Below are 56,835 nucleotides of genomic sequence, written 5' to 3'. Positions count from 1 at the left end.
GAGATCCAGTCGCTGGGCGCGGTTCAGGTGGCCGAGGGCCTGGTCGACGACGGACTGCTCAAGCGCCGGGCCGGCAGGTACTTTCCGGCGCCGGGACTGCAGCCCCACGCGGCGGTCGACATCCGGGGATCGGTCGGCGGGCAGATCGTCATCGTCGAAGCCGACACCGGACGGCTGCTGGGCAGCACCGGGGCCGCACAGGCTCCGGGTTCGCTCCATCCCGGCGCGGTGTATCTGCACCAGGGCGAAAGCTACGTCGTCGACTCCCTGGATTTCGATGAAGGACTCGCATTCGTGCACACCGAAGATCCCGGCTACACGACGTTCGCGCGGGAACTCACCGACATCGCGGTCACCGGGCCCGGGGAACGCTCGGTGGCCGGGCCGGTGACGCTGGGCCTTGTCCCGGTGACGGTGACCCGGCGGGTGGTCGGGTATCTGCGCCGCCGGGTCGACGGCGAGGTGATCGACTTCGTCGAACTGCGCATGCCGGAGTCGTCGCTGCCCACGGTCTCGTTCATGTGCACCATCGATGCGGACACATTCGGCGACACCGGGATCGAACCGGCCCGGATTCCCGGCTCGCTGCATGCCGTCGAGCACGCCGCCAGCGGGCTGCTGCCGCTGGTGGCCTGTTGCGATCGCGGCGACATCGGCGGCTTGTCCACCGTCGCGGGACCCGACGGGCTGCCGACGGTCTTCGTCTACGACGGCCATCCTGGCGGTGCCGGCTTCGCCGAACGCGGGTACCGACGGGCATGCACCTGGCTGGGTGCCACCGCGGCTGCTATTGAGGCCTGCGAATGTCCGAGCGGATGCCCGTCCTGCGTGCAGTCACCCAAATGCGGTAGCGGTAACGATCCGCTGGACAAGGCCGGAGCGCTGCGGGTTCTGCAGCTGGTGCTCACCGAGGTGGGCGTCGACGGCTGACGCGGCACCGGGTGCCCGCGTCTGGGCGTCGCCACCAGTAAACTGCCGGCTATGGGCCACGACTGGTTGCTCGTGGAGACGCTCGGCGATGAGCCCGCCGTCGTCGCCAACGGGCGGCGACTTGAGAAGTTCGTCCCGATATCGGCGTTTCTGCGCAAGAACCCCTACCTGTCGGCCATGGGCACTGCCATCGCCGAGACCGTTCAAACCGGCCAGGCCCTGACCAGCATCACACCCAAGAGCGACTGCGTCATTCGCACCGAACCGGTGATCATGTCGGACGATCGCATACACGGAGTGCAGGTGTGGATCGGCCCGATCGGCGAGGAGCCGCCCGAGCGGCCGATTCCCGGCGCGTTGATGTGGGACCTGAATCGCGGGGTCGCCACCGACACACCCGAGTCGCTGGCCAACGACGGCCAGACGGGCAAAGCCGGGCTCGCCTACGGCGGAGCATTCGCGAAGGATCTGCCGTCGCGCGAACTCAACCGGGACGAGGCCATGATCCTGGCCCTGGTGGTCATGGCCGAACCCGGCCGAAGACTGTGCAGCACATGGGATATCTCCGACGAGCAGGGAAACCCGATCCGCATCGGTTTCACCGCGCGCAGCGCCCTGGAACCCAGCACCGAGGGTCCAGACCACGTGATAGCGCGCGCAATAAACTGGCGGGCGGAGCCAGACGGCCCGCCGGTGGCTACCAAAGACCTGGTCAACCAGATCCTTGCCGGCCTGGCCGAGCCCGGGGTGCACCGAGCTCTCGTCGACTTCACCAACCGGACGTTCATCAAATGGCTCGACGAACCGTGTCCGTTCTACGACTCGCGTCCCGACAGCATCGACATCGGACGGGTACACCCCGGCGACGCCGACCTGCTGGCCGATATGACAGCGGAATTCTCCGCCGGGACGACCGCCGGCGTGCTCCGCCTGCCCGGAACCGACGGCGGCTGGGTTCCCGTGCACGTCACTGTCAATCGGGTGCAGCTCGAACCGGAGTGCTTCGCCGGGCTCGTCTCTTTCCGATTGCCCACCGACGAAGAACTCGCTGACCAGCCGGCCGGCTCCGACGACCCGGCCGAGTGACTCCGGCCCCCGACCCGGCACCGCTCACCGGTGTACACCGGTTGGTCCGGCCCGGGCGACCGCACGCGCAACTGCCGGCGAGTTCGCGGCCACCTCGACGCTGACGACAACGTCGAGGCCGTCGGCGCGGCACTCGATGCCGCCGACGCCCATCTCCCGAGCCACCGCCGTCGCCCTTGCACATGCCGCCGCCACCCCGCGGGGAAGCTCAGCGGCAGCGGCCAGCGACGCCAGGTCGGCCACCGATTGCGCCCGGTGGCGCGCGACCACAGCCGCACCCAGGTACAGCCCAAAGAAGGTCACACACAACACCGCTGCGACCATCGCGACCGCAACCACGGTGGCTGAGCCGTTCTCATCCCGGCTCCATCGCCGCCACCCCCCTAGCCTCGATGGCCAAGGTGGGCAACAACGTCGAATGTGCCACCACGGTAGCCACCACCAGATCCCCGTCGGCGCGCAACGCGATGCGGGCCCCTGCCGGTGCGATCCGCTTGGCGACCGCGACCGCGGCTTGCCCGTCTCCGCGCGCCGCCAATCGGGCGGCTTCGCGGGCGGCGTCGATACAGCACACCTGCATCGACACCGCCGTGATCCCGGCCAAGCACAGCACCAGCAGCGCCACCAGGGTCGCCATCGCCAATGCCGCCTCGACGGTGGCCGAACCCGCACAGGCGGCTAGACCTTCGTGCTCAGCGCACGGCCGATGATGCGGTTGAGAGCCGAGACCACCGAATCGCCGGTGACGACGGAGTACAGGACGGCGCCGAATGCCGCCGCCGCCACGGTTCCGATCGCGTACTCGACTGTCGACATGCCCGACTCGTCGGCCACCAGCAGCGTCATGCGTGCGGTGAAAACACGAAATCGATTGGTCATCAACCACTTCCTTTCTCACAACAAACTCGAATTCAAGACACCACCGGCCAGCCCGGCTACCACGGGGACGATCCCCAGGCAGACGAACGCCGGCAGGAAGCACAACCCCAGCGGGCCGGAGATCAGAACGCCGGCACGCTCGGCGGCAGCGGCCGCCGCGTGAGAGGCGTCGTGCCGCGACTGGGCGGCCAATTCGGCAACACCATCGGCAAGGGCGACGCCGGAGCCCGCCGACTGCCTCGCCAACCGCAGCAGGCCGTCGATCTGCGCGCTCACCGGCCCACCGGGCAACCCCGGCGGCACCGACCAGGCGAGGCCGGGGGCAGCGCCCAGCGCGATCAGGTCGGCGGCTCGTCGCAAGACCGAGGCGAGGGCCGGAGGCGCCGACCCGGCCGTCGCGGCCGCAGCCTCGGGAACCGCCATCCCCGCCGCCAGGCACGCGGCCAGCAGCTCCAGGGCCGACGCCACCCCCAGCGGATCCCCGGCATCCGGGCTCCGGGTCCCGCCGGAGGTTGCACGGGAGCTCACGCCGGCGCGGACGCGCACCACCGTGGTGCCGGCACCGACCAGCAGCGCCATCGCGAGCAACACCGCCGGCGCCATCACATCGACGCCGCTCGATCGATGATGCGGTCGGACCACAACAGCCCGGCACACACCAACGTCAGGCCCGCCACCAGGAACCACCCGCCCGCGGCCCCGCCGAACAGGAAGCCAAACGGCCGCCCACCGAGCAGTTGTCCGAGGAGCACACCGAGCAGCGGGAGCCCCGCCAGGATGACCGCGGTGGCCCGGGCACCGGCCAGACCCGAGTCGACACGGTCGCGGAATCGTTTCCGCTCGACGATGTCGCGTTGCGCTGCATTCATCAGAGCCGCGATCGACAGGCCGTGATCACCGGCGAGCTGCCAGCACACCGCGATCCGCTCCCAGTGGGCCTGCAACACCGACGATCGCGCCGCCGCGCGCAGACCCGCAGCGACGTCGGCGCCCATTCTTGCGCGCGCAGCGACTGCCCGCAGGGCTGTCGATACGGGGCCATCGGCCGTCTCGTCCGCGGCGGTGTCGAAGGCCCGCACCGGATGAGCTCCCACCCGGAGTTCGCCGACGAGTACCCCGACCGCGTCCTGCAGCGTCCGTGCCTCCGCCTCACCGCCGCGAAGGCGTCTGCCGCGGCGGTAACGCAAACCGGCGGTCGCGGCAACGACGGCCGCCGCCACCGAGGTGGTCAACGGCAACACCGCGATCGCGACCGCCAGAACGCACCCGCAAACCCAGCCGACTTCCCGGGGACCGAACCGCGGCGGTGCGCTCGGGGCCGGTGCGGCGAGGCGGCGCCGGGGTGTAGCCGGTGAAACGAGCAGCGCCACCGCCAGGAGAAAAATCGGGCCGGACACCCCGTTCATGCCGCCATCCTGGCCCGCAGCAGCGCATGCAAATCGCCGATCTCGTCGGTCGGCCCCCATTCGGAATGCCACGCCGTGACCGAATGAACCCGCCCGGAATCACTTTGGCGCAGCATCGCAATCTCGCCGAGGCGACGACGCCCGGCCCGGTCGCGCGTCACATGCAGCAGCACCCGGACAGCGGCGGCGAGCTGGCTGTGCAGTGCGGCCCGATCGAGTCCGCCGAGCATGCCCAGCGCCTCCAGCCGCGCGGGCACCTCATCCGGACTGTTGGCGTGAACGGTGCCCGCGCCGCCCTCGTGTCCGGTGTTGAGCGCGCCCAACAGGTCCGCCACCTCTGCGCCTCTGACTTCACCCACGACGATCCGGTCCGGACGCATCCGCAGGGCCTGGCGAACGAGCTGGCGAACGGTGACCTCGCCAACGCCTTCGACGTTGGCGTGCCGAGCGACCAACTTGACCACATGAGGGTGCTGCGGCGCCAGTTCAGCGGCGTCCTCGACGCACACGATTCGCTCGGACGGGGCGACCGCACCCAGCATGGCGGCCAGCAGGGTGGTCTTGCCGGCGCCGGTGCCGCCGGACACCAGGAAGGCCAGCCGGGCTGCGATGACAGCGGTCACCAACTCAGCCGCCGTCGCCGGGATGGCGCCGGAGGCAATCAACGCCGCAAGGTCCTGGGTGGCCGGTCGCAACACCCGCAGCGACAAACAGGTTCCGCCCGCGGCGATCGGCGCCAACACCGCGTGCAGCCGCACCGCGGAACCGCCCGCCCCGATTCCGGTCAACTGTCCGTCCACCCACGGCTGGGCATCATCGAGCCGACGACCGGCGGCCAGGGCCAGGCGCTGAGCCAACCGCCGCACCGCCGTCTCGTCTTCGAATCTGATGTTGGTGCGCCGCAATCCATTTCCATCGTCGATCCAGACCTCATCCGGGGCAGTCACCAGCACGTCGGTGGCGCCTTCGGCCCCCAGCAGCGGTTCCAGGAGACCGGCGCCGGTCAGTTCGGTCTGCAGCATACGAAGGTTGGACAACACCTCGGTGTCGCCCAGCAGCCCACCTGACTCGGCGCGGATCGCCGCCGCCACCACGCTGGGCCGCAGCGGGCCCGGTTCGCCGGCCAGACGTTCCCGCACACGTTCTATCAGTGGAGAGTTCATGCGGTGGTTCCGCTCAGCATTGCGCTGCCGTCCGGAAGCGCATCCAGTACGGTCCGTGCGGCGGAGGCCAGCGCCGAGCGCCGCCCCAAGCGCAAGCCACCTCGCTCCAAGTTCCCGGCCAGCTGAGGCTCGGCCCGCATCGATGCGATCAGTGGCAGGCCGGCGATATCGGCGACCTCGGCCGCGCGCAGTCCCCCCGGCGCGGGACCGCGTACCACCAGGCCCAGGTTCGGGGTGATCGCTGCGAGCACCGGAACGACCGCCGCCAGGGCGGCGCAAGCCGGTACGTCGCATCGCGAGACCAGTACCACCAGATCGGCGTTGTCAAGGGCAGCGAGGGTCGACCCGGTCAGCCGCCGGGGAAGATCGCACACCACGGTGGTTCCCCCGCGACGGCCCGCGTCGATGACGGCGTCCACCGGCCTGGCATCCAATTCGTAGCTGCGCCGGGCCCCCGACAGGACACTGACATTGCGATGCCGGGGCAACGAATCCCGCACAGCCGGCCAGCTGAGCCGCCCGTCCTGCAATGCCAGGTCGGGCCAGCGCAACCCGGGTGCGTTCTCACCGCCCAGTAGGAGATCGATGCCACCGCCCCAGGGGTCGAGATCGAGCAGGAGAGACTCGGAGGCAACCACCGCCAGGGCGACCGCCAATAGCGAAGCCCCGGCCCCGCCGCAGCCCCCGATCACCGCGACCGCCCGGCCGCACAGGCTGTCCCCGCGCGCCGATTCCCCGGCTTCGGCGAGCTCGCGAACCAGGTCACGTTCCTGATCCGGCATCTGCAGCACACGCTGGGCGCCGACCTCGACGGCCGCGGCCCACGTCCGGGCCGAAGCTGCGGATCCCGTCAGCACGTTGACATGGGTGCGACGCGGCATCCCGGCCCGCCCACACCGAGTTGCCGACGCCTCGTCGAGCACCACTGCCACGGCAGCCGACCAGCTCTTGCGGCCCACCGATTGGCGCTGGCCGGCGTGGACCACCCGCACCCCGACCGCCGCAGCTACCCGATCCAATTCCTCGCGCAGGACCGAGTCGGTGAGCATGGCCAACACTCCGGAGCCCGAGCCGCAACGATCACCGTCGGCCACACCCGCATCTGTCACGCATCCACCCACGCATCCACCATGGTCCGCCGTGGATCGGGTATGACGGCACTGCGCGGCGATCTGTGGACAAAGTCTGGTCTGTGCACACCGATGTTGAGTATGAGAGACACGGAGTTCTCAAACCGGAAGACGGGAAACCGAGGTGTCGCAGCTACCTCGCCCACCGGTATCTGATCGGTGGGGCATCGAAATTACCCCGAAAAAGGGACGACCCCCGCCAGGGGGGGAGGAGGCGGAGGTCGTCGTGTATCAGCCCCGGGGGGTCGGGCTGATACAACCTCGGCTCGAGGCCGAGTCGATTTACTATACACATGCCAGTGGGGCACAGCGCAAGGTCGGATTCGAACCGAAATCCCACCCCAGAACCCCCGAACGCACACACAAGTATGTCAATTCGGGCTCGCTGTGGAGTTCCGGGACGGTCCGGCAGCGGTTTCGCTCGGGTTTCACCAGGCGATACATTGGTCGCACCGCCTATGCTGACTTCGTGACCGTTCCAGATTCGGCCGCCCAACAGCACGTCGGTGTGGATGTTCGCGAACAAGCAGATGTTCGCGAACAAGTGGCCCCGGGTGCGCGAACCGCGGCCTTCTTCGATCTGGACAAGACGGTGATCGCCAAATCCAGCGTGCTGGCGTTCAGCAAGCCTTTCCTGGCGCAGGGCCTGCTCAACCGCAGAGCGGTACTGAAATCCAGTTATGCGCAGTTCATCTTCCTGCTGTCGGGCGCCGACCACGACCAGATGCGCAGGATGCGCACTCATCTGGCCAACATGTGCATCGGGTGGGATGTCGAACAGGTCAAGTCGGTCGTCAACGAAACGCTGCACGACATCGTGACACCGCTGGTGTTCGCCGAAGCCGCCGACCTCATCGCCGCCCACAAGCTGTGCGGCCGAGACGTAGTAGTGGTCTCGGCGTCCGGGGAGGAGATCGTGGCGCCGATCGCCCGCGCCTTGGGCGCCACCCACGCGATGGCGACCAGAATGGTCGTCGAGGACGGCAAGTACACCGGCGAGATCGCGTTCTACTGCTACGGCGAGGGCAAGGTCCAGGCGATCCGCGAACTCGCCGGTCGCGAGGGTTACCCGCTGGAGCACTGCTACGCCTACTCGGACTCGATCACCGACCTGCCGATGCTCGAGGCGGTCGGCCACCCGTCCGTCGTCAACCCCGACCGTGGCCTACGCAGGGAGGCGGTGGAACGGGGTTGGCCGGTGTTGTCGTTCTCGCGGCCGGTGTCCCTGCGCGACCGGATCCCGGCGCCAACGGGTGCGGCAATCGCGACGACCGCCGCAATGGGGATCACCGCGGTAGCCGCCGGCGCGGTCACCTACACGCTGCTGCGCCGGTTCGCGTTCTGACAGATCCTCCGCGGCTGCCCCAGCCACCCGGGCAGCAAACATACGTGAACGCAATCCAAAGCCATTAACCAACTTTCGTGCGATTCGGCCTTGCTCAGCCATCGCACTAGTAGTACAAATGAAGGCACGGCAGCCCGGTGAGGCCAAGGTCGATCCGGAGGAGAAGGCTCGATCTCCCGACCCGGGCACCCAGCACGGTTCCCGGAACCCACGCGGAGTCATAGCCGCGATAATGGCAGAAGCGTTGCGGGCCTGCGTAGTTGCGAAGCATAGACTGCCGCGACGACCTGTTGGGTCGGGTCGCAGCAGACAGTGCTGCAAACGCGCCGAGGCCACCCACGCAACCCAGCGAATGCACGCTTGGTAACCGAGGACCGTGCTAGCGGGCGGCGACTCGAAGTTCTTCGGGCGCCGCCCGCTTCGCGTCCGGGATGACCACCTATCCCCGAGGCTTGCCGGCTACCGAATCGGCGATCGACAGCGCATCCTGCGCTCCGGCCGTCATCGCCCGACAGCACAGCACCAGCCACCCCGCCACGCCGTCGGAGCTTCCCGCCGCGAACTTCATCGCGGCATCCCGGTAGGCCGCGGGCTGACGCATCCAGCGCACCTCCGGCACACCGAGGCCATGCGGGTCCAGGCCGGACGCGATACTCACCAGCCGGGACACCGCGCGGGCGAGAACGCCGTCGGCGCTGCCGAACGGGCGCAGCGTCAACAGCTCCCCGTGCGCCACCGCGGCAACAACCGGCGCCGCCGCGGCAGTCGGCCCGGTCGCCACATCGATGAGCAGTTCCAACCGCGGCCCCACCTCAGGAGCGGAGCGCGGGCGGCCCAGGTGCTCGTCGGCCACCAAGTCGGCGGCGGCCAGCACGTGCAGCCGGGCCAGCGCCTGCAGCGGCGCCTTCTGCCACACCCCGACGAGAGGTCCGGCGCCGCCCTCCAGCGCCTGCGCCACCCGCAACGCGCCCCCGAACACCGGATCGCTCACACCTCCGTTGTGCGCAATCCCATCGGACACCTCGTCCAGCCGTACCGGTCCGCCGTCGAGCACCGAGGATGCCCGGGCCGCCCGCAGTGACGCCTCGGCTGCGGTCACCGGCCAGTTCCGCAGATTGGCCCGGTGCCGGTGGGCTCGGCCCAGGGCCTCCCGGGCACGGTCGCTGGCTTCCTCCACACCGGGAAGTTCCATCAGCGGGGCCAACCGGTCACTCACAAGTTGCCAAACTAGCGGTGCGGCGTATCGACGCGGGGGGCGGGGATGGCCTCCAACAACTGCCGGGTGTATTGCTGCGCAGGGTCGGTGAACACCCGCTCGGTGGGGGCGTGTTCCACCACCCGGCCGGCGCACATCACCAGTACCTCATCGGCGATCTGGCGGATGACCGCCAGGTCGTGACTGATGAAGAGATAGGTCAACCCGAGGCTATCCTGCAGTTCGGCCAGTAGGCGCAGGACCTGATCCTGCACCAGAACGTCGAGCGCCGACACCGCCTCATCGCACACCAGCACCTCGGGTTGCAGCGCAAGAGCGCGGGCGATCGCCACCCGCTGCCGCTGTCCGCCCGACAGCTCCCGAGGCATCCGGTGCAGCACCGCGTCCGGCAGTGCCACCCGGTCAAGGAGTTCACCGACGGTCCGCCGGCGCTGCTCGCGGTTGCCGATCCGGTGGATGCGCAGCGGTTCCTCGATGGAGCGCAACACCGAGTACCTCGGATCCAGGCTCCCATACGGATTCTGGAACACCGGTTGTACACGGCGGCGAAACCTCAGCTCGGCGCCGCGGTCCATCGAACAGACGTCGGCACCGTCGAACAGCACGGTCCCCGACGTCGGGCGCAGCAGGCCGAGCACCATCCGCGCCAATGTCGACTTGCCCGAGCCGGATTCGCCGACGACCGCCATCGTGGTGGCCCGGGGCAACCGAAACGACACCGCATCGACGGCGCGGAACTCGGTGTGCCGCCACGGCAGGCCACCCGACTCCCGGTAGGTCTTGGTCAGGTCCGACACCGCGATGACGTCATCCCGCGGCCCGCCGGTTTCACATTCCGACGCGGCTCCGGCATCCCCCCGCTCCCGCACCCGCGGCACATTCTTGTCCCGGGCCGTCAGCGACGGGTCCGCGGCTACCAGGCGCCGGGTGTACTCATGCCGCGGATCACACAGAATATCCTGTGCCACACCCGATTCCACTATCGAACCACGGTTGACCACAACGACGTATTCGGCCCGCTCGGCCGCCAGTGCCAGGTCGTGAGTGATCAAGAGCACAGCGGTCCCCAGTTCGCCGGTGAGACGCGCCAGGTGATCGAGCACCCGGCGCTGGACGGTGACATCCAGGGCCGACGTCGGCTCGTCGGCTATCAACAGCCGCGGCCTGCCCGCCAGCGCTATCGCGATCAACGCGCGCTGGCACATGCCACCCGACAGCTGATGCGGATACCGGCCGGCCTGCCCCGCCGGATCCCGCATCCCCGCCTCACCGAGCAGCTCTATTGTCCGCCGTCGCGCGTCGGGGCTAGCGGTGTTGGCCCGCACCGCCTCCCGGACCTGGAAGCCCACCTTCCAGACCGGGTTGAGGTTGGCCATCGGGTCCTGCGGGATGTAGCCGATCCCACTGCCGCGAACCGTTCGCATCACCCGGCCGCCGGCAGCCGTCAGGTCACGCCCGTCGAAAACGAGTCGCCCAGAGGTAATCCGGCCGTCCGGAGCGAGCAAACCGAGGATTGCCGCCGCGGCGGTCGACTTGCCCGACCCCGACTCCCCCACCACCGCGACCGTCCGTCCCGCCGGCACCTGAAACGACATTCCGCGCACCGCAGGCTCGTCGGTGCCGTAACTGACGTGCAGGTCCTCGACGGATAGCAGAATCTCCGCGCTCATCCCCGCCGCCCCCGGGGCCTCGAGTCCAGGTTGTCGCGCAACGCGTCACCGAGCATCATGAACCCCAGAACGGTGATCGCCAGCGCACCCGCGGGATAGAACAGGATCGGCGATCCGGCCCGCAGACGCATCTGCGCCACGTTGATATCACCACCCCAGGACACCACCGACGCAGGCAGCCCAACCCCGAGGTAGGACAGTGTGGCCTCGGTGACGATGAAAACGCCCAGCGTGACGGTGGCCACCGCGATCACCGGCCCGATGGCGTTGGGCAACGCGTGCCGCAGCAGGATCTGAAACCTCCCCAGCCCAAGGGCTTTGGCGGCAAGGACGTAATCGCTGGACCGAACCTCCAGAACCGCGCTGCGCGCGATCCTGGCCACCGCAGGCCATCCGAACAGCGCGAGGGTGGCGATCACCGTCAACACCGTGCGATGACGCAACACCTGCATGAGCACGATCGCGCCAAGCAGTAGCGGCAGTCCGAAGAACACGTCCGCTATCCGCGACACCACGGCGTCGACCCAGCCGCCGTAGAAGCCCGCCAGGGCGCCCAGCGCACCCCCCAGGACGAAAACCAGGACTGCCGCACCCAATCCGACCGTCACCGAAGCCCGAGCCCCGTACACCGTGCGCGCGTAGATGTCGTGGCCCTGCAGATCGGTGCCGAACCAATGTGCGCTCGACGGCGAAAGCAGGCTCTGGGCGGGGTCGGCGTATGTCGGATCGAAACTGGTGAACAGCCCCGGAAACACCGCCATCGACAACACCAGCAGAATCAGCGCGGCCGAGACGACGAACTTCGGGCGCCTACACATAGCGGATCCGCGGGTCCAGAACCGCATACAGCAAGTCCACCAGCAGGTTGCTCACGAGATAGATCAACACCAGAACGGTGACCACTGACACCACCGTCGGCGCCTCCTGACGGGTCACCGCCTGATACAGCACACCGCCCACCCCATGGATGTTGAAGATCCCTTCGGTCACCATGGCTCCGCCCATCAGCGCGCCGAGATCCGCACCGAGAAAGGTCACCACCGGTATCAGCGAGTTGCGCAGGATGTGAACCGTCACCACCCGGGGCCTGGACAGCCCCTTTGCCGTCGCGGTGCGGACGTATTCGGCATGCGCATTGTCGGCCACCGCGGAGCGGGTCAGCCGCACCACGTAGGCGAACGAGACTGCACCCAACACGATTCCGGGTAGCAGCAGCCGATCGAAGCTCGCCCTGCCACCAACGGTCACCGGCGCCCATCCAAGGCGCACGCCGAATACGAATTGCGCCAGGAAGCCCAGCACGAAAATCGGGATCGCGATGATGACGAGTCCGGCTACCACCACGGTGGCGTCGAGAACACTCCCCTTCCGCAACCCCGCGATCAGACCGAAGCCGATGCCCAGTACCGCTTCCACCGTCAGCGCGATCAAGGCAAGCCTGATGGTGACGGGGAAGGCGTGTGCCAGAACCGCACTCACGGGCAATCCCGAGTAGGCGCGCCCCAGGTCTCCGTGCAGCAGACCGCCCAGATAGCGCCCGTACTGCACCAGGAACGGGTCGTCGAGGTGGTAGCGGGCGCGAAGCTGCGCAACCACCGCGGGAGTCAATGGCCGGTCACCGGCTATCGCCGCCACCGGGTCTCCGGGCAGCAGGAACACCATCCCGTAGATGAGCAGGGTGGCGCCCAGGAAGACCGGAATCATCGAGCCGGCCCGGCGCAGGACGTACCGGCCCATGTCAGGGGGTCCGGTTCTTGACGAGGTTCTCGTAGTCGGGAAGACCGTTCCAGGTGACCGTCACGGTGTCGACGTCGACCGACCAGCCGACCACGCTGATGCGGTCCCACAGTGGAACGACCGGCATGTCGTGCAACAGGATTCGCTGCGCGGCATTGGCCAGTGCATCGGCCCGCGCAAGATCGGGTGCGGCTTCGGCGGTGGCGATCGCCGCGTCGAATTCGGGGTTCGAGTAGCCGACGTCATTGGATCCCGCACCCGTGGTGAACAGCGGGGCCAAAAATTCGATGATGGATGGATAGTCGCCCTGCCAGCCGGCTCGAAATGCGCTGCCGATAGTGCGGTTGGTGATCTGGGTGCGGAATCCCGCGAAGGTCGGCTGCGGTGCCGCGACCGCGTCGATGCCGAGCACATTCTTGATGCTGTTGGCCACCGCATCCACCCATTCCCGATGACCGCTGTCGGCGTTGTAGGCGATCGAATACTGCCCGCCCCAGGCCGAGATGGCATCGGCCTGCGTCCAAAGTTGTCGAGCCCGTTCGGGATTGAACTGCAACGCACTGTTTCCCGGTATATCCGAATCGAATCCGGGCAGTGAGCGTGCGGTGAAGTCTAGGGCGGGGCTGCGGGTGTTGTTGAAGATCTGCCGGCAGATCTGCGGCCGGTTGACGGCCGACGACAGGGCCAACCGGCGCAGCCTCCCCTCTTCGCCACCGAAATGGGGCAGCCGCAAGGGAGTGTCCAGGGACTGATTGACCGCCGCTGGTCCGCTGACGAAGTTAGCGCCCAGGTCACGCTGGTAGACCGTCAGCGCGCTGGACGGAATCGTGTCCAGCACATCGAGGTTGCCCGACAGCAGATCGGCATACGCGGTGTCGAGGTTGGCGTAAAACTCGAAACGTAAACCCTTGTTTCGCGGTGTGCGGTTGCCGTGGTAGTCCGGATTGGTCTTCAAATCGATACGGACGTTGTGCTCCCAGGCAGGGCTGTCGGTGCGGTTGTCCAACATGTACGGACCGTTGCCGACCGGGTTGCGGCCGAACGCCGCCATGTCCCGAAACGCCACGGCGGGCAGCGGATAGAACGAGCTGTGGCCAAGTCGCAGCACAAAGTCGATGGTCGGCGCCTTCAGTCGGACAGTGAATTCGAGATCGTTGAGCACTCGCAACCCCGACATGGTTGTCGGGCTTTCGCCACCGGTTGCACCGGCCACCTGATCGAATCCGGCGATCGGGCTGAAAAATTGTTGTTGCAGTTGGGCGTTGGAGCTGAGCGCCCCGTAGTTCCAGGCGTCCACGAACGAATGGGCCGTTACCGGGGATCCGTCGGTGAACGTCCAACCGGGCTTCAACACGATCCGGTAGTTGATGTTGTCGGCGGTTTCGATCAACCGCGCAACCTCCGGGGCAGCCCTGCCTCCGGCGTCGTAGGACATCAGCCCGGCGAACAACCGGTCGATGATGCGCCCGCCGTTGCTGTCGTTGGTGCCGGTCGGGATCAGCGGGTTGGGCGGCTCACCGCCGTTGACCACCACCAGGTCCGGCGTCAGCACGCCGCCACCGCAAGCTGCCAGCGGCACAGCAGCCAGCACTGCGGCAGTCACCACCGACAGCGCAACGGCTACGCCATGGAGCCCACGCATGACAGCGACCTTAAGGTGTACGCAGTCCCGACCGGGGAGGCGGCTTGGCGCGTTCGGCGTTAGGGTCGATCCTGTGAGCGAGAGTGCTGCCACCGGCCCGTCGTCCTATCCGCCGCCGGCGCGGTTCGCCGAGCAGGCCAACGTCGGGCCGCAGGTGTACCAACAGGCCGATGAAGACCGGCTGGCGTTCTGGGCAGAACAGGCCGGGCGGCTGACCTGGGCGACCCCGTTCACCGAAGTCCTCGACTGGTCGCAGGCACCCTTCGCCAAGTGGTTCGTCGGGGGCGAGCTCAACGTCGCCTACAACTGTGTGGATCGCCACGTGGAAGCCGGTTTCGCCGACCGGGTCGCCATCTACTGGGAGGGTGAGCCCGAGGGGCACCGGAGAATCCTGACCTACGCGGATTTACAGGCCGAGGTCTGCAAAGCGGCCAATGCACTGACCGCGCTCGGGCTGGTCGCCGGCGACCGGGTCGCCATCTACCTGCCGCTGATCCCCGAGGCCGTGATCGCGATGCTGGCCTGCGCCCGGCTGGGAGTCATGCACACCGTGGTGTTCGCCGGGTTCACCGCGCACGCGCTGCGGGCCCGCATCGCCGACGCCGACGCAAAACTGCTGATCACCGCTGACGGCCAGTTCCGGCGCGGCAAGCCCGTGCCGCTCAAGGATGCCGCCGACGAGGCGGTGTCGGCTCCCGGCAGCCCGATTCAGCACGTCCTGGTGGTGCGGCGCACCGGAATCGACGTTTCCTGGAGCGGCACCCGTGACCTGTGGTGGCACGACGTCGTCGACACGGCCTCGCCCAAGCACACCCCGCGGGCATTCGACGCCGAACAGCCGCTGTTCCTGCTGTACACCTCGGGCACCACCGGGAAGCCGAAGGGCATCGTGCACACCAGCGGTGGCTATCTCACCCAAAGCACTTTCACCATGCATGCGGTATTCGACGTCAAACCCGACACCGACGTCTTCTGGTGCACCGCCGACATCGGCTGGGTCACCGGGCACACCTACGGCATCTACGGCCCGCTTTCCGCCGGTGTCAGCGAGGTGCTCTACGAGGGCACCCCCGACACACCCGACCAGCACCGACATTTCGACATCATCGAAAGATACGGTGTCACAATCTATTACACGGCTCCCACCCTGATCCGAACCTTCATGAAATGGGGCAGAGTCATCCCCGACGCCCACGACCTGTCCAGCCTGCGCCTATTGGGTTCGGTGGGCGAGCCGATCAACCCCGAAGCCTGGCGCTGGTACCGGGAGGTCATCGGCGATGACGCCGTGCCGATCGTCGACACCTGGTGGCAGACCGAGACCGGCGCCACGATGATCTCCCCGCTGCCCGGAATCGCCGCGGCCAAACCCGGTTCGGCGATGACGCCGCTGCCCGGAATTTCAGCCAAGGTCGTCGACGACCACGGCGATCCGCTGCAACCGGAGTCAGCCGGCGGTGAGCACGTCACCGGCTACCTGGTGCTCGATCAGCCCTGGCCGTCGATGCTGCGCGGCATCTGGGGGGATCCGGCGCAATACCACTACGCCTACTGGTCGAAATTCGCCGACAAGGGTTACTACTTCGCAGGCGACGGTGCCCGCCTGGACTCCGAGGGTGCGCTATGGGTGCTGGGTCGCATCGACGACGTGATGAACGTGTCGGGGCACCGGATCTCCACCGCCGAAGTCGAGTCCGCGCTGGTCGGGCACTCCGCGGTTGCAGAGGCCGCGGTCGTCGGGGTTTCCGACGACACCACCGGGCAGGCCATTTGCGCGTTCGTCGTGCTGCGCTCCGGATATCAGACGCACGACGGGACCGCCGGGGAATTGCGCGCCAATGTCGCCCGGGAGATCTCGCCGATCGCCAAGCCCCGCGATGTCCATCTGGTGCCGGAGCTACCGAAAACCAGAAGCGGCAAGATCATGCGCAGACTGCTTCGTGACGTCGCCGAGAAGCGTGAGCTGGGCGACACCTCGACGCTGCTGGATCCGGGCGTCTTCGACGCGATTCGCGCAGCGAAGTAGCGGGGTCCACCGGGGTCACGCGGTTCGGCTCAGCTCCCGATCGGGACAAACCCCGCACCCGGGCGGTTCTTGGCGGCGATGTCGTCCAAGTCGGTGTTGATCGACATCACCACCGCCGGGGTGTGCAGCGGGATGTATTTGGTCACACAGGTCGGCAGCTCGTCGCTGAAAGCACCGTGGATCATGCCCACCAGCAGGCCATTGACGGTCACTGGCGCACCCGAGTCACCGGGCCCGCCACAGACCTGCATCACGATGCTGCCCGGATCCTGGCCCGGCCCCCAGGTGACTCCGCAGGAGTTGCCGGTGCTACGGCCCTGCTTGCAGGCAACCTGGCCGAACGTCGGATCCGGCCCGATGCCGTTGATGACGAAACCGTTGAACTCGGCCACCGGTGTCACCTTGGCCGGATCGAACCTGATCACCGCGTAGTCGAGGCTGTCACTTCCAGCGACCATGGTCCCCACCTGCCCCAGGCCCTCGGCGCCCTCGGCAGCGACCGGAGCACCCGGACCTCCGCAGTGCGCCGAGCTGAAACCGATCAGGTCACCGTTGCGGTCGTGACCGATCGCGGTCAGTGTGCAGTATGTGCCGGTGTTGACCATGATTCCCGCACCACCGCCAAGGACAACCTTGTCGTCAGCGGTTGCGGCGCGCGCAGGTAGGAATATCAAGCCCAGGATCACGGCCAGGCCGACTGCGGCATAGCCGCGCAGCGCAGTCTGCAAAGTCATGCTCCCGTCGGTTCGAGCATCGAAGAAAAGCTGGGGGGCCGAGGCGCCAGTGTAGTGGATCGGCCACGGTCGCCGGCCGGGATCGCAGCCGGCCGGCGAGGCTGGTCGGGCCGGGCTCAGCCGGGCCTCGGTTCAGCTGGTCTCGTCCGGCCCCGGTCCTCATGGCAACATAATCCGCGACGATGCACACCATCGGGTGTTTGATGGAGCGTGAAACGGAGAGGACCGTCTGTGAGCAAGGCTGATCGCAACAACGGTGTGCCCAGCACGCTGACCACGATTCCGCTGGCCGACCCGCATGCCAGGGCCGGCGACCCGTCGGTCGGCGACCTGATCAAAGACGCGACTGCTCAGGTATCGACGCTGGTGCGGGCCGAGGTGGAACTGGCCCGTGCAGAGATCACCCGCGACGTCAAGAAGGGGCTGACCGGCAGCGTCTTCTTCGTCGCCGCACTGGTCGTGCTGTTCTATTCCACGTTTTTCTTTTTCCTGTTCCTCGCCGAGGTACTCGATGAGTGGCTGTGGCGCTGGGTGGCATTCGGGATCGTCTTCGCGCTGATGGTCGTGGCAACGATCGTGTTCGCCCTGCTGGGATATTTGAAGGTGCGCCGGATCCGCGGCCCGCAGCAGACCATCGAATCGGTCAAAGAGACGCGCAGCGCGTTCACCTCAGTACCCGACAGATCTGCCGGACAGCGACTGGCCGCCGGCCCGGGACGCAACGGAGAGTCCGAACGCAGCGATCCTTCGGGTTGGTAAGTGCCCGCTCCAGATCCGTCGATGGTCCGTATCGACGGACCCTGGCGCCACCTCGACGTGCACGCCAACGGAATCCGGTTTCACGTCGTGGAAGCTCTCCCACACGGCGAGTTGCCGGCCGCCACCCGCCCGCTGGTGATGCTGCTGCACGGGTTCGGTTCGTTCTGGTGGTCCTGGCGCCACCAACTGCAGACCCTTACCGGAGCACGGGTGGTCGCTGTCGACCTGCGCGGTTGCGGAGGCAGCGACAAGCCCCCTCGTGGCTACGACGGCTGGACGCTGGCCGGCGATACCGCCGGACTCATCCGCGCTCTCGGGCATTCCTCGGCAACGCTGATCGGACACGCCGACGGCGGCCTGGCCTGCTGGGCTACCGCGCTGTTGCACTCGCGGCTGGTGCGAGCCGTGGCCGTCGTGAGCTCCCCGCACCCGGCCGCACTGCGGCATTCCACGCTGACCCGGCGCGACCAGAGCCGGGCACTGCTGCCGACATTGCTGCGGTATCAGGCCCCGCTGTGGCCCGAGCGGCTACTGACCCGGCACGGCGGTGCCGAGATCGAACGGCTGGTGCGAAGTCGAAGCGGTCCCAAATGGACTGCATCCACAGATTTTTCGCAGACAATCGGTCTGCTGCGCCGTGCCATCCAGATCCCGGGCGCCGCACACTGCACTCTGGAATACCAGCGCTGGGCGGTACGCAGCCAGCTGCGCAGCGAAGGGCACCGTTTCATCAAGTCGACCGCAACCCAGCTCGGTGTGCCGCTGCTGCACATCCGTGGCGACATCGACCCCTACGTGCTGGCCGCCCCGGTAGAGCGCACCGCGCGCTACGCGCCACACGGGCGCTACATTTCAGTAGCCGGCACCGGGCATTTCGCCCACGAAGAGGCGCCGCGGGAGATCAACCGGTACCTGTCACGGTTTCTCGACCGGGTGCACGGGGTCAGCTGACGCAGGCGCCGGTGTTCACCGGTTGACTGGCGCCGATCCCGGACAGCTGGTCGGCCACTTCCGCCGCCGTCAGGACGAACCCGGTGTCAGGGTCGTCGACGGCGGCACCGAACACCACACCGAGCACGCGACCATCGAGGTCGATCAGCGGTCCACCCGAATCACCTTGCTCCACATTGGCCCTGATGGTGTACACCTCGCGGGTGACCTGGTGCGGGCTGCGGTAGATGTCCGGCCCGCTGAGCCTGATGACCTCGCGGATCCTGGCGGGGGTAGCGGTGAAGCTGCCACCGCCCGGGTAGCCCAGCACGACGACGTCGGTTCCGGTTTCCGCAGATTCGGCATCGAAGACCAGCGGCGCCGACGGCAAATCCGGAACCGCCAGGATGGCGATGTCGACCGCTGGATCGTAGGAAACGACAACGGCGTCGAACCGCTTGTCGTTCATCTGAATCGAGACGCTGCTGGACCCGGCGACTACGTGGGCGTTGGTCATCACCCGTTCGGGTGCAATCGCAAAGCCGGTGCCCTCCAACACTTTCTGACAACTGGGGGCCAGGCTATGGATCTTGACGACGCTGGACGCGGTGGCCGCGACCACCGGATTATTGGCCAGTGCCGGGTCCGGTGAGGCCACCGGTATCACCGGTGTGTGACTGAAGGGCTCCAGCACCGCGGGCAGGCCGGAGGTGTTCAACAGCGCCGAGAGCCGCTTGGGCACCGTCTTTAGCCAGGCCGGCGCCACCTCGTTGACCTCGGCAAGCACCCGGGAACCCCGCACCGCGGCGGCGAGCTCCGGTTGGTCCGTCGACTGAGTCAACGGGGTGGCCAACAGCCAGGCCGCCGTCAGTACCACGACGAGCTGGACCCCGACACCGATGACCGAGTCGACCGCGCGCACCGGACGGTTGCGGATCGCACCGCGAACCGCCCGTCCCAACACCACCCCGGCAACCTCGCCCACCACCACCAGCGCCAGGATCAGGAAGAGTGCGGCGAACAGCTTGGCCCGTGGCGCGGAAATATGAGTGACGATGTGCGGCGCCAGCAGCACCCCGGCGACCGCACCCAACACCACCCCGGCGAACGACAGCGTGGAACCCAAAGCGCCCGAACGCCATCCGGAAATCGCCGCGATGAACGCAACCGACAGGACGGCGATATCGAGCCACTGCGACGGAGTCATCGAATTCACCGCAGGTCACCAATCCGCCTCGTAGGATCACCGACCTGCACCATCGCATCGTCCAACTCGCGCAGATCGTCGCTGTCCCACGGTTGCGCCCAGCCCGCGACGTCGAGCACCGCTGAGATCACGTGGCCGGTAAAACCCCATACCAGCATCTCGTTCAGCACAAACGCCGGCCCGGCCCATCGTTTCCCCAGCGGACCCCGGTACACCATAAGCCGATTCGCGGGGTTGATGAGCGCCCGCACGGGCACTCGCGCGACGATGGCCGTCTCCGCGTCGTCGACGACGGCGACCGGCCCGGGATCCGGCGAATAGGCCAGTACCGGGACGACGTGGAAGTTGGACGGGGCGATGAACGTCCGTTCCATGGTGGCCAGGGCGTGCAGTCGCCCGGCGTCGATCCCGGTCTCTTCGCGGGCCTCGCGCAAGGCGGTTGCGACGGGGCCGGCGTCGTCGGGATCGGATGCGCCACCGGGGAAGGCCGCCTGGCCGGCGTGGTGGCGCAACGTAGCAGCCCGCACGGTCAGCAGCAGATCGGCGTCCTGCGGCAGGCCACCCTCGGCGGGACTTTCCTGCGGCCCGGAGAACAGCACCAGTACGGCGGCGTCGCGACCGTTGCGCCGCAGCGACGACACCGATCTGGCTGCGGTCACCATGGCCAGCACATCGGCCGGCAGGCGCCGCCGGTAGGCATCCGGTATTCGGTCGACGTTGCCGATCAGCGGCTGCAACCACGCCGGGCCGGCGTCGGGAGTCAAGCCCTTGACTGCACTCACCGGTGCCTCCCTTCCAGCTGATCGCCCCTGCCCCGGGTCACTCACGAGGCTGGCCCGCCGACTGCGGCCGCAATCTCGTCGGCACTGCCGAAAGCGCGCGGCAGAGTTGCGGCCACGCTACCGTCCGACCGCAGCACGACCGTCGCGGGCATCACGTTGACCACCCGCAGCGCTGCGGCGACCCGACGCCGGCCATCCTGCAACGTGGGCAGCCGGACACCGAGTTCGGCCAGCCGCAGAAGGGCAGCCGTCTCGTTCTCATCCTGGTGCACCGTCACCACGGTTACCGCGGACCCGACCCGACGCTGATATTCGGCCATCGCGGGCAATTCCGCCGTGCACGGGGCACACCAGTTGGCCCAGAAGTTGAGCACCACCCGTCGCCCGGCCAGCACCTTCGCCACGTCGACCGGGGTACCGTCGGCCGCGCACTCCGCCACCACCCCCCGTAGCGCCGCCGGACCGTCACCGGCCCCCGGAGCCGGGCACGGCGCCAAGTCGGCACTGCGGCGCGGGCCGGCGAGGGCGTCGGGGGTGTCGGCATCGCGATGCTCACGGCGCACCAGCGCCTCGGGCGCCGTTGGCGGCGCGTCACCCTGGCGAAGTTGGGCCGCCAACCCCCAGACCAGCCCGGCCACCACCAGCAGGATCGCAATCGTCCAGCGGGCACTTGCGGACATCGATTTCACGGCTGGGGCACCCGGTGGCCGCTAATCCAGGCCGGCCAGGGCCAGCAGGTGCTCGGCCTCGGGCCCGGTCACCAACGGTGCGGCCACCTGCGGATCGGTGGGCCCCAGGCCGAACGACGGGCAGTCCTTGGCCAGGACGCACACACCGCAGGCCGGCTTGCGCGCGTGGCACACCCGACGGCCGTGGAAGATCACCCGGTGGCTGAGTAGGGTCCACTGCGCGCGTTCAACCAGGTCACCGACCGCGTGCTCCACCTTGACCGGGTCTTCTTCGGCGGTCCAGCGCCAGCGCCGCACCAATCGCCCGAAATGGGTGTCGACGGTGATGCCGGGGATACCGAACGCATTGCCCAAAATCACGTTCGCGGTTTTCCGGCCCACCCCCGGCAGGCTGACCAATTCCTCCATCGTCCGGGGCACTTCGCCGTCGAACCGCTCGACCAGAGCCCGCCCCAGCCCTATCAGCGAGGCCGCCTTGTTGCGGTAGAAGCCGGTGGGCCGCACGAGAGCCTCCAACTCCTCCCGATCCGCCTGCGCATAGTCCAGCGCAGAACGGTATTTCGTGAATAGCGCCGGCGTCGTCAGGTTGACCCTTTTGTCGGTGTTCTGGGCCGAAAGGATGGTTGCCGCCGCCAGCTCCAGCGGCGAGGTGAAGTCCAGTTCGCAGTAGACGTGCGGGAATGCCTGCGCCAGTGCGCGATTCATCCGGCGGGCGCGGCGGACCAGACCGGTGCGCGTCTCAGCCTCCCAGCGCTTGCCGACCCCGCTCGCGACCCCGCGCGGCACCGACTTCGTGCGCCGGGACGGCTCTCCCGCTGTCACCTACGACAGAGTACTGATTTCGTGATCTGTCTGAGACCTTGGCCGTGTTTACTCGGGTCGTGGTGTGGTTGCTGGTGGCCTGCTTCCCCGGCCTGCTCATGCTGGCCGCGCTCGGTCTCGGCCAACTGGAATATCTGCTGTCCGGCGGCTCCCCCACAACGACCAGCGCCGCCGGAAGATCTGAGCGGGCTGACGGGGCCGGCGTGCGCACGCTGGATCGCGCGCGCATACCGAAAGCGCTGGAGTATCCCCGTCGCCAGCAGGAGCGGGTATTCGGGCTGACCGTCGCCCCGTCCGCCGAGGACCCGGTCGGCCGGCACCGCGCCGAGACGTTCTTTGCCGCGGACGCCGTCGGACGCGTCGAAACCGGCCTGCCGACCCGCATCCACGGGCACTACCGGACGAACCGGCAATTCCCGGTCACTCGACACATCGATCGCGTTTAGCGTTGGCAGGCCGGTCCGATTGGCCTACCTTTAAATGAAATACGGTGTCGGCCGTCACAGGCCGGCCTGCTCAATATCACTTCGCTGAAAAGATGAAGAGGCAACGTGGACGAGATCCTGGCACGGGCAGGAATCTTTCAAGGGGTTGAACCCAGCGCAGTCGCTGCGTTGACCAGACAACTGCACCCGGTTGATTTCCCCCGCGGGCACACGGTATTCGCCGAAGGCGAGCCCGGGGATCGGCTCTACATCATCGTCGCCGGCAAAGTGAAGATCGGGCGTCACGCACCCGACGGCAGGGAGAACCTGCTGACCATCATGGGCCCGTCGGACATGTTCGGCGAGCTGTCGATCTTCGACCCCGGCCCGAGGACCTCCAGCGCGACGACCATCACCGAGGTGCGCGCGGTCTCGATGGACCGCGACGCGCTGCGGGCGTGGATCGCCGACCGCCCCGAAATCGCCGAGCAGTTGCTGCGAGTGCTTGCGCGACGGCTGCGCCGTACCAACAACAACCTGGCCGACCTGATCTTCACCGACGTGCCCGGCCGGGTGGCCAAACAGTTGCTGCAGCTCGCCCAGCGCTTCGGCACCCAGGAGGGTGGCGCGATGCGGGTCACCCACGATCTGACGCAGGAAGAGATCGCCCAACTGGTCGGCGCTTCCCGGGAGACGGTGAACAAGGCGCTGGCCGACTTCGCCCACCGCGGCTGGATCCGCCTGGAGGGCAAGACCGTGCTCATCTCCGACTCCGAGCGCCTAGCCCGCCGAGCGAGGTAGCGGTAAGCGCGAGCGGAGCGCGGACGCAGTCCGGGCGCAGCTCGGGCGCCACCCGCCCCCTTCTGCTCAGGACCGCAGGTAGTTCAGCTGCACCTGCACCGACCACTCGGCGGCATCCCACAGCTTCTCGTCGACGTCGGTGTAGACGTGCTCGACGACTTGACGTGCGCTCGCGTCGTCGCCGAGTTGCCGCAGCGCCGCACGCACCTGGTCCAGGCGATCGTGGCGGTGCGCGAGGTATTCCTGCGCGACCGCCGCAATGTCGGTGCGCTCGGGGCCGTGCCCGGGCAGCACCGTCCGCTGCCCCAGCCCGCGCAGCCGGTGCAGCGACTCCAGGTAGTCGGCGAGGTTACCGTCTTCGCGGTCCATCACGGTGGTGCCGCGGCCCAAAATCGTGTCGGCGGTCAGCACGGCGTCGTCGAGGACGAACGACAGCGAGTCGGCGGTGTGGCCGGGGGTGGACAGCACGGTGATGGCCAGCCCGGCGGCGTCGATGACTTCCCCGTCGGTCAGCTCACCGCTCATTCCGCGTAGGTATCCGCTGCCCGCCGAGCGGACCGGCGCCCCGGTCAGTTCGACCAGCTTGTCGATGCCCTGGGTGTGGTCGATGTGGCGATGGCTGATCAGCACCAGCGCGATCCGGCCCAACTCCGCTATCCGCTCGATGTGGCCGTCCTCGTCGGGGCCGGGATCGACGATCACGAGCTCGTCGCCACCCCGCTCGCGCAGCACCCAGGTATTGGTGCCGTCCAGCGTCATCAGCCCCGGGTTGTGAGCCAGCAGTACCGAGGCGGTCTCGGTGACCGCCCGCAGCCGACGATAGGCGGGATGCGTCGAACCCGACTCGGCCGCCATGGCCGCTACCCGACCTCCACGATCAGTTCCACTTCCACCGGCGCGTCCAAGGGAAGTTCGGCCACGCCGACCGCCGACCGCGCGTGCACGCCGCTGTCGCCGAACACCTCGGCCAGCAGTTCGGAAGCGCCGTTGACGACGGCCGGCTGGCCGTGGAACCCGGGCGCGGAGGCGACGAACCCGACAACCTTGACCACCTGGGTCACCGCGTCCAGGCCGACCAGTGCGTCCACCGCTGCCAATGCGTTCAGCGCGCAGACGCGGGCGAGCGCCTTCCCGGCCTCGGGAGTGACGCCGAGACCGACCTTGCCTGTTTCGGGCAGTGTGCCGTCGGTGAATGGCAACTGGCCGGCGGTGTAGACGAGGTTGCCGGTCCGCACCGCCGGGGTGTAGGCAGCCAGCGGCGCCGCCACCTGCGGAAGCTCGATACCGAGGTCCGCGAGCCGGGCTTTCGCGCTCATGTGGGCCGTTTCAGGTAGGCGACGTGCTGCTCTCCGGTGGGGCCGGGCAGCACCGCCACCAATTCCCAGCCGTCGCCGCCCCACTGGTCGAGAATCTGCTTGGTGGCGTGGGTCAGCAGCGGGATCGTCGCGTACTCCCAGGTCGAGGGTTGGGTCATGACCGCGAGCATATCGACACCCGCCGACGAGCCCCGCCCAGGCCCGCGGGCGCCCGTACCGGTCGGGCTAGCATGCGATGGTGGCAAACACGTCGAGCAGAGGCACTCCGATGGGATGGCCGTCGCGCCTGTCGAAGGCACGACTGCATTTCGTGACGGGCAAGGGCGGCACCGGAAAGTCGACCATCGCGGCCGCGCTGGCACTGGCGCTGGCCGCGGGCGGCCGAAAAGTGCTGCTCGTCGAAGTCGAAGGGCGCCAGGGCATCGCGCAACTCTTCGATGTCCCGCCGCTGCCCTACGACGAAGTCAAGATCGCGACCGCCGAACGCGGCGGCCAGGTCAACGCCTTGGCCATCGACATCGAGTCCGCTTTCCTGGAATACCTGGAAATGTTCTACAACCTGGGAATCGCCGGCCGGGCTATGCGCAGGATCGGCGCCGTCGATTTCGCGACGACGATCGCGCCGGGCCTACGTGATGTGATCCTCACCGGCAAGATCAAGGAATCGGTCATCCGGGTGACCAAGGGAACCAGATCCCATGTCTACGACGCCATTGTCGTCGACGCACCGCCGACGGGCCGCATCACCCGGTTCCTGGACGTCACTCGGGCCGTGTCCGAACTCGCCAAGGGCGGGCCGGTGCACTCTCAAGCCGACGGCGTGGTCCGGCTGCTGCACTCCGACCAGACCGCCATCCACCTGGTGACGCTGCTCGAAGCGCTACCCATCCAGGAAACCGCGGAAGCGATTCAGGAGCTGATCGACATGCAATTGCCGATCGGCAGCGTGATCGTCAACCGCACGATGCCGGTCTACCTCGATCCGGACACCCTGGACTCGGCCGCCGGGGGCTCGGTCGACGCGGACGCGGTGCGTTCGGGATTGGCGAAGGTGGGAATCGAACTAGACGACGCCGACTTCGCGGGTCTGCTCACCGAAACTGTCGAGCACGCCAGCCGGATCAGCGCCCGGGCCGAAACCGCAGAACAGCTCGACGACCTCGAAGTCCCGCGACTGGAACTGCCGACCATCTCCGACGGTGTGGACCTGGGCAGTCTCTACGAACTTTCCGAAGCGCTCGCCCAGCAGGGGGTCCGATGAACACCGCGCCGTCCCACAAGCCGGAACCACTTGACATGGCTGCCATTCTGGCTGACACCTCGAACCGTGTGGTGGTGTGTTGCGGCGCGGGCGGCGTCGGCAAGACCACCACCGCCGCAGCGATCGCGCTGCGCGCCGCCGAATACGGCCGCACCGTTGTGGTTTTGACGATCGACCCGGCAAAGCGGCTGGCACAGGCACTGGGGGTCGACGACCTCGGCAACACCCCGCAGCGGGTGCCGTTGGGGCCGGAGGTTCCCGGTGAGCTGCACGCGATGATGCTGGATATGCGCCGCACCTTCGATGAGATGGTGGAGCAGTATTCCGGAGCCGCACAGGCACAGTCGATTCTGGACAACCAGTTCTATCAGACCGTCGCCACGTCGCTTGCGGGCACGCAAGAGTACATGGCCATGGAGAAGCTCGGACAACTGCTGGCGCAAGACCGTTGGGATCTGGTCATCGTCGATACCCCGCCGTCGCGCAATGCGCTGGACTTCCTGGACGCGCCCAAGCGCCTGGGCAGCTTCATGGACAGCCGTCTGTGGCGAATGCTGCTGGCGCCGGGGCGGGGAGTTGGCCGGCTGGTTACCAGTGTGATGGGCCTGGCGATGAAGGGGATGTCGACGATTCTCGGCTCGCAGATGCTTTCCGACGCAGCGGGATTCGTCCAATCGCTGGATGCGACATTCGGCGGGTTCCGGGAGAAGGCCGACCGCACCTACTCCCTGCTGAAGCGGCGTGGCACACAATTCGTGGTGGTCTCTGCCGCCGAACCGGACGCGTTGCGTGAGGCGTCCTTCTTCGTCGACCGGCTGTCCCAGGAGGGGATGCCGCTGGCCGGCCTCGTCTTGAACCGGACTCACCCGCCGCTGTGTTCGTTGCACATCGAGCGTGCCGTCGACGCCGCTGAAAAGCTCGGGGCCGACTCGGGCGCGGACGCGTCGTTGACGCGGGCACTGCTGCAGATCCACGCCGAGCGCGCGCAAATGGCCAAGCGGGAGATCCGGCTGCTGTCCCGGTTCACCGGCGCCAACCCGCACGTACCGGTCATCGGGGTGCCGTCGCTGCCGTTCGATGTCTCGGACCTGGACGCACTGCGCGCCCTGGCCGATCAGATCACGTCGACCGCCTGACGGATCTACACCGGGCTAGGCGAGAACGTCCCGCAGCCGCTGAGCGAGGCTGAAGTAGCCGGGAGTGTACGAGCCGGTGTTGACGTATCCGGATACATTGCCGCTGAAGAGGGGGCACGGGGTCATCGGCGTCGTTCACGAGCGTAACGGGGCTGCGATTTTGCGCTCCGAATTTCGCTGTGACGTTACGCTCGCGAGCACAGCGGTGCCCGCCGCGCCGCCGAACAGGCCGCCGACTAAAGCTGTGTCGAGCGCCCGGTCCAAGGGCAAGTGTGGGTCAGCTGATGTTGCGCCGCTTGCGTCGGTCGAGGAAGTCCGACCAGGAGACCACCTCGGGGTTCTCCTTGAGCAGGGCACGACGCTGACGCTCGGTCATTCCACCCCAGACACCGAACTCAACCTTGTTGTCCAAGGCGTCGGCTGCGCATTCCTGCATCACCGGGCAGTGCCGGCAGATAACTGCGGCCTTGCGCTGTGCGGCACCGCGCACGAAAAGGTCATCGGGGTCGGTTGTGCGGCAGAGCGCCTGCGACACCCATGCGATGCGGTCCTCCGCGTCTACGCTGCGCAGAAGGTTGCCGGTCGACGTAAGGCCTGTCTTACGACCGCTTGGATTCACATCCGACACGAGATCGACTCCTTCCTTACCCTTCGGGCCATGCGCTATGGGCACTATGGCCGATACCGTTCGCGGTCACCATGCTGGGAAAACACGCACGCGTCGTGCATACCCCCGCATATGAAACCTCGTTAACTCTACAAGATAGGTGGCCGACGGGCCTTTTCGCAACATTTCCATAACGGATTTTTGCGGCCAAGCCCCACCAGCCGCGACCGGCAGCCTCGGGAAAGGACTCGAACGAGTCCCGTATCACGACTCTGACCAGTAACGTCGGTCGAAACACTACTGCATCTGGCGGCTGAAGCACCTGTCCGACACCTGTTGATTCGCTGAAAAAATTTTTCCGGCCCGAGCGCCGGCGGCTGAGCTGTGGCGGACCGCTACTGTGATACGCATGCCGGTACACCCCACGGTGGGACAGACGCTGCTGAAGCTCGGCGGCTATTGCCTACTCGCCGGCGTCCTCGCCGCCGCGTTGATGTTCCCGGTCGCGGGCGGTATCGGGTTGATGTCCAACCGGGCCTCGGAAATCGTCGCCAACGGTTCGGCGCAGCTTCTCGAGGGCCAGGTTCCGGCCGTGTCGACGGTGGTCGACGCGAAAGGCAACGTCATCGCGTGGTTGTATTCGCAGCGTCGGTTCGAAGTGCCCTCCGACAAAATCGCCGACACGATGAAGCTGGCGATCGTGTCGATCGAAGACAAGCGGTTCGCCGATCACAATGGCGTGGATTGGAAAGGCACCCTGACGGGGCTGGCCGGGTACGCCTCCGGCGATCTCGACACCCGCGGCGGCTCGACGATCGAACAGCAGTACATCAAGAATTTCCAACTGCTGGTATCGGCCAAGACCGATGAGGAGAAGCGCGCAGCCGTCGAGCCGACCCCCGCGCGTAAATTGCGCGAGATCCGCATGGCGCTCACGCTGGACAAGTCCTTCAGCAAGCCGGAGATCCTGACCCGCTACCTGAACCTGGTCTCGTTCGGGAACAACTCTTTCGGCGTGCAGGATGCCGCGCAGACCTACTTCGGCGTAAACGCCATCGACCTGAACTGGCAACAGGCCGCGCTGCTTGCCGGCATGGTGCAGTCGACGAGCGCCCTCAACCCGTACACCAATCCCAAGGGTGCGCTGGCCCGGCGAAATCTCGTCCTGGACACCATGATCGAAAACCTCCCCGGACAAGCCGAAGCGCTGCAAGCGGCCAAGACCAAGCCGCTGGGCATCCTGCCGCAACCCAACGAACTGCCCCGCGGGTGCATCGCCGCGGGCGACCGCGCGTTTTTCTGCGACTACGTCCAGGAGTACCTGGCACGCGCGGGCCTGCGTAAGGAAGAAGTGGCCACGGGCGGCTACCAGATCCTCACCACGTTGGATCCCGACGTACAGAATCCGGTCAAGGCGGCCGTCGATCAGTTCGCGTCCCCGACCCTGACCGGAATCTCCAGCGTGATGAGCGTGATCCTGCCGGGGCAGACGTCGCACAAAGTCGTGGCGATGGCCAGCAACCGTACCTACGGGCTGGACCTGGCAGCCGGCCAAACCATGCGCCCACAACCGTTCTCCCTGGTGGGCGACGGCGCCGGCTCGATCTTCAAGATCTTCACCACGGCTGCCGCACTGGAAATGGGGATGGGCATCAACGCCCAGCTCACCGTGCCGCCCCGCTTCGAGGCGAAGGGTCTGGGCAGCGGCGGCGCCAAGGGATGCCCCAAGGACACCTGGTGTGTGGTCAATGCCGGCGGCTATGTCGGTTCGATGAACGTGACCGACGCGCTCGCCACGTCGCCCAACACCGCATTCGCCAAGCTGATCTCGCAGATCGGGGTATCCCGCGCGGTCGATATGGCGGTCAAGCTCGGCCTCCGGTCCTACGCCACTCCCGGCACCGCACGCGACTACAACCCCGAAAGCAACGAGAGTCTCGCCGACTTCGTCAAACGGCAGAACCTCGGCTCGTTCACCCTGGGACCCATCAAGATCAACGCATTGGAATTGTCGAACGTCGCAGCCACCCTGGCGTCGGGAGGCGTGTGGTGCCCGCCGAACCCCATCGACAAGCTGATCGACCGCAACGGCAACGAGGTCGCGGTCACCACCGCGACCTGCGAGCAGGTGGTCCCACAGGGCTTGGCCGATACCCTGGCCAACGCCATGAGCAAGGACGCGGTGGGCATGGGGACCGCGGCCGGTTCGGCTGGGGGGGCGGGCTGGTTTCTGCCCATGTCCGGCAAGACCGGCACCACCGAAACTCACCGGTCCTCGGGCTTCGTGGGATTCACCAACCGCTACGCGGCGGCCAACTACATCTACGACGACTCGCCGACCCCCATGGACCTGTGCTCCTGGCCGCTCCGCCGCTGCGGCAACGGCAACCTGTACGGCGGCAGCGAACCCGCGCGCACCTGGTTCACCGCGTTCATGCCGATCGCCGATCATTTCGGCGAGGTGCACCTACCGCCCACCGACCCCCGCTACGTCGATGGCTCACCGGCTGGAGCGGTGCCCAACATAGCGGGCCTCAACGTCGAACAGGCACGGCAGCGTCTGCGGGAGGCGGGTTTCGAGGTCGCCGAACAACCCAGCCCCATCAACAGCATTGCCCGATTCGGCGAGGTGGTCGGGTCCTCACCCACCGGCCAAACGATCCCGGGCTCGATCATCACCATCCTCACCAGCAACGGCATTGCGCCGCCGCCACCGCCACCACCACCACCACCGCAATGGAACCCTCCTCCGCAACAGTGGGGTACGCCGCCACCGGAGGAGGGTCCGCCGCCACCGCCGCCGCCCCCCGAGGTGGTTGGGTCGCAGGTCATCGAGATTCCCGGCCTACCACCCATCACCATTCCACTGCTGGAACAACCACCGCCGTAACTCCCGAGCCGCGGTGGGCGCTCAAGGTCGGGCGCTCAAGGGTAGGCGAATGCCGGGCCCGCCGGCAGTAGGCTGCATGCATGGCTGTCACAGGTTTTGGTGCCCTTTCCGGGACCGGTCCGCCTCACCGCGGAGTTGCCGCCACCCTGCTGCGCGCCGGTTCGCTGGCCGTCGCATCCGGTGTTGCGGCCATCGGCTACGCATCGCTGGTCGAGCGCAATGCGTTCGTGTTGCGTGAGGTGACGATCCCGCTGCTGAGTCCGGGTTCGACGCCGCTGCGGGTGCTGCACATCAGCGATCTGCACATGACGCCCCACCAGCAGCGCAAACAGGCCTGGCTGCGCGAGCTGGCCGGCTGGGATCCCGACCTGGTGGTCAATACCGGCGACAACCTGGCTCACCCCAAGGCGGTGCCGGCGGTCGTACAGGCGCTCGGCGACCTGCTGTCCCGGCCGGGGGTCTTCGTCTTCGGCAGCAACGATTACTTCGGTCCGCGGGTGAAAAACCCCGCGAACTATCTGACCAACTCGCATCATCGGGTCCAGGGCGAGCCACTGCCCTGGCAGGATCTGCGGGCGGCGTTCACCGAACGGGGTTGGCTCGACCTCACCCACATCCGGCGCGAGTTCGAAGTGGCCGGATTGCATGTCGCGGCCGCGGGCGTCGACGACCCGCACATCGACCGGGACCGCTACGACACGATCGCCGGGCCGGTCAGCCCCGCAGCCGACCTCAAGCTCGGGCTGGTGCACTCGCCGGAACCCCGGGTGCTCGACCGTTTCGCCGCCGACGGCTACCGGTTGGTGATGGCCGGCCACACCCACGGCGGCCAGCTGTGCCTGCCGTTCTACGGCGCGATCGTGACCAACTGCGGCCTGGACCGCTCACGGGCCAAAGGGCCCTCCCAGTGGGGTGCGAACACCGCCCTGCACGTGTCCGCGGGCCTCGGCACCTCACCCTTCGCCCCGGTACGGTTCTGCTGCCGCCCGGAGGCGACCCTGCTGACGCTGATCGCAAACCCGACCGGTAGCCGGGACGAAGCCGGCGACCTTGTGCACTCCGAGCCCGCCGCGTCGGTCCGTTGACCGGTCAGGCTCGGATCGCGGTCCGCGGCGGCTCCCGCGGCTGGGCCGACAATGCGATCAGGTTGATCGAGGCCGATGCCCGACGCAGCGCCGACACCCATCTGCTGCGCTACCCGCTGCCGGCCGCGTGGGCAGACGAGGCCGGCGTCGAGCTGTACCTCAAGGACGAGACGACGCACATCACCGGCAGCCTCAAGCACCGGTTGGCGCGCTCGCTGTTCCTGTACGGACTGTGCAACGGCTGGATCGACGAGGGCACCACCGTGGTCGAGGCATCCTCGGGTTCGACGGCGGTATCGGAGGCCTACTTCGCCGCACTGCTGGGGTTACCGTTCGTCGCCGTCATGCCGGCGACAACCAGTGCGGCAAAGATCGCGCTGATCGAATCCCAAGGTGGTCGCTGCCATTTCGTCGAACGGTCAAGCGAGGTCTACTCCGAGGCCGCGCGAATCGCCGAAGAGGCCGGCGGTCACTATCTCGACCAGTTCACCAACGCCGAGCGGGCCACCGATTGGCGGGGCAACAACAACATCGCGGAATCGATCTATCTGCAGATGCGCGAGGAAGCACACCCAATTCCGGCCTGGATCGTGGTCGGCGCCGGCACCGGTGGCACCTGCGCGACGATCGGACGCTACATCCGCTACCGGCGGCACGCGACGCAGTTGTGCGTCGTGGACCCGGAAAACTCGGCGTTCTTCCCCGCCTACGCCGAAGGCCGGCTCGACATCGTGACGGGCGCGTCGTCTCGGATCGAGGGCATCGGCCGGCCGCGGGTGGAGCCTTCGTTCCTGCCGACGGTGGTGGACCGGATGGTCTCGGTGCCCGACGCGGCGTCGATCGCCGCTGCCCGCCACGTCAGTGCCGTCCTGGGCCGCCGGGTGGGGCCGTCGACGGGCACCAACATCTGGGGGGCATTCGGCCTGATCGCAGACATGGTTGTCGCGGGGCGCAGCGGTTCGGTGGTCACCCTGCTCGCCGACAGCGGCGACCGCTACACCGACACGTACTTCGATGACGAGTGGATCACCGCCCAAGGCCTCGACCCCGGCGACGCGGCGCGGTCGCTCGCCGTGTTCGAGCGTTCGGGTAGCTGGGACTAGCTCGGCCCGCACCCCGAGCGTGACTGCACAGTCGCAGCCATCGCCGAGCGTGACTGCACAGTCGCAGCCGTCGCCGAGCTCGGCCCGCACCCCGAGCGTGACTCCACGGTCGCGGCCATCGCCGAGCGTGACTGCACAGTCACAGCCGTCGCCGAGCTCGGCCCGCACCCCGAGCGTGACTCCACGGTCGCGGCCATCGCCGAGCGTGACTCCACAGTCGCGGCCATCGCCGAGCGTGACTGCACGGTCACGCTGGGCGACGAACGTCACGTGTTTGGTGGCCTGGAGCGCCCGTGCGATAGGCTGTCGTGGCTTCAAGCGGGGTGTGGCGCAGCTTGGTAGCGCGCTTCGTTCGGGACGAAGAGGCCGTGGGTTCGAATCCCGCCACCCCGACTCGTGTTTTCGCAGGTGAAAGGCCGTCATCGCGTCGGCCCCGGGGCCGTCCGGCAGATCCGGCGCCCGCCGACCGGGTGCCTCGCCGGTCCGGCGGCACCACCGGACGCGGTGCTCCCGGCGACTCCCCTAGCTGTCCGATCCAGGGTCCCGGACGCCGGCCAGGGCCTCGTCGAGGGTCGGATACAACGGAAACGTCCGGTCCAGGCCGGTCAGATGAATCGGCCGTTGGGTCACCGGGCCGTCCGCGACCACGCCGAACGCCGCCGATTCACCAAGTCTCTCGTGGGTTTCCGCCAGGATCTTCAGCCCGACCGAACCCAGGAAATCCACTCCGGAAAGGTCGATGATCAGTGCCGATGGTTCATTCGCCAGCACGGCGCCGATCGCGTCGTCCATAGCCGGAGCGGTCACCAAGTCGATTTCACCGCCGACGCGGAGCACGGTTGCGCCCTGGTGATCTGCGACCGCGACGGTGATCGAATCAGGAGCTGGCAATGGAGGTCCTTTGTCCGAGCCTTGGGCGTGACGTCAGCCTAGCCTGCCGGACAAACCAGGGTGACCAGCCGCCGACACCCGGCACCGATCCGTGCCCCCTAACGTCGGGCCGTAGAATCTGCGCCACCGTTCAATTGGTGCGCAATTGGTGCGCAATCGGTGAGGCCTTGGAGGCACCGGTGTCCGATTCGCCGTCACGTTTCTGCTGCACGCGCGACGCCGCGCGAGTCCCCGGCAAGGACTCACCGGCGACACGGCACCGCCGGCGTGACCGGCCCGGACACGAACACAACCAGCCGGGACCGAACGCAGGTGCACCGAACGGCGGTCGGTATCCGGGCGCATCGCCATGAACCGCACCGACGACCACCCCGCCGAATTCCAGCCCGAATTTCATGCCGAATACCGTTGTGCCCTAGTCCAATACCTTGACACCGGAGGCGAGGACACACTGGGCGCCGCGCGCGAACTCGGACGCAAGGCGCTCCGGCAAAGGATCAGCTTCCTCGACATCATCGAAAACACCTTCGACGTCCTCGACGAACTCTTGGAAATCGGCCCCGTCAACCGGGCGGCGGCACTGGAATTCGTCCTACAGACGCTCGCCGCGCTGGACGAGGTGACGCACGGATACCTCGACGGAGCAAGGCGTTTCGCCGCGGAGCGGTCCCGAGCCGAGGAGCTGGCGTCCCGGGACAGATTCTGGACGGCGCTGGTGAATTCACTGCAGGAAGGGTTCTTCGTCGCCGATCGGACCGGTGCTGTCGTCGAGATCAACAACGCCTTCGCCGAGATCCTCGGTTTCGGCGCGGACGGCCTGCCCTACAAATGGCCGCACCCGTGGATCGTCGACGCCGAGGACGCCTACCAGCAACAGTGGCGCGTGCGCAACGAAGGCAGCGCCCAGTACGAGATCCCGATCCGCCGATCCGATGGTCACCGCGCCTGGGTTGCGATCAGTATCAACAGTGTTCGTGGACCCGACGACAACAACGACAGGTACGTCGGCACGGTGCGCGACGTCACCGCCGACCGGGCCTTCGCCGCCCGGGAAAGCGCGGTCCTGCGGTTGGCCACGTCGGTCGCAGTGGCCAAGAGCGTGACCGAAGTGTTGGCGGTCATGCTCGACGAATGCCGGACGGCCGTCGACGTGCAACGGGTAGTCGCGGTGATGTGGCCGCCGGACGATAGCGACCCGACGGTACAGGTGGCCGGCGATCCGGTCGAATCAAACTGGCGCACAATGGATCTGCAATTGCAACAGATATTCCTGGACGCTCGCGACCAGCTACCACTGACAGCCAAGCTCATCCTCGACGATGCCTCGGCGAAGGGGCGGGGGCTGTCGGCAATGCTGTCCGGCGCCGGGGACGTGGCACTGTGGCTTGAGCTGGCAACACCGCGCTGGGTGAGTGCCGAGGACCGATTGCTGGTCACCGTGCTCATCGGACACCTGAGTCTGGCAATTCAGCATGTTCGTCAGTTCGAGACCGTCCGTGAAACGTCGTTGACCCTGCAGCGGGCCATGCTTCCACCGATCGCTCCGCCCCCGGGATTCGCCGTACGCTACGAACCCGCGGTCGAACCCCTGGAAATCGGTGGCGACTGGTACGACGTGCTGCCCCTCGACGACCGTCGCATCGGGATAGTCGTCGGCGACTGTGTGGGGCGCGGATTACCTGCGGCCGCGATCATGGGCCAGCTGCGCAGTTCCTCGCGGGCGCTACTGCTCACCGGCGCCAGACCCGCGGTGCTACTCGAACAGCTCGACTCGGCCGCATCGTTGATCCCGGACGCGTACTGCACCACCGTGTTCCTGGCGATTCTGGACACCACATCGGGGGTGCTGGAATACAGCAACGCCGGACACATGCCCGCCGTCCTTGTCAACAAGATCTCGGGTTCGGACTCGGTGACATCACTGCTGACCGGCGCCAGGTCGGTGCCACTGGCGGTACGCCGCAACGAGACTCGCCCGCAAGCCTCCGAGGTACTGCTACCCGGATCGACCCTGATGTTGTTCACCGACGGTCTCGTCGAACGCCGCAACGAGTCGATCGACGAGGGCCTCGCGCGGGTCGCCGATGTCCTCACGGAGTCGGCACCCCTACCCATAGGCGCCGTGGCCGACACCGTACTCGACCGGCTCGCACCGCAATCCGGTTACGACGACGACGTCGCAATGGTGCTCTATCGGCACCTGTTGCCGCCGCTGCACATCGATGCCCCGGCGGAACCGGGACAACTGGCAGCCATCCGGCGCCGAGTGTCGATGTGGCTGCGGGACGCCGGTATCCCGGCGACACTGGTGCACGACGTCCTGCTGGTGGTATCCGAGGCATGCAGCAACTGCATCGAACACGCCTATGCCGAACGGGAAGCCGGGCGGATGCGGATCGACCTGGACTCCGAGGACTATCGAGTCCACGCGCGGATTGCCGATTCGGGTTCCTGGAAGATCCCGGCGGCTGATCCCGGCAACAGCGGTCGGGGTCTGGTGCTGATGAAGGCGGTCAGTACGTCGATGGAACTCGACACGCAGCTCGACGGGACGACCGTCGATGTCGTCTTCGAACCTGCCCCCGCCCAGCTGCAATGACAAGGGCGTCCGGGTCGGTCCAGATCAGAGTCGGTCTTTGACCGCCGCCGACAGTCGCGTCCCGTCGGCCTTGCCTTCGGCGATGCCGGAGGCAACCTTCATGACCATGCCCATCTGTTTCATGCCGGGTGCTTGCCCCAGGGTTTCGGCGACCTGGGCGATCGCGGTTTCCACGACGTCGACCACCTCGGCGTCGGTGAGCGGCGTCGGCAGGTACCCATCGATGAGGCGCGCCTCGGCGTGCTCATTGGCTGCCAGTTCACCGCGGCCGTTCTGGGTGTAGATCTCGGCAGCCTCGCCGCGCTTGCGGGATTCTCGCGCCAGGACCTTCAGCACCTCGTCGTCGGACAGCTCCCGGGCCGACTTGCCCGAGACCTCCTCGGTTTGAATCGCGGCCAGCAACATGCGCAGCGTCGCGGTACGCAACTTGTCCTGCGCTTTCATCGCCTCGGTCAGGTCGGCCCGAAGCCGGGCTTTGAGTTCGGCCATGGCATAGACGCTACGCGCCGCCGGCTGCGCCCGATCCGGCACCGGGTCACGCAGTCGCATTGAGAAAACCCTCGCCCGCCGACAGGATGGAGCCATGGCCCCCGACAGCCGCTGCGCGCAGTGAGTGCGCTGCCGCCCGTGCCCCCGGGCGATCGCCGGCCCGCGGGCCCCGTGTACGGCCCGCCGCCGGGTTACCGTCCACCACCGGGCTACGGGCCGCCGCCGGGTTACCGTCCACCGCAGGGTTACGGCCCGCCGCCGGGTTACGCCGCGCCGTACAGCGCACCGTTCGGCGCACCGCCGCCTCCCGGGGTAGCCAGGCCCGGCATCATCCCACTGCGGCCGCTGACCCTCACCGACATCTTCAACGGCGCGGTCGGCTACATCCGCGCCAACCCGAAGGCGACCCTCGGACTGACCACCATGGTCGAGGTCGTCATACTTCTCCTCTCGCTGCTCGCGGCAATCGGCCCACTGGCCGCGGTCAGTCGGATCGAATCCGGCGATTTGGAGCCAAGCCTGGCGGCCGTGAGCACCTCGATCGCATCGCTGGGTAGCGCAGCGCTGGTCAACTGGCTGGGCAGCGTCGTGCTCAGCGGAATGCTCACCGTCGTCGTCGGCCGCGCGGTGTTCGCCGCGCCGATCACCATCGGTGAAGCGTGGGGGAAAGTACGCGGACGGCTGCCCGCGCTGATCGGCCTGGCGCTACTTGAACTCACCGGGTTCGTCGTGGTCGCCGGACTGGTGGTGGTGATCCTGGTCGGGGTGCGAACGGCCGCGAATACCGTGGCCGTGGTGCTGATTGGGTTCCCACTGCTGCTGGTCGCAGCGGCGGGGCTGGCCTACGCCTACACCGTGCTGCTGTTTGCGCCGATCTTGATCGTGCTGGAGAGACTGCCGGTGCTCGATGCCATCGAACGATCCTTCGCCCTGGTGCGCCACAGCTTCTGGCGTGTCTTCGGGATCAACCTGCTTGCGGCGGTGGTCGTCGCCGTAGTCGGCGGCGCAATCTCGGCGCCGTTCAACATCGCCGGCCAGATCATGCTGATGGCGACATCCTCGACCGCGGTGCTACTGGCCGGCAGTGCAGTGTCTTCCATTGGGGCCGCCATCAGCCAGATCATCACCACCCCGTTTCTCGCCGGGGTGGTCGTGTTGCTCTACACCGACCGCCGGATGCGTTCGGAGGCCTTCGATCTGACCCTGCAAACCGGCGCCGCCCGAAGCGCCACCGCTGCCGAAGCCACCGACCACCTCTGGCTGACACGAGCGGTCTAGGGAATACCCGTGCCCTTCATCGACATCGACCGCGATACCGCCCACGACGCAGCCCAGCGCGAGTTGGCCAAACCGATCTATCCCAGGCAGGGCGTGCGGGACGGGATCGTCGACAAGCTCAACGAATTGCTGACCCAGCTGTTGCAGCAGATCTCGACAGTACCGGGCCAGTGGTTCACCATCACGGCGCTGCTCCTACTGGTTACGGCCGCGGTGGCGACGGCCCTTGGCATCGCACGACGCACCATACACACGCGCAACGGCCACGCTCTGTTCGACAACGGGCAGCTCACCGCGGCCCAGTATCGAATAGCTGCCGAACACTGTGCAGCAGAATGTAATTGGAATGCGGCAATCCGACACAGGCTACGCGCGGTGGCTCGTGGACTCGAGGAAGACCGGGTGTTGACTGCGGCACCGGGCCGCACCGCCATCGAATTAGCCAACGACGCCGGCGCAATATTTCCGCGCCTCAGACGTGAATTACACCGGGCAGCAGGTATTTTCAATGATGTTGCCTATGGCCAGCAACCCGGAACTCGGAGCTCCTACGAGATGATCGCGGGCCTTGATGCGCACCTGCGTTCGCATCCGGGTTCCACTTCGGTCCCAGCACGGCCGCCAACACCAGCCTCGTGGGTGCCGGTCCGGTGAGGACGGCATTCCCCGCACCCCGATCCGGTGCTGTGCGGCGGCGACGTCCGCTGCGGACAGTCTTTTTGGCGTTCGTCGCGATCGTCGCCATCACCTTCATCTCCACCTATTTCACGGCGCCGCGCCCCGGGGGCTTGCTGGATCCCGAGTCCACCGGCGCATCGGGGGCCCACGCACTGGTGTCGCTACTGCGGGACGCCGGCGTGGACGTTGTCGTCGCCAAAACCGTCGCCGACGCCGAACGCGCCGCACGCCCCGGCACGCTGCTGCTGGTGGCGCACACGCAGCGGCTCCCCGACAACAGCCTGCTCGACCGGCTGGCGCACACACCGGGTGACCTCCTGCTGGTGGATCCCACTGCCCGTGCGCGTAGAGCACTGACACCGGCGTTGCGCGCCGGGCCTGCGGAACAGTTCGATATCGAACCGAATTGCCCGCTACCTCAAGCTATCCGGGCCGGCACGGTGAAGTTCGGACCAAGTCACGCGTATCGGACCAAAGACGATGTGGACGCGGTCAGTTGCTACGGCGGGGCCTTGGTCCGCTATCACGACCCCGCCGATCCCGCCGACCCCGCCAATCCCACTGGGCGTTCCATCACCGTCGTGGGCAGCAACCACTTCATGACCAACGACGGCCTGCTCGATCAGGGCAACGCCGCGCTGGCGATGAACCTCGCGGGCGCCCGGGCCCGCCTCGTCTGGTTCGCCCCCCAGCGCATCGAGGGGCGCAACAGCGCGTCGGAATCGATTCTCGACCTGATTCCAGAAAACGTGACCTGGATCCTCTGGCAGCTGTGCCTGGTCGTCGCACTGGTGGCTGTGTGGAAGGCCCGACGGCTCGGTCCGCTGGTGGCCGAGGAGTTGCCCGTCGTCGTCCGCGCATCGGAAACCGTGGAGGGCAGGGGCCGCCTCTACCGGTCACGGCGGGCCCGCGACCGCGCCGCCGAGGCACTGCGCACCGCTACGCTGCAAAGATTGGCGCCGCGGCTCGGACTCGGCCCCGACACCGCACCCGCCACCGTCACGATGACGGTCGCCCAGCGCTGCGGGGCCCCCGCCGAGTTCATTCGGGACCAGCTCTACGGCCCGCCCCCCACCGACGACACCGAATTGCACCGACTCGCTCTGGCACTAGACGACATCGAAAGGCAGGTCGCCCGCTCGTGACAGCGTCCCCTTCCAGTAAGCCGGCCCCGCCCGCAGACGCAGCCCGTGACGCACTGCTGGGGTTGCGCGGCGAGATCGCCAAAGTAGTAGTAGGGCAGGACGGAGTGATCAGCGGCCTGGTGATCGCGCTACTGTGCCGCGGCCACGTGCTGCTGGAAGGTGTTCCCGGAGTGGCGAAGACGCTGATGGTCCGCGCACTGGCGGCCGCACTGCAGCTGGAATTCAAGCGGGTCCAGTTCACCCCGGACCTGATGCCCGGCGATGTCACCGGCTCGCTGGTCTATGACACCCACACCGCGAAGTTCGCCTTCCGCCGGGGGCCGGTGTTCACCAATCTGCTGCTTGCCGACGAGATCAACCGCACGCCGCCCAAGACCCAGGCCGCCCTACTGGAGGCAATGGAGGAACATCAGGTCAGCGTCGACGGTGAGCCGAAAGCACTGCCGGACCCCTTCATCGTCGCCGCCACCCAGAATCCGATCGAATACGAGGGCACCTACCAGCTTCCCGAAGCCCAACTGGACCGATTCCTGCTCAAGCTGAATGTGACTGTGCCGCACCGCGAAGCCGAAATCGCGATGCTGAGCCGTCACGCCCGCGGGTTCAATCCCCGCAACCTGTCAACCATCAAGGCGGCGGCCGGGCCGGCGGAGTTGGCGGCCGCTCGCGCGGCGGTGAGCCGGGTACTGATTGCCGACGAGGTCCTGGGCTACATCGTCGATCTGGTCGGCGCCACCCGTTCGTCGCCCGCGCTTCAGTTGGGTGTATCGCCGCGCGGCGCAACCGCCCTGTTGGCAACGGCGCGGTCCTGGGCCTGGTTGTCTGGACGCAACTACGTCACTCCCGACGACGTGAAGACGATGGCACGGCCGACATTGCGGCATCGGATCATGCTGCGGCCAGAGTCCGAACTCGAAGGCGTCACCCCCGACGGCGTTTTGGAGGCAATACTGTCCTCGGTCCCGGTGCCACGCTAGTGCGCCGGGAAATCGACGGTGCGGCGCAAAGCCAAGCGGTGAGGATATTGTCAGCCCTCTTCGAAGTGCGGCATCGATGGCGCTGACCGGGCGATGCGGACTGCTGGCGCTTATCCTCGTTGTGCCTGTCGCCGCATCCGCACGGCCCGCACTGACTTTCGAGGTATTTCTGTTGACCCTGACGGCCCTGGTGGCCGTCGACGTGGCATTTTCGGCCAATCCCCGCAGACTTCGCTACACCCGTTTCCCCGATGGTTCGATCCGGCTGGGGCAGTCCGTTGATGCCGGTCTGCGGATCCACAACGACGGCCGGCGCCCGTTCCGCGGCCAGGTGCGCGATGCGTGGCCTCCCAGCGCCCGCTGCGAACCGCGGGCACACCATCTCGTTATCGGCCCCGGCCAAAGCCGGGTGGTGATCGGCCGGTTGCATCCGATTCGCCGCGGCGACCAGCATGCGGCGGAGGTCACGGCGCGATCGATCGGCCCGCTCGGTCTTGCCGGGCGGCAGCGCTCGCAACCGGTCGCCGGGCATCTCCGGGTTCTGCCGCCATTCCTGTCGCGCAAGCACCTGCCCTCTCGACTGGCCAAGTTGCAGGAGATCGACGGCCTGCTGCCCACTCTGATCCGGGGTCAGGGCACCGAATTCGACTCGCTTCGCGAATACGTCGTAGGAGACGATGTCAGGTCGATCGACTGGCGCGCGAGCGCCCGTCGCACCGAGGTAATGGTCCGCACCTGGCGGCCGGAGCGGGATCGGCGGGTGGTGGTCGTGCTCGATACCGGACGCATGGCGGCGGGGCGGGTCGGCGTAGACCCGACGGCCGCCGACCCCGCCGGTTGGCCGCGACTGGATTGGGCGATGGATGCCGCACTGCTGCTGGCGGCGCTGGCGACACGGGCCGGCGACCACGTCGACTTCCTCGCCCACGACCGGATCGCCAGGGCCGCAGTGTTCGGCGCTTCGCGCACCGAGTTGTTGGCAACGCTGGTCGAGGCGATGGCCCCACTGCAACCGGAGTTGATCGAATCCGACTGGCGGGCAATGACTACCGCCCTCCTGCGGCGTATCCGGCGGCGTTGTCTGGTGGTGCTGCTCACCGATCTAAACCCGGCCGCGCTCGATGAGGGCCTGCTGCCGGCGCTTCCGCAGCTATCGGCCCGCCACCACGTGCTGGTCGCAGCCATCGCCGACCCGCGGGTCGACCAGCTGGCCGCCGGACGCTCGGACGCGGCGGCGATCTACGACGCTGCGGCAGCCGAACGCTCCCGCAACGAACGCCGGGGGATCGCATCCCGGCTTCGTCGCAGCGGGGTGGAAGTGCTCGACGCGCCGCCGTCGCAGATCGCCCCCGAGCTTGCCGACCGGTACCTGGCCATGAAGATGACCGGCAAGCTCTAAACGGGACGCCGAGTGTGAATCTCACGACGCCCCAACGGCGTGTCGCGTCGCAGAATTCACACTCGCGCTGCTCAGCCGGTGGGGACGACGTCCGGTGCGTCCTCCATGTCGCCGGACTCCCCCGCGGCGACCCCGCGCCGGCCGAAGTGGATGACGTAGGCCAGGAACAACATCTCTGCGGCGATGCCGATGGCGATGCGGGCGAATGCCGGTAGCGGTGACGGCGTCACCAGCGCCTCGATCAGTCCCGAGGCCAGCAGGACCGCCACCAGGCCGATGGCAACCGAAACGGTCGCGCGGCCTTCCTCGGCCAGAGCCTGTGCGCGTGGCCGGTCGCCTGGTGAGATCACCGACCAGCCCAGCCGCATCCCGCTCGCCGCCGCCAGGAACACCGCGGTCAGCTCCAGTAGCCCGTGGGGCAGCAGCAGACCCAGCAGCAGGCCGCCCTTGCCGGCGCCGAACATCAGGCCGGCGATCACCGCGACATTCGCGGCGTTCTCCAACAGCACGAAGGGTATCGGCAAACCCAGCAGGACCGACATCGCGACGCACTTGGCCGCTACCCAGGAATTGTTCACCCAGACCTGCAGGGCGAATGCACCCGCGGGGTGAGCGCTGTAATAGGACTCGACGTCGTGATTGATCAGTTCGTCGATTTCCGCCGGCGTGCCGACGAGCGACTGCACCTCCGGGCTTCCGGCAACCCAGAACGCCATGGCCACGACGACAGCGAAGAAGGCCAACGCGGTCGCCAGCCACCACCATCGGCTCCGGTAGGCGACCACCGGGAACGAGACCGTCCAGAATCGGACGAACGTACTGCCCTTCGGAGCGTATGCGCCGGTGACCGCCGAGCGGGCCCGGGCGACCAGGCCCGAAAGCTGGGCTATCACAGTGGAATCCGATGCCGTCGACCGCAGAATCGACAGGTGCGTCGACACCCTCTGGTAGAGGTCCACGAGTTCGTCGATCTGAGCGCCGGAGAGCGACCGCCGGTGGTCGATCAGATACTCGAGCCGATCCCAGGCGCCGCGGTGGGCCAGCAGGAAGGCGTCGACGTCCACCTCCGCAGACTATCTGGCGCAGCCGAGGCGCAGCGGGTCGCCGCCCCGCTCACCTGTAGCGTTCCCAGGTATGTCGGCTGTGGTGACCGGGGACGCCGTGGTGCTCGACGTGCAGATCGCGCAACTGCCGGTGCGTGCGGTGAGCGCAATCATCGACATCACCGTGGTCTTCATCGCCTACGTCCTGGGACTCCTCTTGTGGGCGGCGTCGCTGTCCCAATTCGACGAAGCATTGACCGTCGCGGTCCTGATCGTCTTCACCGCCCTGGCGATGGTCGGTCTCCCGGTGACCATCGAAACCGCCACTCGGGGGCGATCCCTCGGCAAGATCGCGATGGGCCTACGAGTTGTCTCTGATGACGGCGGCCCGGAACGCTTCCGCCAGGCACTATTCCGGGCGCTGGCCGGTGTGATCGAGATCTGGATGATGTTCGGAAGCCCCGCGGTAATCTGCAGTTTGTTGTCCCGGAAAGGCAAGCGGATCGGCGACATATTCGCCGGAACGATCGTGGTGAGCGAACGCGGTCCACATCTCGCACCGCTGCCGCCGATGCCACCGCAGCTGGCCGGCTGGGCCTCAGCGCTGCAGTTGTCCGGGCTCACCCCTGCACAAGCCGAGATTGCCCGTCAGTTCCTGTCCCGGGCAACACAACTGGACTCAAGGGTGCGAGATCGGATTGCCTATCGGATCGCCGGGGATGTGGCTTCGCACATCGCTCCACCACCTCCGCCCGGCGTACCGCCACAGCTGGTGCTCGCCGCGGTACTTGCAGAGCGGCATCGCCGCGAGCTTGCGCGGCTGACACGCTCCTCCGGACCACCCGCGGCCGCTGCCGTGTATCCCCCTGCCCCGCCACCGATTCCCGGTTGGCCGCCGCCTGTTCCTCACCGACCGTCGGCTCACCCATCCCGGCCACGCCGGGAGCCCGACACTGGAGGATTCGCACCACCGGATTAGAACCCGAGGCCGTCGGCGGCCGGGATCTCCACCCGCGTCATCACGCCCGGCTCAGAGCGCCCGGGAAATCCGGGAAATCCGGAAAATCTATGTGCTCTCGACGTCAACCCAGTCCAGGGTCCGCTGCACCGCCTTGCGCCAGCCTGCATACCCGGCCGCACGCTGATCGTCGTTCCAGTTCGGTGTCCACCGCGCGCCCTCCTGCCAATTGGCTCGCAGGTCCGACGGGTCGGCCCAGAAACCCACCGCGAGACCGGCCGCGTAGGCCGCCCCGAGTGCGGTGGTTTCGGCGACTACCGGACGCACGACGTCGACCCCCAGAACATCGGCCTGAATCTGCATGCAGAGGTCATTCGCGGTGATCCCGCCGTCGACCTTCAACACCTCCAGGCGCACACCCGAATCGGCTGCCATCGCGTCCACTACATCGCGGCTCTGGTAGCAGATCGCCTCGAGTGTGGCGCGGGCCAAATGGGCATTGGTGTTGAACCGCGACAGCCCGACAATCGCACCGCGCGCATCGGAGCGCCAGTAGGGCGCGAACAGCCCGGAGAAGGCCGGTACAAAGTACACGCCGCCGTTGTCGGCCACCTGCCGCGCCAACGCCTCGCTCTCGGTGGCACCCCCGATAACGCCGAGTTGATCCCGCAGCCATTGCACCGCGGATCCCGTCACCGCTATCGAACCCTCAAGTGCATAAACTGGTTTCGCGGTCCCGAACTGGTAGCAGAGGGTGGTCAGCAGCCCGCTGTCCGACCGGACGATCTTCTCACCGGTGTTCAGCAACAAGAAGTTGCCGGTGCCGTAGGTGTTCTTGGCCTCGCCGGGACCCAGGCACACCTGACCCACCATCGCCGCATGCTGGTCGCCGAGCATGCCGGTGACGGGCACCTCCCCGCCAACCGGACCGGCTCCTGCGGTAACACCGAAAGGGTCCATTGGAGAGGATGATTCGATTTTCGGTAGCATCCGACGGGGTATGGAGAAGAGCTCGAGTAGGTCGTCGTCCCAATCCAGAGTCTCCAGGTTCATCAGCATGGTCCTGCTGGCGTTGGTCACATCGGTCGCGTGCACGCCGCCCCGCGTCCCGCCGGTCAGGTTCCACAGCACCCAGGAGTCGGGGGTGCCGAACAGCGCGTCGCCGGATTCGGCGTCCCGGCGCACTCCCTCGACGTTCTCCAGGATCCACTGCAACTTCCCGCCCGAGAAATACGTCGCTGGGGGCAGACCCGCCTTGCGGCGGATCACCTCACCGCCTCCGTCGCGATCCAGCGCAGCGGCGATCCGGTCGGTGCGGGTGTCCTGCCAGACGATCGCGTTGCAGTAGGGCCGTCCGGTGCGCCTGTTCCATACCAGCGTCGTCTCCCGCTGGTTGGTGATGCCAAGTGCTGCCAGATCTTTCGGCGCGACCCCGGAGGAATTCATGGCCGTCATCAATGCCGACGCGGTGCGTTCCCAAATCTCGATCGGGTTGTGCTCGACCCAGCCGGCGCGGGGCATGATCTGCTCGTGCTCGAGTTGATGACGGGCCACTTCGGTTCCGTCGTGATCGAAGATTATGCAGCGGCTGCTGGTGGTGCCCTGGTCGATGGCTGCGACGTAAGCCGGGGATGCCGCCAACTGCCCCTCGCCCCTCTCCTTCGATACCGCGAACCTGGGCTGGCCGTGGGGTCAGACGCTGGCTGAGACGTCTACATCCACGTTGCCCCGGGTGGCCTTCGAATACGGGCACACCTGGTGGGCTTTGTGAACCAAGTCCTCGGCGACACTGTGTTCCAGACCCGGCAGGTACCCGGCAACCTTCGCGGTCAGCCCGAATCCGCCCGCGGAATCCTTGCCGAGCCCAACCTCGACGCTGACACTGGTGCGATCATCGAGTTTGACCTTCGCACTACCCGCGACCAGACGGAGCGCGCTGAGGAAGCACCCCGCGTATCCGGCGGCGAACAGCTGCTCCGGGTTGGTGCCCTCGCCGCTGCCGCCCATCTCCTTCGGCGGACGGGTTTGCATGTCGATGCGGCCGTCGTCGGATTTCACCCGGCCGTCGCGGCCGCCACCCGTTGCCGTGGAAGAAGTGGTGTAGAGGACTTGGATGCTCATGGACTCGATCATGCCAGGTCGAAGTCAAAAGCCAATACGGCTAACCGAACCAACATCGGCTCGCAGCCCTCAGGGAACCCGCGGCGGACTGCCGGGTGTGGTTGGGGCGGGTTCACCCGGTGACGGATGCGCGGCGGGCGGGACGGCGGCGGGCGCACCGGAACCATCCGGGGCGCCTGGATCTCCGGGGGCACCGGGCATCATGCCCGGGTGCGGGGCGCCCGGGAAGTGCGACTGCCAGCCGGGGCCGCCGGGGTGGAACATGCCGTGCGGGTGGTGATGCCGGTGGTGCTGGCACTTCCAGCCACCCGCGGCCATCGCGCCGGCGAAGAACACGGTGCTCGCGATGAAGACGATGCCGGCGACGATCACCACCCAGGCCGCCACCTTGAAGAGTTTGGGAGTCTGCTGGGCCGGCGGCCGTGCTACCACTGTGGAGGACATCGGGGTTGTGGAGGGCGTCGGGGTCGCGGGATCTTCACTCATGGCACCCATCATGAACGATCCGCCCTCGGCGGCGGCTTTGCGCAGGCTATGTAACCGCTGTGAGTTCAGCCGTCAGCCGGTCGGCCGCCGGCGGCCATCCCGTCGCATCGGCGCGCGTCGGACGACTACCCGACCAACAGCTCCGCGATCTGAATGGTGTTGAGCGCCGCACCCTTGCGCAGATTGTCTCCGGACACGAACAGCGCCAGGCCGCGCCCGTCGGGCACCCCGGGATCCCGGCGGATCCGCCCGACCAGCGAATCGTCGGCGCCCGCCGCCGCCAGGGGTGTGGGCACGTCGACCAGCCGCACTCCAGGCGCCCCGTCGAGCAGTTCGCGGGCCCGCTCGGGTGAGAGCGGCCGGGCGAACTCGGCATTGATCGACAGCGAATGACCGGTCAGCACGGGCACCCGCACGCAGGTTCCACTAACCGATAAATCGGGGATGCCGAGGATCTTGCGGCTCTCGGAGCGAAGTTTCTGGTCCTCGTCGGTTTCGCCGGAGCCGTCGTCGACCAGCGATCCGGCCAGCGGTACCACGTTGAACGCGATCGGCGCGACATACTTCACCGGAGCCGGAAACCCCACCGCCCGCCCGTCGTGCACCAATCGCTCGGCGTCATCGATCACCGCACGTGTCTGGGCCGCCAGTTCCTGGACACCGGCCAGTCCGCTGCCCGAAACCGCCTGATACGACGACACCACCAGCCGGGTCAGCCCGGCTTCGTCGTGCAACACCTTGAGCACCGGCATGGCGGCCATGGTGGTGCAGTTCGGGTTGGCGATGATGCCCTTCTTCAGTGGTCCGGCCAAGCGCACGTCCCGCTCGAAGTTCACCTCCGACACCACCAGCGGCACATCGGGGTCTTTGCGCCAGGCCGACGAATTGTCGATCACCGTCACCCCGGCCGCGGCGAACCGCGGGGCCTGCACCCTCGACATCGCTCCGCCCGCGGAGAACAGCGCAATGTCCAGGCCGTGCGGATCCGCGGTTTCGGCGTCCTCCACCTCGATCTCCCGGCCGCGGAATGCCAGCTTGCGGCCGCGCGACCGGGCCGAGGCGAAGAACCGCACCTGCGATCCACCGCCCGCCGGGAAATCGCGTTCTTCCAGCAATGTGCGCATCACCTGGCCGACCTGGCCGGTGGCACCGACCACCCCGATGGCAACCATCTACCGGCCCGTCCCCGCGTAGACCGTCGCCGCCTCGTCGCCACCGAGCTCGAATGCCTCGTGCAATGCCACCACGGCCTTGTCCAGCTCGGTGTCGCGGCACAGCACGGAGATCCGGATCTCGGAGGTGGAGATCAGCTCGATGTTGACACCCACGGCGGCCAGCGCCTCGCAGAACGTCGCCGTCACACCGGGGTGGCTGCGCATGCCCGCACCGATCAGCGACACCTTGCCCACGCGGTCGTCATAGAGCAACTGGGCGAAGCCGATCTCGTCCTGGAGCGACTCCAGCTTGGCCACCGCTGTCGGTCTGCTGTCACGCGAGCAGGTGAACGTGATGTCGGTCTTGCCGTCCTCGACCTTGGAGACGTTCTGCAGCACCATGTCGATGTTCACGTCGGCGTCGGCGACGGCCCGGAACACCTGGGCGGCGTAGCCGGGGATGTCGGGAATGCCGACGACGGTCACCTTGGCTTCGCTGCGGTCGTGGGCAACGCCAGTCAGAATGGGGTCTTCCATGGATATGTCCTTGATCGATCCGGTGACGACGGTGCCCGGCTTGTCCGAATACGACGACCTGACGTGCACCGGGAGGTTGTAGCGGCGGGCGTATTCGACGCAGCGCAGCATGAGCACCTTGGCGCCGCAGGCCGCCATTTCGAGCATCTCCTCGAACGTAACGGTGGCCAGCTTGCGGGCGTTGGGCACGATCCGGGGATCCGCGCTGAAAATGCCGTCCACATCGGTATAGATCTCACACACGTCGGCCCCCAGCGCGGATGCCAGAGCGACGGCGGTGGTGTCCGAGCCGCCCCGACCCAAAGTGGTGACGTCGCGGGTGTCCTGGCTGACCCCCTGGAATCCGGCGACCAGGACGACTCGCCCCTCGTCCAGCGCGGCCCGCACCCGGCCCGGTGTGACATCGATGATCTTGGCGTTGCCGTGGGTTCCGGTGGTGATCACCCCGGCCTGCGAACCGGTGAACGAGCGGGCATGGGCGCCCAGCGATTCGATCGCCATCGCCACCAGCGCATTGGAGATCCGCTCACCCGCTGTCAGCAGCATGTCCAGTTCGCGGGCCGGCGGGGCGGGGCAGACCTGCTGGGCCAGGTCGAGCAGCTCGTCGGTGGTGTCACCCATCGCCGAAACGACAACCACCACGTCGTTGCCCTGCCTCTTGGTCTCGACGATCCGCTCGGCGACACGGCGGATCCGGTCGGCGTCGGACACCGACGATCCGCCGTACTTCTGCACGACGAGCGCCACTGCAATGTTCCTGTCTCGGGGCCGGGGGCCGGGGGCCGGAGTTCGGGGGTACTCCGTTCAAGTCCCCACCAGGATACGGGGCGGCGCATCTCGATTTCCCGCGAGCGTGACACCACAGTCACCTACGGCGGCGACCGCAGCTCCAACCCCACCCCCACCCCTCGAACGTGACACCACAGTCACCTACGGCGGCGACCGTGACAGTGGTGTCACACTCGGCGGCGAGCCGCGAGCGGCGGGGGGCGAGCGGCGGGGGGCGAGCGGCGGGGGGCGAGCGGGGGGGGGCGAACGGCGGGGGGCGAGGGCGAGGGGGGCTGAGCGGGGGCACGCCGCGGGGTTTTGGCCCGGGCGCCGACCGCGCTAAACTTCTCGACGTGCAGCGGGTGCTCCTCCTCGGACGCCGCGACGGGGTCTGATCGAGACCGGCAACCCGTCGCGGGGGTTCGCGACGCGCCGGTCTGAGGTTCCCTCACCCACCCCGTTCACCCCTGGAGCATCAACCGTGACCATCTCCGATTCACCCGACGCCTATGTATCGGCGCGCACCGTCGTCAAACCCGCAGGCCCGCCCAGACCCGGCCAACCAGTCTGGAATCCGCAGCGCGCTACCTCGATGCCGGTCAACCGCTACCGGCCGTTCGCCGAGGAAGTCGAACCCGTCGGTGTCCCCGACCGCACCTGGCCGGACCGCGTCATCGAACACGCGCCCCTGTGGTGTGCAGTGGACCTGCGCGACGGCAACCAGGCCCTGATCGACCCGATGAGCCCGGCCCGCAAGCGCCGCATGTTCGACCTGCTGGTCCGCATGGGCTACAAGGAGATCGAGGTCGGATTCCCCTCGGCCAGCCAGACCGACTTCGACTTCGTCCGCGAGATCATCGACGACGGGGCCATCCCCGACGACGTCACCATCCAGGTGCTGACACAGTGCCGGCCCGAACTGATCGAGCGGACATTCGTGGCCTGCGACGGGGCCCCGCAGGCGATCGTGCACTTCTACAACTCGACCTCGATCCTGCAGCGTCGGGTGGTGTTCCGCGCCGACCGCGCCGCGGTGCAGGCCATCGCGACCGACGGTGCCCGCAAGTGCGTCGAGGAAGCCGCCAAGTACCCGAACACCCGGTGGCGGTTCGAATACTCGCCGGAGTCCTACACCGGGACCGAGCTGGAATACGCCAAGCAGGTGTGCGACGCCGTCGGCGAGATCATCGCACCCACCCCCGATAACCCGATCATCTTCAACCTGCCGGCCACCGTGGAGATGGCCACCCCCAACGTCTATGCCGACTCGATCGAGTGGATGAGCCGCAACCTGGCCAACCGGGAGTCGGTCATCCTGAGCCTGCATCCGCACAACGACCGCGGCACCGCCGTCGCCGCGGCAGAGCTGGGCTTTCAGGCCGGGGCAGACCGCATCGAGGGCTGCCTGTTCGGCAACGGCGAGCGCACCGGCAACGTCTGCCTGGTCACGCTGGGGCTGAACCTGTTCTCTCGCGGCGTCGACCCCCAGATCGACTTCTCCAACATCGACGAGATCCGGCGCACGGTGGAGTACTGCAACCAGTTGCCGGTCCCCGAGCGTCACCCCTACGGCGGCGACCTGGTCTACACCGCGTTCTCCGGCAGCCACCAGGACGCCATCAACAAGGGCCTGGACCAGATGAAGGTGGATGCCGACGCCGCCGACAGCGACGTCGAGGACATGCTCTGGCAGGTCCCCTACCTGCCGATAGACCCGCGCGACGTCGGGCGCACCTACGAGGCGGTGATCCGGGTCAACTCGCAGTCCGGTAAGGGCGGCGTCGCCTACATCATGAAGGCCGACCACGGCCTGGCCCTGCCGCGCCGGCTGCAGATCGAGTTTTCCCAGGTGATCCAGAAGCTGACCGACGGCGAGGGCGGCGAGGTGTCGCCCAAGGAGATGTGGGAGGCGTTCTCCGAGGAGTATCTGGCCCCGGTGCGGCCGTTGGAGCGGATCAAGCAGCGCGTCGACGCACCCGAAGACGACGACGGGACCACCGCCATCACCGCCACGGTCGGAATCGACGGCGTGGAAACCGAGATCAGCGGCACCGGCAACGGCCCGCTGGCGGCATTCGTCGACGCGTTGAGCACGGTCGGTTTCGACGTGTCGGTGCTGGACTACTCCGAGCACGCGATGAGCGCGGGCGACGACGCGCAGGCAGCTGCCTACGTCGAGGTTTCCGTCGAGGGCCGGCACGCGTCCGGAAAGACGGTGTGGGGTGTGGGCATCGCGCCGTCGATCACCATCGCGTCGCTGCGGGCCGTGGTGTCGGCGGTGAACCGGGCGCTGGGCTAGGCCGGGAAGAAGACGTCTGACGGGAGGTCCCCCGGGGATCGGCCGACGTTCGGAGTCGGGCGCACATCAGCGATTCCGGTGAAACAGTCGCAGCGGGCAAGCCGCGATCGGCACCCGCAATGGCCTACCGTTGGCCCCAGGGCTTCAACGGGACGGAGAGCCATGCTCGGGTTCGCAATCGTTGACCGGCAGCCGACTGCTGAGGCAACAGCTGTATGGCTCACCAGCCGGATTGACGATCCCGCCGACCGGCGCAAGGACGACAGCGGTGAGCCGAAGGGCGTTCGCGCCAACCACACCAATGCGGTCGTCATCTCCCATGATGACGACCGGCACGATGCCAAGGTCAGATCGCTTACCACCGACCGGGTCGTCGTCCTCACCGACGGCACGACGCCGCCGTTGCCTTTCGTCAATACGCTCGGCGTTGAGGTGTTCGACCGTCTCATCGAGGTGACGCGCGCCCACCAGCAGCGCATTTCCGACGCGGTCGCGGCCGCACGTACGCCGAAGCGGAAGCTCTCCGATCCCGACTTCCCCATGGCAATCCCCCACCTTGTCACCGACCAGCGCGACGAACCCGCCTACCGGGCCCTGTCGGTCGCCAACTACGTCGCGCGCGTCTGGGAGGCGTGGCTGGCCACGGATGCCCATCGGGCCCGTCGCAGCATTCCAACCGGGACCAAGACCGGCGAGCTGCCGCCGATCATGCCCCAGGAACTATGTGACCCGGCGATCACCGAACTACCGCCCGAGTTCGCGGCCCTCGCCACGCCGGAGCCGGTGTCGTAATGCTCGACTACACAGCCATCGACTTCGAGACCGCGAACTCCAGGCGAGGCTCACCATGCGCGGTTGGCCTCGTCCGAGTCCGCGACGGCGCCCCCGTGGCCGAGCGCCGCTGGTTGATGCGTCCACCGGAGGTACTCGACTACTTCGAGGCCCGCAACGTCCACATTCACGGCATCACCGCCGACATGGTTGCCGACAAGCCACGCTGGCGGGAAGTGCTGCCCGACCTAGTCACGTTCATAGGCGATGACGTGGTTGTCGCCCACAACGCCGCGTTCGACACCGGAGTGATTCGGTACGCCTGCGATGTGGACAACATCGAATGGCCGGAAATTCGATTCCTCTGCACCCTGGTCGTTGCGCGCAGGGTGCTGTCATTGTCGTCGTACCGTTTGCCGTCCGTCCTTGACGCGCTGGGCCTGTCCATCAAGCATCACCATGACGCCCTTGATGACGCCCGGGCCGTCGTCGACGTCGTCGGTGGTCTCGCCGTGTGCCAGGGGGTTGATGACCTTGGTGGGCTATCCCGGTCGACGGGTGTGCGCATCGGCCGCATGGCGGGCGGTTTCTACCAGGGCAGCGGTTAGGTGTAGCGACCCAAGAGGTTGTCGACGGCGCGCCTGCTTGAAATGGGGAGGACCTCCTGACGGAGTGGATGTGCCATAGGCGTCCCCCTCAGAACAGCGGCAACTGCGTCTCTGCCGGAGCGGCGCAGGTGAACTCCTCCATGCTGGTGCCTCCGACGACGGAACCGACGTTGTCCAGGAACTGTGAATCCGACACCATCGGCACCCCCAGCCGCAGCGCGTGGAAGCCCTTGCCCTGCCCGGGTGCGGTGTCGTTGCACACCACCAGGGAGGTATTCCGGTCGACGTCGTCGCTGTAGGCCAGGCCGGCGTGCAGAATCCGTTCGACGAGTTCCTCATGCGTTCGCCCCACCTCGGCGGCCAGTGCCACCCGCATCCCCTGCACCAGCGGGCGACCCCGCACGAAACGGCCCGGGTTCTGGTACGGGCATGGCATCCGGGCCGCCAGCACCTTCAGCGGCCGCAACTCGTCGTGGGTGACCAGGCCGTTGGGCCAGTGGTGCCGCATCACCGGATGCACCGGCAGCCAAACATCGCCCGACCGGGCCCGCTCGAGCGCCGCGGCCAGCACGCCGGACAACACCAGCGCGTCGTCGAAGGCGTCGTGGGGACGTCGCTGGCATATCCCCCAGTGCGCGGCGAGTGTCTCCAGGCGCAAGTCGGCAACACCGAGTTCGAGGCGTCTGGCCAGCTCGACCGTGCACATGACCGAGTCGACCGGCAGCTCCACGTCGATCATTTCGGCCTCGGCGGCCAGGAACGAGTAGTCGAACGCGACATTGTGTGCCACCAGGGTGCGGCCCCGTAGCACCTCGACCAGGTCGCCGACGATATCGGCGAACCGCGGCTGGTCCTCGAGCATCGCGGCCGAAAGCCCATGGACATGGGTCGGCCCCGGATCGACTCCGGGATTGAGCAGGCTCACCATCGACTGCTCAACCCGCCCTGCGGCATCCAGCCCCAGCGCGGCAATGCTGATGACCCGGGCCTGTCCCGGGCGTAAACCCGACGTCTCGACGTCGACCACCGCCCAGCCCCCGTCCAGCGCTCCCGCCGGACGACCCCAGGGCGTCGGGTTCATCGTTCGAGGATGACACGCTCAACCGACAGCCCGGGCAAGCGGACGCAACGTGTCTGCACCGATTCGGCCGCAGTCCTACACTCACCCGGGTGACCACCGCTCGCGCACGATTCGCACTTGCCGCTGGGGCATGTGCCCGTTGGGCGTCGCGCGTCACCGGCCGCGGTGCCGGCGCGATGATCGGCGGCCTGGTGGCGATGACGCTGGATCGCTCGGTGCTGCGCCAACTCGGCGCCGGACGGCGAACGGTCGTGGTCACCGGAACCAACGGCAAATCGACAACCACCCGGATGACGGCCGCCGCACTGGGCACGCTGGGATCGGTGGCCACCAACGCCGAAGGCGCCAACATGGACGCCGGGCTGGTCGCGGCCCTGGCTGCCGACCGCCACGCCCCGCTGGCGGCCCTGGAAGTCGACGAAATGCATGTCCCGCACGTCCTGGACGCCGTGCAGGCCGAAGTCGTCGTTCTGCTCAACCTGTCCCGGGACCAGCTGGACCGCGTCGGTGAGATCAACGTCATCGAACGCGCCCTGCGGGCCGGACTCGCCCGGCACCCGAACACCGTCGTCGTGGCCAACTGCGACGACGTCCTGATGACCTCGGCTGCCCATGACAACCCGAACGTGGTGTGGGTGGCGGCCGGAGGTTCCTGGGCGAACGATTCGGTGAGCTGCCCGCGCAGCGGCGAGGTGATCGTCCGCGACCCGGGGCACTGGTATTCCACCGGTGCCGATTTCCAACGCCCCAGCCCGCACTGGTGGTTCGACGCCGAGGACGGCGGCAACCTCTACGGGCCCGGCGGCGTGGTCCTGCCCATGCGTCTGGCCCTGCCCGGTGTGGTCAACCGCGGCAACGCCGCCCAAGCGGTGGCTGCCGCGGTCGCACTCGGCGCGGACCCCGCCGAGGCCGTGGCCGCCGTCGGTGCTGTCGACGAAGTCGCCGGGCGCTACCGGACCGTGCGCGTCGGAGAGCACGACGTACGAATGCTGCTGGCCAAGAATCCGGCCGGCTGGCAGGAGGCGCTGTCGATGGTGGACACTCGGGCGGGCGGGGTGGTCATCGCGGTCAACGGGCAGGTTCCCGACGGGGAGGATCTGTCCTGGCTGTGGGATGTGCGTTTCGAGCACTTGGCCGGCGCGTTCGAGGGCTCCATTGTCGCCGCCGGCGAACGCGGCACCGACCTGGCCGTGCGCCTGGGGTACGCGGGTGTCGGGCACACCCTGGTGCACGACACCACCGCGGCCATCGCGTCCTGCCCGCCCGGCCGGGTCGAAGTCGTCGCCAATTACACGGCCTTCCTGCAACTGAACCGGAGGTTGGCGCGCAATGCCTGACACCGGGGCTGACTCCACCGTCGGCATCGGGCTGCTGCTGCCCGACGTGATGGGCACCTACGGTGACGGCGGCAACGCGGTGGTCCTGCGCCAACGGCTGCTGCTGCGCGGCATCGGCGCCGAGATCGTCGAGATCACCCTGGCCGACCCGGTGCCGGAGTCACTGGACGTCTACACCCTGGGCGGCGCCGAGGATTACGCGCAGCGGCTGGCGACCCGGCACCTGATCCGCTACCCGGGTCTGCAGCGGGCTGCCGCCCGGGGGGCGCCCGTGCTGGCGATCTGCGCGGCGGTGCAGGTCCTGGGGCGCTGGTATGAGACGGCCTCGGGTGAGCGGGTCGACGGTGTCGCGATGCTGGATGCGACGACGTCTCCGCAGGAGAAGCGGACGATCGGCGAGCTGGTGTCCCAGCCGCTGCTGCCCGGGTTGACGCAGCCGCTGACGGGTTTCGAGAACCACCGGGGCGGCACCGTGCTGGGGCCGGATGCCGGCCCGCTGGCGGCGGTCACCCGAGGGGCCGGGAACCGGGCCGGTGACGGTTTCGACGGTGTGGTCCAGGGCAGTGTGGTGGCGACGTACATGCACGGGCCGTGCCTGGCGCGCAACCCCGAACTCGCCGACCTGCTGCTGAGCAAGGTGGTGGGTGCGCTGGCGCCGCTGGAGCTGCCCGAGGTGGACCGGTTGCGCCGCGAGCGGCTGTCGGCGCGCTAGGAGTACTTCTCAGGCCATCGCGCGGCGGCCGGTCAGTGCACGGCCTAGGGTCAGCTCGTCGGCGAACTCCAGGTCCCCGCCCATCGGCAGTCCCGAGGCGATCCGTGTCACGGTCAGGTCCGGGATATCGCGCAACATGCGCACCAGGTAGGTGGCGGTCGCTTCGCCCTCGGTATTGGGGTCGGTCGCGATGATCACCTCGGTGATGTCGACATCGTCGGCCCGCTCTCCGATCCGGGTCAGCAGCTCACGGATCCGCAGCTGGTCGGGCCCGATGCCCGAGAGCGGGTCCAGCGCTCCGCCGAGCACGTGATATCGCCCGCGGAATTCGCGGGTGCGTTCTACGGCCTGGATGTCCTTCGGTTCCTCCACGACGCACACCAGCGAGCCGTCCCGGCGCGGGTCCGCGCAGATCCGGCACCGTTCGTCATCGGAAACGTTGCCGCAGACGGAGCAGAACCGCACCCCGTCGCGGACCTTGCCCAGCGCGGCGGTCAACCGGTCGATGTCCGGCGGCTCGACCGAGAGCAGGTGGAACGCGATGCGCTGCGCACTTTTGGGTCCGATGCCCGGCAGCTTGCCGAGTTCGTCGATCAGATCCTGGACGGGCCCTTCGAACATGCCAGGGTCACAAGCCAATACCGGGCGGAGCAGGCGGAGCGCCGGGGGGTACGGGCGGAGCTCCAGGCGGCACCGACGGAGCACCCGGGCCTGCGGGCGGGGCGCC

The 56,835-nt window shown here is 67.6% G+C and carries 56 protein-coding genes and 1 tRNA gene (1 of these 57 only partly in view); 26 read left to right on the top strand and 31 right to left on the bottom strand.

What is annotated here, in order from left to right; genetic code table 11:
- A protein-coding gene (locus ACK5M9_RS12190) for a DEAD/DEAH box helicase (protein ID WP_416893425.1) crosses the window boundary here: on the top strand, positions 1–930 show its end. 1,383 nt of this gene lie to the left of the window's left edge; only the last 930 of its 2,313 coding nucleotides appear in the window; its start codon lies off the left edge, out of view; the stop codon is at positions 928–930.
- A gap of 51 nt (positions 931–981) precedes the next feature.
- Complete coding sequence (locus ACK5M9_RS12185; protein WP_416893424.1) at positions 982–2,016, top strand: PAS domain-containing protein; 1,035 nt, start codon at positions 982–984, stop codon at positions 2,014–2,016.
- A 24-nt stretch (positions 2,017–2,040) separates the two neighbouring features.
- On the opposite strand, the gene ACK5M9_RS12180 is transcribed toward ACK5M9_RS12185, so the two are convergent.
- From ACK5M9_RS12180 to ssd, 7 genes are read right to left on the bottom strand one after another with little or no spacing between them, the layout of a single operon-like run.
- Positions 2,041–2,355, bottom strand: a complete 315-nt coding sequence (locus ACK5M9_RS12180) for an Rv3654c family TadE-like protein (RefSeq protein ID WP_416893423.1) — start codon at positions 2,353–2,355, stop codon at positions 2,041–2,043.
- Positions 2,356–2,371: 16 nt separating this feature from the next.
- A complete protein-coding gene (locus ACK5M9_RS12175) occupies positions 2,372–2,653 on the bottom strand; it encodes a TadE family type IV pilus minor pilin (protein WP_416893422.1) in 282 nt (93 codons plus the stop codon).
- A 41-nt stretch (positions 2,654–2,694) separates the two neighbouring features.
- Positions 2,695–2,895 (bottom strand): DUF4244 domain-containing protein, encoded by a 201-nt coding sequence (locus tag ACK5M9_RS12170; protein ID WP_416893421.1) that lies wholly within the window; start codon positions 2,893–2,895, stop codon positions 2,695–2,697.
- Between the two features lie 15 nt (positions 2,896–2,910).
- Positions 2,911–3,501, bottom strand: coding sequence for a type II secretion system F family protein (locus ACK5M9_RS12165; RefSeq protein WP_416893420.1), 591 nt, complete (start codon positions 3,499–3,501; stop codon positions 2,911–2,913).
- Positions 3,498–4,301: a type II secretion system F family protein gene (locus tag ACK5M9_RS12160; protein ID WP_416893419.1), complete on the bottom strand. Its 804-nt coding sequence runs from the start codon at positions 4,299–4,301 to the stop codon at positions 3,498–3,500. Before ACK5M9_RS12160 ends, ACK5M9_RS12165 begins: the two co-directional genes overlap by 4 nt.
- Positions 4,298–5,464 carry a TadA family conjugal transfer-associated ATPase gene (locus ACK5M9_RS12155; protein ID WP_416893418.1) on the bottom strand — a complete coding sequence of 389 codons (1,167 nt, stop codon included), beginning with the start codon at positions 5,462–5,464 and terminating at the stop codon, positions 4,298–4,300. Before ACK5M9_RS12155 ends, ACK5M9_RS12160 begins: the two co-directional genes overlap by 4 nt.
- Positions 5,461–6,513: a septum site-determining protein Ssd gene (ssd, locus tag ACK5M9_RS12150; RefSeq protein ID WP_416893443.1), complete on the bottom strand. Its 1,053-nt coding sequence runs from the start codon at positions 6,511–6,513 to the stop codon at positions 5,461–5,463. Before ssd ends, ACK5M9_RS12155 begins: the two co-directional genes overlap by 4 nt.
- A 550-nt stretch (positions 6,514–7,063) precedes the next feature.
- Between ssd and ACK5M9_RS12145 the strand changes: the two genes are divergently transcribed.
- A complete protein-coding gene (locus tag ACK5M9_RS12145) occupies positions 7,064–7,939 on the top strand; it encodes an HAD-IB family hydrolase (RefSeq protein WP_416893417.1) in 876 nt (291 codons plus the stop codon).
- Between the two features lie 439 nt (positions 7,940–8,378).
- Here the strand turns inward: ACK5M9_RS12145 and ACK5M9_RS12140 are convergent, their stop codons facing one another.
- Genes ACK5M9_RS12140 through ACK5M9_RS12120 form a run of 5 tightly spaced genes read right to left on the bottom strand, consistent with a single transcriptional unit; the run spans position 8,379 to position 14,204 of the window.
- Positions 8,379–9,131 carry an oxidoreductase gene (locus tag ACK5M9_RS12140; RefSeq protein ID WP_416893442.1) on the bottom strand — a complete coding sequence of 251 codons (753 nt, stop codon included), beginning with the start codon at positions 9,129–9,131 and terminating at the stop codon, positions 8,379–8,381.
- A 35-nt stretch (positions 9,132–9,166) separates the two neighbouring features.
- On the bottom strand, positions 9,167–10,825 hold the full coding sequence (locus ACK5M9_RS12135) for a dipeptide ABC transporter ATP-binding protein (protein ID WP_416893416.1): 1,659 nt from the start codon (positions 10,823–10,825) through the stop codon (positions 9,167–9,169).
- A complete protein-coding gene (locus ACK5M9_RS12130; RefSeq protein WP_416893415.1) occupies positions 10,822–11,670 on the bottom strand; it encodes an ABC transporter permease in 849 nt (282 codons plus the stop codon). Before ACK5M9_RS12130 ends, ACK5M9_RS12135 begins: the two co-directional genes overlap by 4 nt.
- Positions 11,636–12,562, bottom strand: a complete 927-nt coding sequence (locus tag ACK5M9_RS12125; protein ID WP_416893414.1) for an ABC transporter permease — start codon at positions 12,560–12,562, stop codon at positions 11,636–11,638. Before ACK5M9_RS12125 ends, ACK5M9_RS12130 begins: the two co-directional genes overlap by 35 nt.
- A gap of 1 nt (position 12,563) precedes the next feature.
- A complete protein-coding gene (locus ACK5M9_RS12120) occupies positions 12,564–14,204 on the bottom strand; it encodes a peptide ABC transporter substrate-binding protein (RefSeq protein ID WP_416893413.1) in 1,641 nt (546 codons plus the stop codon).
- On the opposite strand from ACK5M9_RS12120, the gene acs reads away from it, so the two are divergent.
- Positions 14,203–16,230 carry an acetate--CoA ligase gene (gene acs, locus ACK5M9_RS12115; RefSeq protein ID WP_416893412.1) on the top strand — a complete coding sequence of 676 codons (2,028 nt, stop codon included), beginning with the start codon at positions 14,203–14,205 and terminating at the stop codon, positions 16,228–16,230. The two genes, ACK5M9_RS12120 and acs, sit on opposite strands and share 2 nt — an antisense overlap.
- Before the next feature lie 29 nt (positions 16,231–16,259).
- Here acs and ACK5M9_RS12110 read toward each other — a convergent pair whose 3' ends face one another.
- The gene (locus ACK5M9_RS12110; RefSeq protein ID WP_416893441.1) at positions 16,260–16,958 is read right to left on the bottom strand and encodes a serine protease; all 699 of its coding nucleotides are present in this window, start codon (positions 16,956–16,958) and stop codon (positions 16,260–16,262) included.
- A gap of 237 nt (positions 16,959–17,195) precedes the next feature.
- Between ACK5M9_RS12110 and ACK5M9_RS12105 the strand changes: the two genes are divergently transcribed.
- Both ACK5M9_RS12105 and ACK5M9_RS12100 read left to right on the top strand, forming a co-directional pair.
- Entirely contained in the window at positions 17,196–17,723 is a 528-nt protein-coding gene (locus ACK5M9_RS12105) for a phage holin family protein (RefSeq protein WP_416893411.1), read from the top strand.
- Positions 17,724–18,674: an alpha/beta fold hydrolase gene (locus tag ACK5M9_RS12100; protein ID WP_416893410.1), complete on the top strand. Its 951-nt coding sequence runs from the start codon at positions 17,724–17,726 to the stop codon at positions 18,672–18,674.
- On the opposite strand, the gene marP is transcribed toward ACK5M9_RS12100, so the two are convergent.
- Genes marP through nth form a run of 4 tightly spaced genes read right to left on the bottom strand, consistent with a single transcriptional unit; the run spans position 18,667 to position 22,036 of the window.
- Complete coding sequence (gene marP / locus ACK5M9_RS12095) at positions 18,667–19,860, bottom strand: acid resistance serine protease MarP (protein WP_416893409.1); 1,194 nt, start codon at positions 19,858–19,860, stop codon at positions 18,667–18,669. The genes ACK5M9_RS12100 and marP overlap by 8 nt on opposite strands.
- 5 nt (positions 19,861–19,865) lie before the next feature.
- The gene (locus ACK5M9_RS12090) at positions 19,866–20,642 is read right to left on the bottom strand and encodes an NUDIX hydrolase (RefSeq protein ID WP_416893408.1); all 777 of its coding nucleotides are present in this window, start codon (positions 20,640–20,642) and stop codon (positions 19,866–19,868) included.
- Between the two features lie 41 nt (positions 20,643–20,683).
- Complete coding sequence (locus ACK5M9_RS12085; protein ID WP_416893407.1) at positions 20,684–21,322, bottom strand: redoxin family protein; 639 nt, start codon at positions 21,320–21,322, stop codon at positions 20,684–20,686.
- 30 nt (positions 21,323–21,352) lie between these two features.
- Entirely contained in the window at positions 21,353–22,036 is a 684-nt protein-coding gene (gene nth, locus ACK5M9_RS12080; RefSeq protein WP_416893440.1) for an endonuclease III, read from the bottom strand.
- 161 nt (positions 22,037–22,197) lie between these two features.
- On the opposite strand from nth, the gene ACK5M9_RS12075 reads away from it, so the two are divergent.
- A complete protein-coding gene (locus ACK5M9_RS12075; protein WP_416893406.1) occupies positions 22,198–22,599 on the top strand; it encodes a hypothetical protein in 402 nt (133 codons plus the stop codon).
- Between the two features lie 105 nt (positions 22,600–22,704).
- Positions 22,705–23,379, top strand: coding sequence for a cAMP-activated global transcriptional regulator CRP (gene crp, locus ACK5M9_RS12070; protein WP_416893405.1), 675 nt, complete (start codon positions 22,705–22,707; stop codon positions 23,377–23,379).
- 66 nt (positions 23,380–23,445) lie between these two features.
- Here the strand turns inward: crp and ACK5M9_RS12065 are convergent, their stop codons facing one another.
- The 3 genes from ACK5M9_RS12065 to ACK5M9_RS12055 are packed head-to-tail and all read right to left on the bottom strand — an operon-like array spanning position 23,446 to position 24,853.
- The gene (locus ACK5M9_RS12065) at positions 23,446–24,234 is read right to left on the bottom strand and encodes an MBL fold metallo-hydrolase (protein WP_416893404.1); all 789 of its coding nucleotides are present in this window, start codon (positions 24,232–24,234) and stop codon (positions 23,446–23,448) included.
- A gap of 5 nt (positions 24,235–24,239) precedes the next feature.
- Complete coding sequence (locus ACK5M9_RS12060) at positions 24,240–24,695, bottom strand: RidA family protein (RefSeq protein WP_416893403.1); 456 nt, start codon at positions 24,693–24,695, stop codon at positions 24,240–24,242.
- Positions 24,692–24,853: a hypothetical protein gene (locus ACK5M9_RS12055; protein ID WP_416893402.1), complete on the bottom strand. Its 162-nt coding sequence runs from the start codon at positions 24,851–24,853 to the stop codon at positions 24,692–24,694. Before ACK5M9_RS12055 ends, ACK5M9_RS12060 begins: the two co-directional genes overlap by 4 nt.
- A gap of 77 nt (positions 24,854–24,930) precedes the next feature.
- Here ACK5M9_RS12055 and ACK5M9_RS12050 point away from each other — a divergent pair, with 77 nt between their 5' ends.
- The gene (locus ACK5M9_RS12050; RefSeq protein ID WP_416893401.1) at positions 24,931–25,956 is read left to right on the top strand and encodes an ArsA-related P-loop ATPase; all 1,026 of its coding nucleotides are present in this window, start codon (positions 24,931–24,933) and stop codon (positions 25,954–25,956) included.
- Positions 25,953–27,092, top strand: coding sequence for an ArsA family ATPase (locus ACK5M9_RS12045; RefSeq protein ID WP_416893400.1), 1,140 nt, complete (start codon positions 25,953–25,955; stop codon positions 27,090–27,092). Before ACK5M9_RS12050 ends, ACK5M9_RS12045 begins: the two co-directional genes overlap by 4 nt.
- 277 nt (positions 27,093–27,369) lie before the next feature.
- Here the strand turns inward: ACK5M9_RS12045 and ACK5M9_RS12040 are convergent, their stop codons facing one another.
- Positions 27,370–27,720, bottom strand: a complete 351-nt coding sequence (locus tag ACK5M9_RS12040) for a WhiB family transcriptional regulator (protein ID WP_416893399.1) — start codon at positions 27,718–27,720, stop codon at positions 27,370–27,372.
- Positions 27,721–28,108: 388 nt separating this feature from the next.
- On the opposite strand from ACK5M9_RS12040, the gene ponA2 reads away from it, so the two are divergent.
- From ponA2 to ACK5M9_RS12020, 4 genes are all read left to right on the top strand, one after another.
- Complete coding sequence (gene ponA2, locus ACK5M9_RS12035) at positions 28,109–30,589, top strand: transglycosylase/D,D-transpeptidase PonA2 (protein ID WP_416893398.1); 2,481 nt, start codon at positions 28,109–28,111, stop codon at positions 30,587–30,589.
- A gap of 80 nt (positions 30,590–30,669) precedes the next feature.
- Complete coding sequence (locus ACK5M9_RS12030) at positions 30,670–31,674, top strand: metallophosphoesterase (protein ID WP_416893397.1); 1,005 nt, start codon at positions 30,670–30,672, stop codon at positions 31,672–31,674.
- Positions 31,671–32,777 carry a PLP-dependent cysteine synthase family protein gene (locus ACK5M9_RS12025; protein WP_416893396.1) on the top strand — a complete coding sequence of 369 codons (1,107 nt, stop codon included), beginning with the start codon at positions 31,671–31,673 and terminating at the stop codon, positions 32,775–32,777. The genes ACK5M9_RS12030 and ACK5M9_RS12025 overlap by 4 nt, the downstream gene beginning before the upstream one ends.
- Positions 32,778–33,096: 319 nt before the next feature.
- Positions 33,097–33,170, top strand: a tRNA-Pro gene (locus tag ACK5M9_RS12020).
- Positions 33,171–33,299: 129 nt separating this feature from the next.
- Here ACK5M9_RS12020 and ACK5M9_RS12015 read toward each other — a convergent pair.
- On the bottom strand, positions 33,300–33,668 hold the full coding sequence (locus tag ACK5M9_RS12015) for an STAS domain-containing protein (RefSeq protein WP_416893395.1): 369 nt from the start codon (positions 33,666–33,668) through the stop codon (positions 33,300–33,302).
- A 349-nt stretch (positions 33,669–34,017) separates the two neighbouring features.
- On the opposite strand from ACK5M9_RS12015, the gene ACK5M9_RS12010 reads away from it, so the two are divergent.
- Positions 34,018–36,267: a SpoIIE family protein phosphatase gene (locus ACK5M9_RS12010; protein WP_416893394.1), complete on the top strand. Its 2,250-nt coding sequence runs from the start codon at positions 34,018–34,020 to the stop codon at positions 36,265–36,267.
- A 24-nt stretch (positions 36,268–36,291) separates the two neighbouring features.
- Here ACK5M9_RS12010 and ACK5M9_RS12005 read toward each other — a convergent pair whose 3' ends face one another.
- Positions 36,292–36,756, bottom strand: coding sequence for a GatB/YqeY domain-containing protein (locus ACK5M9_RS12005; RefSeq protein ID WP_416893439.1), 465 nt, complete (start codon positions 36,754–36,756; stop codon positions 36,292–36,294).
- A 129-nt stretch (positions 36,757–36,885) separates the two neighbouring features.
- On the opposite strand from ACK5M9_RS12005, the gene ACK5M9_RS12000 reads away from it, so the two are divergent.
- The 5 genes from ACK5M9_RS12000 to ACK5M9_RS11980 all read left to right on the top strand — a co-directional run bounded on the left by ACK5M9_RS12000 (position 36,886) and on the right by ACK5M9_RS11980 (position 42,233).
- Positions 36,886–38,034, top strand: a complete 1,149-nt coding sequence (locus ACK5M9_RS12000) for a hypothetical protein (protein ID WP_416893438.1) — start codon at positions 36,886–36,888, stop codon at positions 38,032–38,034.
- Positions 38,035–38,043: 9 nt separating this feature from the next.
- On the top strand, positions 38,044–38,688 hold the full coding sequence (locus tag ACK5M9_RS11995) for a DUF4129 domain-containing protein (RefSeq protein ID WP_416893393.1): 645 nt from the start codon (positions 38,044–38,046) through the stop codon (positions 38,686–38,688).
- Positions 38,670–39,857: a DUF4350 domain-containing protein gene (locus ACK5M9_RS11990; RefSeq protein WP_416893392.1), complete on the top strand. Its 1,188-nt coding sequence runs from the start codon at positions 38,670–38,672 to the stop codon at positions 39,855–39,857. The genes ACK5M9_RS11995 and ACK5M9_RS11990 overlap by 19 nt, the downstream gene beginning before the upstream one ends.
- Positions 39,854–40,834, top strand: coding sequence for an AAA family ATPase (locus ACK5M9_RS11985; RefSeq protein ID WP_416893391.1), 981 nt, complete (start codon positions 39,854–39,856; stop codon positions 40,832–40,834). Before ACK5M9_RS11990 ends, ACK5M9_RS11985 begins: the two co-directional genes overlap by 4 nt.
- A gap of 76 nt (positions 40,835–40,910) precedes the next feature.
- A complete protein-coding gene (locus tag ACK5M9_RS11980; RefSeq protein WP_416893390.1) occupies positions 40,911–42,233 on the top strand; it encodes a DUF58 domain-containing protein in 1,323 nt (440 codons plus the stop codon).
- A gap of 71 nt (positions 42,234–42,304) precedes the next feature.
- Here the strand turns inward: ACK5M9_RS11980 and ACK5M9_RS11975 are convergent, their stop codons facing one another.
- On the bottom strand, positions 42,305–43,297 hold the full coding sequence (locus ACK5M9_RS11975; protein WP_416893389.1) for a stage II sporulation protein M: 993 nt from the start codon (positions 43,295–43,297) through the stop codon (positions 42,305–42,307).
- Positions 43,298–43,367: 70 nt separating this feature from the next.
- Between ACK5M9_RS11975 and ACK5M9_RS11970 the strand changes: the two genes are divergently transcribed.
- Positions 43,368–44,255, top strand: coding sequence for an RDD family protein (locus ACK5M9_RS11970; protein ID WP_416893388.1), 888 nt, complete (start codon positions 43,368–43,370; stop codon positions 44,253–44,255).
- Positions 44,256–44,342: 87 nt separating this feature from the next.
- On the opposite strand, the gene glpK is transcribed toward ACK5M9_RS11970, so the two are convergent.
- The 5 genes from glpK to ACK5M9_RS11945 form a co-directional block, all read right to left on the bottom strand.
- Positions 44,343–45,875, bottom strand: coding sequence for a glycerol kinase GlpK (gene glpK / locus ACK5M9_RS11965; RefSeq protein ID WP_416893387.1), 1,533 nt, complete (start codon positions 45,873–45,875; stop codon positions 44,343–44,345).
- A 51-nt stretch (positions 45,876–45,926) separates the two neighbouring features.
- Complete coding sequence (locus ACK5M9_RS11960; RefSeq protein ID WP_416893386.1) at positions 45,927–46,355, bottom strand: organic hydroperoxide resistance protein; 429 nt, start codon at positions 46,353–46,355, stop codon at positions 45,927–45,929.
- A 69-nt stretch (positions 46,356–46,424) separates the two neighbouring features.
- Positions 46,425–46,841, bottom strand: coding sequence for a hypothetical protein (locus ACK5M9_RS11955; protein WP_416893385.1), 417 nt, complete (start codon positions 46,839–46,841; stop codon positions 46,425–46,427).
- A gap of 125 nt (positions 46,842–46,966) precedes the next feature.
- Entirely contained in the window at positions 46,967–48,013 is a 1,047-nt protein-coding gene (locus ACK5M9_RS11950; protein WP_416893384.1) for an aspartate-semialdehyde dehydrogenase, read from the bottom strand.
- Entirely contained in the window at positions 48,014–49,279 is a 1,266-nt protein-coding gene (locus tag ACK5M9_RS11945) for an aspartate kinase (RefSeq protein ID WP_416893383.1), read from the bottom strand.
- Between the two features lie 502 nt (positions 49,280–49,781).
- Here ACK5M9_RS11945 and leuA point away from each other — a divergent pair.
- The 3 genes from leuA (at position 49,782) to ACK5M9_RS11930 (ending at position 52,978) form a co-directional block, all read left to right on the top strand.
- On the top strand, positions 49,782–51,599 hold the full coding sequence (leuA, locus tag ACK5M9_RS11940) for a 2-isopropylmalate synthase (protein WP_416893382.1): 1,818 nt from the start codon (positions 49,782–49,784) through the stop codon (positions 51,597–51,599).
- A 162-nt stretch (positions 51,600–51,761) separates the two neighbouring features.
- Positions 51,762–52,391, top strand: coding sequence for a hypothetical protein (locus ACK5M9_RS11935; RefSeq protein WP_416893381.1), 630 nt, complete (start codon positions 51,762–51,764; stop codon positions 52,389–52,391).
- On the top strand, positions 52,391–52,978 hold the full coding sequence (locus ACK5M9_RS11930; protein ID WP_416893380.1) for a 3'-5' exonuclease: 588 nt from the start codon (positions 52,391–52,393) through the stop codon (positions 52,976–52,978). Before ACK5M9_RS11935 ends, ACK5M9_RS11930 begins: the two co-directional genes overlap by 1 nt.
- A gap of 88 nt (positions 52,979–53,066) precedes the next feature.
- Here the strand turns inward: ACK5M9_RS11930 and ACK5M9_RS11925 are convergent, their stop codons facing one another.
- Positions 53,067–54,059, bottom strand: a complete 993-nt coding sequence (locus ACK5M9_RS11925) for a DEDDh family exonuclease (RefSeq protein WP_416893379.1) — start codon at positions 54,057–54,059, stop codon at positions 53,067–53,069.
- A gap of 89 nt (positions 54,060–54,148) precedes the next feature.
- On the opposite strand from ACK5M9_RS11925, the gene ACK5M9_RS11920 reads away from it, so the two are divergent.
- Both ACK5M9_RS11920 and ACK5M9_RS11915 read left to right on the top strand, forming a co-directional pair.
- A complete protein-coding gene (locus tag ACK5M9_RS11920) occupies positions 54,149–55,396 on the top strand; it encodes a MurT ligase domain-containing protein (protein WP_416893378.1) in 1,248 nt (415 codons plus the stop codon).
- The gene (locus ACK5M9_RS11915; protein WP_416893377.1) at positions 55,389–56,108 is read left to right on the top strand and encodes a type 1 glutamine amidotransferase; all 720 of its coding nucleotides are present in this window, start codon (positions 55,389–55,391) and stop codon (positions 56,106–56,108) included. Before ACK5M9_RS11920 ends, ACK5M9_RS11915 begins: the two co-directional genes overlap by 8 nt.
- Positions 56,109–56,117: 9 nt before the next feature.
- Here the strand turns inward: ACK5M9_RS11915 and recR are convergent, their stop codons facing one another.
- Entirely contained in the window at positions 56,118–56,729 is a 612-nt protein-coding gene (gene recR, locus ACK5M9_RS11910) for a recombination mediator RecR (RefSeq protein ID WP_416893376.1), read from the bottom strand.
- Between the last annotated feature and the right edge of the window lie 106 nt (positions 56,730–56,835).

The sequence above is a fragment of the Mycobacterium sp. genome, from assembly GCF_047975165.1.
Classification (GTDB): Bacteria; Actinomycetota; Actinomycetes; order Mycobacteriales; family Mycobacteriaceae; genus Mycobacterium.
This window is presented reverse-complemented; position numbering and strand designations above follow the sequence as displayed.

What these genes read in the sequence shown, in the direction of transcription:
- ACK5M9_RS12185 (WP_416893424.1), top strand. Translation starts at nt 982, where the DNA reads ATGGGCCACGACTGGTTGCTCGTGGAGACGCTCGGCGATGAGCCCGCC.
- ACK5M9_RS12175 (WP_416893422.1), bottom strand. Translation starts at nt 2,653, where the DNA reads ATGGCGACCCTGGTGGCGCTGCTGGTGCTGTGCTTGGCCGGGATCACG.
- ACK5M9_RS12170 (WP_416893421.1), bottom strand. Translation starts at nt 2,895, where the DNA reads ATGACCAATCGATTTCGTGTTTTCACCGCACGCATGACGCTGCTGGTG.
- ACK5M9_RS12160 (WP_416893419.1), bottom strand. Translation starts at nt 4,301, where the DNA reads ATGAACGGGGTGTCCGGCCCGATTTTTCTCCTGGCGGTGGCGCTGCTC.
- ACK5M9_RS12155 (WP_416893418.1), bottom strand. Translation starts at nt 5,464, where the DNA reads ATGAACTCTCCACTGATAGAACGTGTGCGGGAACGTCTGGCCGGCGAA.
- ssd (WP_416893443.1), bottom strand. Translation starts at nt 6,513, where the DNA reads ATGCTCACCGACTCGGTCCTGCGCGAGGAATTGGATCGGGTAGCTGCG.
- ACK5M9_RS12140 (WP_416893442.1), bottom strand. Translation starts at nt 9,131, where the DNA reads ATGGAACTTCCCGGTGTGGAGGAAGCCAGCGACCGTGCCCGGGAGGCC.
- ACK5M9_RS12135 (WP_416893416.1), bottom strand. Translation starts at nt 10,825, where the DNA reads ATGAGCGCGGAGATTCTGCTATCCGTCGAGGACCTGCACGTCAGTTAC.
- ACK5M9_RS12130 (WP_416893415.1), bottom strand. Translation starts at nt 11,670, where the DNA reads ATGCGGTTCTGGACCCGCGGATCCGCTATGTGTAGGCGCCCGAAGTTC.
- ACK5M9_RS12125 (WP_416893414.1), bottom strand. Translation starts at nt 12,562, where the DNA reads ATGGGCCGGTACGTCCTGCGCCGGGCCGGCTCGATGATTCCGGTCTTC.
- acs (WP_416893412.1), top strand. Translation starts at nt 14,203, where the DNA reads ATGACAGCGACCTTAAGGTGTACGCAGTCCCGACCGGGGAGGCGGCTT.
- ACK5M9_RS12120 (WP_416893413.1), bottom strand. Translation starts at nt 14,204, where the DNA reads ATGCGTGGGCTCCATGGCGTAGCCGTTGCGCTGTCGGTGGTGACTGCC.
- marP (WP_416893409.1), bottom strand. Translation starts at nt 19,860, where the DNA reads ATGACTCCGTCGCAGTGGCTCGATATCGCCGTCCTGTCGGTTGCGTTC.
- ACK5M9_RS12085 (WP_416893407.1), bottom strand. Translation starts at nt 21,322, where the DNA reads ATGTCCGCAAGTGCCCGCTGGACGATTGCGATCCTGCTGGTGGTGGCC.
- nth (WP_416893440.1), bottom strand. Translation starts at nt 22,036, where the DNA reads ATGAATCGCGCACTGGCGCAGGCATTCCCGCACGTCTACTGCGAACTG.
- ACK5M9_RS12065 (WP_416893404.1), bottom strand. Translation starts at nt 24,234, where the DNA reads ATGGCGGCCGAGTCGGGTTCGACGCATCCCGCCTATCGTCGGCTGCGG.
- ACK5M9_RS12060 (WP_416893403.1), bottom strand. Translation starts at nt 24,695, where the DNA reads ATGAGCGCGAAAGCCCGGCTCGCGGACCTCGGTATCGAGCTTCCGCAG.
- ACK5M9_RS12055 (WP_416893402.1), bottom strand. Translation starts at nt 24,853, where the DNA reads ATGACCCAACCCTCGACCTGGGAGTACGCGACGATCCCGCTGCTGACC.
- ACK5M9_RS12050 (WP_416893401.1), top strand. Translation starts at nt 24,931, where the DNA reads ATGGTGGCAAACACGTCGAGCAGAGGCACTCCGATGGGATGGCCGTCG.
- ACK5M9_RS12045 (WP_416893400.1), top strand. Translation starts at nt 25,953, where the DNA reads ATGAACACCGCGCCGTCCCACAAGCCGGAACCACTTGACATGGCTGCC.
- ponA2 (WP_416893398.1), top strand. Translation starts at nt 28,109, where the DNA reads ATGCCGGTACACCCCACGGTGGGACAGACGCTGCTGAAGCTCGGCGGC.
- ACK5M9_RS12030 (WP_416893397.1), top strand. Translation starts at nt 30,670, where the DNA reads ATGGCTGTCACAGGTTTTGGTGCCCTTTCCGGGACCGGTCCGCCTCAC.
- ACK5M9_RS12010 (WP_416893394.1), top strand. Translation starts at nt 34,018, where the DNA reads ATGAACCGCACCGACGACCACCCCGCCGAATTCCAGCCCGAATTTCAT.
- ACK5M9_RS12005 (WP_416893439.1), bottom strand. Translation starts at nt 36,756, where the DNA reads ATGGCCGAACTCAAAGCCCGGCTTCGGGCCGACCTGACCGAGGCGATG.
- ACK5M9_RS11980 (WP_416893390.1), top strand. Translation starts at nt 40,911, where the DNA reads ATGGCGCTGACCGGGCGATGCGGACTGCTGGCGCTTATCCTCGTTGTG.
- ACK5M9_RS11970 (WP_416893388.1), top strand. Translation starts at nt 43,368, where the DNA reads ATGTCGGCTGTGGTGACCGGGGACGCCGTGGTGCTCGACGTGCAGATC.
- ACK5M9_RS11960 (WP_416893386.1), bottom strand. Translation starts at nt 46,355, where the DNA reads ATGAGCATCCAAGTCCTCTACACCACTTCTTCCACGGCAACGGGTGGC.
- ACK5M9_RS11955 (WP_416893385.1), bottom strand. Translation starts at nt 46,841, where the DNA reads ATGAGTGAAGATCCCGCGACCCCGACGCCCTCCACAACCCCGATGTCC.
- ACK5M9_RS11950 (WP_416893384.1), bottom strand. Translation starts at nt 48,013, where the DNA reads ATGGTTGCCATCGGGGTGGTCGGTGCCACCGGCCAGGTCGGCCAGGTG.
- ACK5M9_RS11935 (WP_416893381.1), top strand. Translation starts at nt 51,762, where the DNA reads ATGCTCGGGTTCGCAATCGTTGACCGGCAGCCGACTGCTGAGGCAACA.
- ACK5M9_RS11930 (WP_416893380.1), top strand. Translation starts at nt 52,391, where the DNA reads ATGCTCGACTACACAGCCATCGACTTCGAGACCGCGAACTCCAGGCGA.
- ACK5M9_RS11925 (WP_416893379.1), bottom strand. Translation starts at nt 54,059, where the DNA reads ATGAACCCGACGCCCTGGGGTCGTCCGGCGGGAGCGCTGGACGGGGGC.
- ACK5M9_RS11915 (WP_416893377.1), top strand. Translation starts at nt 55,389, where the DNA reads ATGCCTGACACCGGGGCTGACTCCACCGTCGGCATCGGGCTGCTGCTG.
- recR (WP_416893376.1), bottom strand. Translation starts at nt 56,729, where the DNA reads ATGTTCGAAGGGCCCGTCCAGGATCTGATCGACGAACTCGGCAAGCTG.